Below are 52,850 nucleotides of genomic sequence, written 5' to 3' on the forward strand. Positions count from 1 at the left end.
CACGGCGCCTTTACCTGATGATCGCATTGAGCGACGTATCAATAATACCTGCCGCCGTCTACTTACCTCTCCTGGTCAAGTTAGCAGTGGTGAAATAAAAAGTGCTCTCCATTCAATGCAAGCGTTAGTCGAGCACTACTTTGCATTTAAAAATCATAATCGACATACACAACATCGAATTCATGATGATCTCTTCTTTGGCCAAAAAACCGAAGGTATCTCATTAACCCAATTTATTAATCAAAACAAAAGCAAACAAACCAAACTATTACTGCTTGGTTTACTTAATACGTATTTAAGAGCAAAAGGACCGAATGTCCTCAAACCATCAGCTCGACCTCTAATGATAGTGGAAGATCCCGAGGGGCGATTACACCCAACCCAACTAATACAAGCATGGACATTGCTTAATCATATTCCCATGCAAAAAATATTAACAACAAACAGCAGCGAGCTACTGAGTACCGTTCCCCTTTGCTCGATACGTCGTTTGGTTCGAGAATCTGACTCCACCTCTTGCTATTCAGTCTCTCCGACCTGTCTTTCTAAAGACGATTTACGTCGAATTACTTTCCATGTCCGATTCCAACGATCAAATGCCTTATTCGCTCGTTGTTGGTTACTAGTTGAAGGGGAAACTGAAGTTTGGTTGTTTAATGAAATGGCACGAATTTTAGGTTATAACTTGGCAGCAGAAGGCATTCAAATCATCGAATTTGCACAATCAGGATTAAAGTCACTCATAAAAATCGCAAAAACCTTACACATTGAATGGCATGTAGTGACCGATGGTGATCCCGCAGGGAAAAAATACGCGTTTGCGGTAAAAAGTCAGTTAGATAATGAACACCAACGTCACCGTTTAACGGAGCTTCCACATAAAGACATTGAACATTATTTATATCACCATGGTTTTGAGCCCTTATTTAGAGAGCTTTCAAATACATCGGTAGATCAACCTGTGCCGCCTAAAAAAATCATTATAAAAACACTAAAAAAATACGCTAAGCCTGATTTAGCCTTGGCGATAGTGCAATACTGTGAAGATAATGGACCCGAAAGTATTCCACTCCTTCTACGTTGGACACTAAAACGAACATTAACCATGGCAAAAGGCCAAGGCTAATGTTCGTTTTATAAGAAACAAAAAACGCCAACAACTTCTCAGTTATTGGCGTTTATTTATTGATAAGATGTCGTGTTATTTATTGCGACGAGCAGTGACTGCATTCGCAAGTTGATGAAGTACTGTTTCTGTATCATCCCAACCAATACAAGCATCAGTAATAGATTGGCCGTAAGTTTCAACTTTGCCATTAACAAGATCTTGACGACCTTCCACTAGGTGACTTTCAATCATCACACCAAAAACAGCGTCTTCACCGCCAGAGATTTGGCCACAAACATCATCCGAAACAATCATCTGACGCTTAAAGTCTTTTGAGCTATTAGCATGACTGAAATCAATCATCACTTTCTCAGGTAAACCAGATGCCGCAAGTTGCTCTTTAACTGGTTTTACATGTGCAGCGCTGTAATTTGGCTCTTTACCACCACGTAAGATGATATGGCAATCAGGGTTACCCGCGGTTTCAATAATCGCAGAATGACCGTATTTAGTTACTGATAAGAAATGGTGAGAAGACCCAGCAGAGCGAATCGCATCTGTTGCTATCTTGATATTACCATCAGTACCATTTTTAAAACCAACAGGACAAGACAGGCCAGAAGACAATTCACGGTGAACTTGTGATTCTGTTGTACGAGCACCAATCGCTCCCCAACTGATTAAATCAGCCATGTACTGTGGTGTGATCATATCAAGAAACTCACCCGCGGTTGGCAGTCCCATATCAGTAAGATCAAGCAAGAGCTTACGTCCCATACGAAGGCCATCATTCAGTTTAAATGAATCATCCATGTATGGGTCGTTAATTAGACCTTTCCAACCAACGGTTGTACGAGGTTTTTCAAAATAAACACGCATAACAATTTCAAGGCGATCGCCTAATTCATCACGCAATGTTTTTAACTTAGCGCCATATTCTAGTGCGGCTTCAGTATCATGAATTGAACACGGACCAATAATAACAAGTAGACGGTCATCGTCACCTTGTAGAATATTATGAATTGATTGACGAGATTCAAACACCGTCTTAGCAGCCGTATCTGTCGCAGGAAATTTTTCTAAAATCGCAACAGGGGGTAAAAGTTCTTTTACTTTGTTAATTCGTACATCATCAGTTTGATACATTATTATGCTTCCGTCTATTTATGCAGCATATACTCTGTATACTGCATGTTTATTCTCCATCCTGTTAACGTAACGTGTCTTCTTCTGTTGTGCAATGGTTAATTTAATATAAATAAGTCTCTCAGTTAAGATTTAACCTCAAGTGTACATAACACCCAATATTGTTTAAAATTCATCCACCAAAAAAGATTCACTTCTTTAGCCTTATGAATATGTTAGAGTAAGTTTAAGAACTAAGAAAAAGGATGTATTGTGAGCCGTCAAAATACACAGACTAACTCCGTGATTACTTTTAAACACGTAGAAAAGTATTATGATCAATTCCATGCTTTAAAAAACATTAACCTCTCTATCGCTCAAGGCGAAAAAGTGGTTATATGCGGCCCTTCTGGTTCTGGTAAATCCACTCTGATCCGCTGTATTAATACGCTAGAATCCATTGAATCTGGAGAGTTATCTGTTTTTGGTCAACCCGTGTCAACAAAGCAGCAGTCTAAAGGTCAAATTGGCATGGTGTTTCAACATTTCAATTTATTCCCACATTTAACGGTATTAGAAAATCTGACACTAGCACCCATCAAAACCTTAAAACTCTCTAAAGCTGAAGCCAATAAACGTGCCTTGCATTATTTAGAGCGCGTTAACATTGCAGAGCAGGCGAATAAATTCCCCTCTCAGCTCTCGGGTGGTCAGCAGCAACGTGTCGCCATTGCTCGCTCATTGTGCATGGAACCGAAAATTCTGTTATTTGATGAACCAACTTCCGCGTTAGATCCTGAAATGATCAGTGAAGTCTTAGATGTTATGTCAAATCTGGCAAAAGACGGCATGACCATGGTCTGCGTTACTCATGAAATGGGATTTGCTAAAAAAGTGGCTGACCGTGTTGTTTTTATGGATGAAGGTGAGATTATTGAAATCGCCGAACCAAATGAATTTTTTGAACACCCAAAACATCATCGTACTCAAACTTTTTTAAACCAAATCTTGAGCTACTAATATGCGCAACTTTATCAACATATTGCAGCCCGTATTTTCCGCTTTACTCCAAATCGCCTTTATTACTCTTGGATTATTCTGGGTATTAAATAGCGGAGCTGAAGCCATGAATTATCAGTGGCAATGGGACCGAGTACCTGATTTCCTCCTTTTTTACGAAGACGGTGAATGGTTTCCAGCTGAATTAATCGAAGGCTTATTGGTTACGTTACAAATCTCAGGGTTAAGCGCAATAGCAACCTTCGTGATTGCCCTTATTACGGCCTTATTACGCTTATCTGATTCTGTCGTTGGCCGCTCATTGGCCAAAGGTTATATTGAGTTAATTCGAAATACGCCCTTATTGGTGCAAATCTATTTACTTTATTTTGTATTTGGCCCTTATTTAGGATTAGAACGATTCTCTACGGCTATCCTTGCTTTAGCTCTATTTCAAGGGGCTTATACCGCAGAGATTTTACGCTCTGGTTTGGTCAATTTACCTAAAGGGCAATTTGAAGCCTGCCGCTCGCTTGGTTTATCTTCTTTTAATAGCTATCGATACATTATTCTTCCTCAAGTGATTCAAAAAACCTTACCTTCACTCACTAATGAATTAGTTTCTTTAGTAAAAAACTCTTCTATAGTCAGTGTGATGGCGATTTTTGATTTAACAACGGAAGGACGAAACATTGTCGCAGATACCGCAATGCCATTCGAAATTTGGTTCAGTGTCGCCGCTATCTATTTATTAGTTACACTCAGTCTCTCAGGGTTATCTGCCTGGTTAGAGCATAAAATGCATAATTCACATTAATGGAGAACACACAGCATGAAGCGAATATTATTATCTTTTGTTAGCCTATGCCTACTTTTTAGTAGCTCGGCCTTTTCAGAATCAATGACACCCAATGTAGATAAGATAAAAGAACGTGGCACACTTAAAGTAGGTCTCAGTACTTTTGTCCCTTGGGCTATGCGTGATACGCAGGGTAATTTGATCGGTTTTGAAGTCGATGTTGCGAAACGCCTTGCTAAAGACTCTGGCTTAGACATTGTTTTCATACCTACAGCATGGGATGGCATTATTCCTTCTCTGATCTCAGGGAAATTCGATGTGATCATTGGTGGATTAACCATTACTGATGAACGAGCAAAAAGTGTTTTATTTACGACTCCTTATTCACACTCTGGAGTACAAGTTGCTGCAAATAAAAAATTAACGGAAGGCTTTACTCGTGAGCAATTCAATTCTCGCCGTGTAAAAATTGCCGTTCGTCGTGGTGCAGTTACCGTTGCCGCCGTTAGAGAAAGCTTCCCTAAAGCAAAAGTCCTTCAATTTGATGATGATGCTCAAGCGTTTCAAGAAGTATTAAATGGCAATGCTCATGCGGTTGCAGCTTCAACACCAAAACCAGAGTTTGATGCTATCAAATATTCTGATGTGCTTTACCTTCCTTTCAAAGAGCGCCTTTCTGAAGGAAATGAAGCTTTTGCTGTACGTTTAGGCGAAGATGATAAAAAAGCATTTTTTGACCAATGGATTAAAGACCGAACTGAAGATGGTTGGTTAAAAGAACGCTACGATTATTGGTTTACTAGCCTAGATTGGCAGTCACAAATAGCGAACTAATGCCAATGCAGCAAAGTAAACATTTTTCACTAAATCGATTAGATTGGATACTACTGGCCATTGTTGCTGGTAGTGTCTCATGGTTATTTCTCAAAGACAGTGGATCATTGACCTACCATTGGCAATGGTCCAAAGCCATTTCTTTACTCTTTACCAGTAAATCTGATGGCTCTCTGCCTTATTTTTTTGATGGGATAATTTCTACATTACGTTTAACGTTTTGGGGAATGCTCTTTGCTATGTTGTTTGGTACTTTATTGGGATTGGGCCGTCGCTCTAACATCACATTTATTCGTGCCCTTTCGAACAGTTATATACAACTGATTCGAAATATTCCTCCCCTTGTTTTTATTTTCATCTTTTACTTTTTTATTGCTAATCAACTTGTGCCTTTATTTGGTTTAGAGCATCTATTACGAGAGCACAGTGGCAATATTAACCCACTTCAGTCCGTTCTATTCGGCCCAGCATCTTTATGGGAAAATCTAATCTCAGGGGTACTTTGTATTGGAATGATCTCTGCTGCTTATATCGGCGAAGTGGTTCGTTCAGGATTAGACGCAATACCAAAAGGACAGCATGAGGCAGCAAGAAGTTTAGGCTTATCAACGTGGCATCGTTATCGCTATATTATTGCACCCCAAGTGTTTAAAGTGATCATCCCTCCTCTTGCAGGTCAGTGTATTTCGTTAGTGAAAGACTCTTCTATTATATCTCTAATATCGATACAAGAATTAACCTTTGTTGGTACTGAAATTGCGAACTCAAGCGGAATGATCTTTGAAATTTGGATCGTGGTTGCTCTCTGTTATTTCATTCTTTGTTTTAGCTTATCTCGCCTGTTTTCGTATTGGGAATCAACAACAGAAAAAGCTCAGGGCTAACCTGAGCTTTTATCTACACCATAATCAACATTTATTGTTATACCGTAAATTTATCCATGATTTTTTCTTGCCTGTTTACGAGTTCTACCTGTTCATTAATCGCTTTTCCTGCGTTTTTAGAAGCGTCATGCACAACAATAGAGAGATCTTTAATGTTCACCGTTTTACCATTTATCTCTTCTGCAACATGGCTTTGCTCTTCTGCTGCGGATGCGATGTGAATATTCATGTCATTGATCAGTTGTATTGTTTCTCTGATCTTTCCTAATGCATTTGCTGTCTGCTTCGCAGTTTCAACAGTTGACTCTGCACTATCTTGACTGCTCGACATCGCAGAAGAGACTCTAGACGCCCCTGATTGTAATTGCTCAATCATTGTCGCTATTTCAGTGGTTGATTGCTGTGTGCGCTTTGCAAGCGTTCTGACTTCATCTGCCACAACCGCAAAACCACGCCCTGCCTCACCCGCTCGTGCTGATTCTATCGCCGCATTCAATGCTAATAAATTGGTTTGTTCCGCAATATCATTAATCACTCGTAAGATAGTACCAATGCTATCCGTTGCTTTCTCTAAGCTCTCAACCTCAACTACCGCTTGATTGATATTCGTTGATAGCCCATGAATGGCTTCAGTAGTTTGTCCAACGACACTCATGCCATGCTCTGTCGCGATATCAGCCTGTTTAGCAAATTCGGCAGCACTCTGTACATTATTGGCGACATCAACCGACGTTGCCGCCATTTCATTCATTGCCGTAGCCAGTTGCTCAAGCTCCATCATCTGTGTATTCATCGCATTAGACGACTCTTGCGCCCCTGCTGAAATTTGCTCTGTACTTTGCATTAACTGATGGCTTAATTGTTTTGTTTCTGTCACCTGAGTTTGTAAATTAATAACAAATTGATTAAACCCTTCCGCTAAAGGCGCAAATTCTGCATCTATCTTTGTATCAAGACGCTGAGTCAAATCCGCGTCACCTGAACTGACATTTTGAATCGCTTTATTTAAATCCTGAATAGGACGAATCAATTTTGTTATAAATACAAGCATCAACATAATAGATAAAATAATCGCAATCACAGAGTAAATCACCGAACTATTTCGTAATTCATTCACGTATTCAAATACTTTATTTTGGTTCAGAACAACACCAACAGACCAATTTTGCCCTTGAATTGGCGTAAAATCGATGTTGTAAGGAATTCCCTCTATTTCTATTTTTTGTATTCCTTCACGAAGACTCACTTTTGGTAAGAACGATGACATGCCTTTGCCATTAAATTTACGGTTAGGATGCGCAATGACCGTTCCATCGTTATCAACGATAAATAAATAACCAGCATCAAACAAGGTCACCTGATTAACTAACTCAGCTAACGAACCTAAACTTAAATCAAAGAATATTGCACCAGAAAAAACGCCATTTTCTTTCACTGGCGTTCCAACTGAAACCAATATTTGCCCCGTTGCCGCGTCTTCATAAGGAGCCGTGATAATAGTTTTTCCTTGCTGCTTTGCCGCTTTATACCAACTACGCGTCTTAGGATCATAATTCACAGGTTTCCACGATGGATCATTACTCATAAAGTCACGGCCATCTTCAAATCCAATTCCTGCTAAAATAAACGCTTGTTTCATTTGCGGCTGATTTAATACCTTCTCAATACCTGTCTCACTCGAATCACTCTCTATCATTCGAGTGGCATACTCTGCTAGTAATGTCTTACCTGAAAGTTCAGAACTAACCGTATTGCGCACCCCATTTACAATTTCTAAAATACTTGATTCAACCTGACTCTCTACTTCTTGTTTCATATTGATGTATTGAACGGTACTTAAAACAGCGAGGGTTCCTGTCATTATTAGCGAAAATGCCGCGATTATTTTATGTCTAAACTTCATTAATATTTCCTATATACAGCAATTAAATAGTAGGTATAAAAAATATCATCGCATTACCTTATTTATGCGGTCAAAGTTACATTAACAATTTTGCAACAGCTGTCTCACTATTTAAAACACATAAAAAAACAGCCACTCGATTAAAGTGACTGTTTTAAATGGTTCTTTATTGACATTACTATTTATTATTCAATGGCTTGGATTTCATCGAGTTTCTTTGTATTAACAGTAAATACTCTAAAGATAAAAATAGTATTCATCATTGATAAGACGACTTCACATACAGAAAAAACGAAAGAGAGCGCTGTAGATTTCAAACCAATTAATGCAAAACCATATTCAACCGCCCACATTAAGCCTGTTGTAAAACCAAAGATAATCACTAACCCTTTAAACAGAATCCAATAGTTGTCTTTTGTCTCATGCCAACCGAGCTTAATCGAATCGATGGCCGTTTCTTTATACAATACACAATAAATTTCAGTGAATGAAAAACGTGCCATTAAATACAGTCCAGGCAAGATTAATGCGATAAAGCCCATTAATACTGCAGCGCCTAAAATCATATTCATGAGAACAAAAGAGAACCATGTTTTCGCTGGTATCTGATACAACTGTGAGAACGGTACTCGACGACCATCAAACGAATACGCAATATAAGCCAATATTGCCCCTTTATAGAAAGGATAAATAGTCAGAATAAATAGCATATAAAGTAAAAATTTACCTGACCCATCGTCTTCATTAAAACTTAAAGCGATGCCATTCGTCAGTAATGCAAAAGGCAAAACGAGAATACAAAAGGCAACAAAATGCGTTTTGAAGTAGTTAAAGCTATCCATCAATAAAACTGATAACGCTGGCATCTCTTTCTATCCCTAAATATATGTGTAAATAATAATGGTTTATTACATGAGGATAGCAAATAAAAAACAAACTAAGAAGTCGATTTTAGCTAATCACCGCTAACCTACCGCATTATGATTATTAATAGTTCGAATACACTCCCAATGAAGAATCCGACTTACTGGATTTTGAGGTGTCCTCATAGGAAAAGTAAGAGGTAATATGAGGTCTATACTTAAGTCATCGACGATATCGTTTATTCATAACGAAGAAGAGTAAACCATTGCTACTATTACTTGTGGGTTTATTGTTAGCCAACCAAAAGAGCAATAACAATTAAACGCCAATAAAATCAATAATAACGTAATGAGTACTTATTTATTGTCGATAAAAGCCGAAGATGAACTTCGGCTTATTTCATTTATTTATCGCGATTTGATAAATAGAATTCTTGAAGAATATACATACGCTTAACATCGCAATATTCTCCATTAACAAAGATTTCTTTGATTAAATGACCTTCTTCAAGAAAACCACATTTTTCATATAAATGAATCGCTTTCTCATTATTAACAGCAACATGCAAATACACTTTATGAAGATTTAGAATCGTAAATGCATAATTAAGCGCTTTATGAATCAAAGCTCTCGCATAACCACAACCCTGAAAATCCGGAGCGATAATAATTTGGAACTCAGCATTACGGTGTATTGAATTGATCTCAACCAACTCTACAAGTCCAATCGATTGTTGATCTTTATTTTCAGCAATGAAGCGACGTTCGTTACTGTCATGAATATGCTTACGAAATAAATCTTCAAGTTCATAATAAGATTCATAAGGCTCTTCGAACCAATAGGACATAATCGACCTGTTGTTATTTAACTGATGAATAAATCGAAGATCAGTTTGTTCAAGAGCGCGCAGTCGGATTTCATTATCCATTTTATTTTCCATTCACTAATAAAAATAGTACTCGCAGTGGTGATAATGTTCAGCACGGCTATTTCCAAGAAAATACCACTATTAAGTAAAAACGAAAACATATAAATAAAAATCTATCGATAGAACCACATAAAAACCTAAATTTTATTAGGTCGCTTACCTAGTGCATAAAATTATATTTACGATTAATGAATTCAAGAAGAGAGTTTATAAATAGGTTCTTCAACAATCAAGGTTACAGGCATAAAAAAACCGAGCTACATGAGCTCGGTTTTTATTATTAAATCTTATTAATTAGTCTTCACGAGGTGTGCGTGGAGCACGGCTTGCGCCTGGAGCTCGTTCGCCACGGTGACTACCACGGTGATCGCCACCTTTGTTGCGGTCAAAACGACGTTCGCCACCACGAGCTGCACCAGCACCGCCTTCGCGATTGCCACGGTAACCACCACGGCCTGCACCAGCACCAGCGTTATCACCAGCGCCACCGCCAGTACGAGGACGACGATCAATTGTTAGGTCAACGCCTTCAACAACAACCGCTTTCACTTCGTTTTGACGAATACGTAATTGCTTAAGCTTGCTTGCAACGTCAGAAGACATTTTCTTAGGAAGCTGTACGTATGTGTGACCCGGAGCAAGTTTGATTGCACCGATAGCACCTTTAGTGAAACCAAGTTCGTTAGCTAAAGCACCTACGATGTCTTTAACTTGAACGCCTTGATCACGACCAACTTCTAATTGGTACGTATCGAAATCGTCATTGTTGTATTGACGACGTTCGCCACGGTCAGGACGGTCACCACGATCATTGCGGTCACGACGCTCACCACGTTCAGGACGGTCACCACGATCACCGCGCTCAGGACGACGATTTTTCGAACGTTCTACTGCTGCGATCATTGGATCTGGACCTTTATAGAATAAAGGACGCTTACCTTGTTGACGCTTAAGAAGCATTGCTGCAATTGTTGATGCATCAACTTCTAGAGTTTCCTGAAGCTTAGTGATTAAGTCAGAGAATGCTTCTAGTGCAACGAATTCTTTATCTGCTGCTAATTCAGCACCAAGAACCGCTAGACGAGCTTCTGCAACTTGATCGCGATGTGGAAGTTCGATTTCTACCATTGAAGATTTAGTTACACGTTCAATAGTACGAAGCATACGAATTTGGTTTGTGCGAACTAAAAGAATCGCTTTACCTTTACGTCCAGCACGACCAGTACGGCCGATACGGTGGATGTAAGACTCAACATCGAATGGGATGTCGTAGTTAAATACGTGTGTAATACGAGGAACATCAAGACCACGAGCAACAACATCTGTTGCAACTAGGATATCGATAACGCCACGTTTGATATGGTCAACAGTACGCTCACGTAGAGACTGAGGAATATCACCGTGCAATGCAGCAGCTTTAAAGCCACGAGCAGATAACCAATCAGCTAGACGCTCTGTATCTTGACGAGTACGAACGAATACGATTGATGCATCAGTTTCTTCAGTTTCAAGTAGACGAGACATTGCTTCGTCTTTTTCTACGCCTTTAACAATCCAGAAGTTTTGCGTTACTTGTTCAACAGTATTGTTAGTACCAGCAACATCAACACGAGCAGGATCACGTAGGTAACGGTCAACAATTGTCTTAACCATTGGTGGCATAGTTGCAGAGAACAGGATACGTTGAGCTGTTTCTGGCGCTTTTTCAAGAATCCAAGTTACATCATCAACAAAACCCATTTTTAGCATTTCATCGGCTTCATCAAGGATGAACGTATGAACTTCGCCAAGGTTTAGACGGTCACGGTTAAGTAAATCTTTAACACGACCAGGAGTACCAACAACAATGTGTGCGCCACGGCTTAGGGCACGCATTTGATCAACGATAGAAGCACCACCGTAGATTTCTAAAACTTTAAGACCCTTGATGTTACGACCAAGATTCTTAACTTCAGCAGCAACCTGAATTGCAAGTTCACGCGTTGGAGCCATGATGATTGCTTGTGGGTTATGTTGCTTAAGGTTGATTTTGTTTAAAAGAGGCAAAGAGAAAGCAGCTGTTTTACCAGTACCTGTCTGTGCTTTACCAAGTGCATCACGACCAGCTAATAATAGAGGAATTGATTCTGCTTGGATTGGTGTTGGAGCAACAAAGCCCATTTCATCAAGAGCAGATAATAAAGTTTCTTCTAAAGCCAGTTGGCGAAATTCAGTAATAGTTTCTGACATTGGGATCCCAATAATTAATCATATAAAAACGGTCCCATTTGCTCAGCAAGTTCCATTACACACACAAGCACTCGGGACAGGACGGGTTAATCTCTTAATACAAAAGTGTATGTAAGATGATTAACTCAGGGCGCGGATAATGCCCTAATACTGCAAGAATTACCAGAAAAAATTGAGCAAGTTCACAAATTTAACTCTCTTTTCTTAGTTTAGGCAGTTTTTTGTACGCTAAACACTCTTTTTTATACATTTCAACCAAGTTTTCTAGTAATCAATTAAGTGCGATAGTAAAGTTAGCTCGTTATTTCTCTAACTATATTATGAAGGCTCATGTTTCAAGATAACCCATTACTTGCGCAATTGAAGCAGCAAATACAAGAAAAATTGCCTAAAAAAGAAGGCACAATTAAAGCAACCGACCGTGGTTTTGGCTTCTTAGAATCAGATGACAAGAAAAAAAGCGTCTTTATTCCACCAGCACAAATGAAAAAAGTGATGCATGGTGACAGAGTCATTGCTCTTATTCGTACTGAAAATGACAAAGACCAAGCAGAACCAGATCAACTTGTTGAACAATCAGTTACTCGATTTATTGGCCGCATTCAGATGTTTAAAAAACGTCTACAGGTAATGCCTGATCACCCTAGCCTAAAAAATGCAATAAAAGCAAAAACACGTAAAGGTGTAAATCCAGAAACCTTAAACGAAGGTGATTGGGTTGTTGCTGAGTTAACACAGCACCCATTAAAAGGAGATGACGGCTTTCTATGTGACATCACTCATAAGATCACTGACACCGATGACAAAATCGCGCCTTGGTGGGTAACTCTTGCTCAAAATGATTTACCAAATTCAGAACCTAAAGGCATTGAACATTGGGAAATTAAAGACGACGCTGATTTAGTTCGTGTCGATATGACCGAAACACCATTTGTAACCATTGATGGTTCATCAACCAAAGACATGGATGATGCCCTTTATATTAAAAAGCAAGACAACGGTTCTTTTGAACTGACTATTGCGATTGCTGATCCTACCGCTTATATCACTCCAGATGATGAGATGGATAAAGTGGCACGTCAGCGTGGTTACACTATTTATCTTCCTGGTCGCAATATACCAATGCTACCAAGAGATCTAAGTGATGAGCTATGTTCACTAATCGAAAATGAACAACGCCCTGCGATTTGTTGTACCGTGATTGTTGATGCAGAAGGCACTATTCAAGAAGACACCATTAACTTCTACGCTGCGACGATTAAATCTCACGCACGCTTGTCTTACGATAATGTGTCTGATTTCCTTGAAACAGGCCATTGTGAAACTTGGGCACCAAGTGAGATCATCGCTCAAGTAGTTACTGAACTGCATGAATTTGCACAAGCTCGTACTACATGGCGTCAAACGCATGCTGTTATCTTTCCTGATCGCCCAGATTATCGCTTTGAATTAAGTGAAGACAATGATGTTGTTGCGATTCATGCCGATACGCGTCGCTGCGCGAATAAGCTAGTAGAAGAAGCAATGGTTACTGCGAACATCTGTGCAGGTAAAACATTACGTAATACCTTTAACATGGGCGTATTTAACTCACATGCTGGTATTAAACTCGATAAGTTTAAAGACGTTGTTGAGATTGTAAACCAATTAGAAGGCGTTGAATTTACTGAAGAGCAAATAGCAACACTGGAAGGTTTCAGTGAACTACGCCGTCTTTTAGGTAGCCAACCGACGTCTTACCTTGATGCACGTATTCGTAAATACCAAACTTACAGCGAGACAGGTAACGAACCCCTTCCTCATTATGCAATGGGTCTTGATATCTACGCGACGTGGACATCACCAATTCGTAAATACAGCGATATGATTAACCATCGCATGCTTAAGGCTCATATTTTAGGAAAAGAACCAGTACAGCGCCCTGATGATATCGTCGGTGAAGAATTGGCCCTAAGCCGTCGTTACCATCGAATGGCTGAACGTAATGTGAGTGATTGGCTATATTGCCGAACATTGGCATGTGAAGTTGAAAAAGAGACGCAGTATACGGCTGAAATTTTTGATATTAATCGTGCAGGTATGCGTGTTCGTTTAATTGAAAATGGTGCCGCCGCTTTCATTCCCGGTTCGTTAATTGTTGATAACAAAGAACGCATTGAATGTAATGGCGATCAAGGAACGGTTTCAATCGATAAACATGAAACCTTTAAGCTTGGTGATCAACTTCAAGTTACCTTAGCTGAAGTAAAAGAAGAGACTCGTAATATAGTTGCAAAACCAGTGCAAGCCTTCCCTGCTCCTGTTGTTGAAGAAACAGAAAATCCTAGCGCTTAATTACCATTAAATAACAAAAGGCTCATACAATACAGTTCATGTAACTGTTTACCCATTGTATGAGCTTTTTTATTACTCTATTTTCAACGAACCAGAAAATGGAACTTCTTCATCTTCTAAATCAAAACGATCTTTTGCTGTATAAACCGCAATATTATCAATTTCATCCTGACGCTCTCGCCTATCCTCTGCTACCATCTTCTCTGCATTTTCAACAGCAGCGACAACCATACGGTAATATTGTCCTAATTTTTTCTCAGGTGTGGCCGCTAACATATCTAAGCTATAACGAATATAAAGTGTTGGCAGTTGATTTAGCGCAATACATTTCATGTCTGTTATTTGATCAAGCGTATAAGAGTGGTAGAAATCGAGTTCAATGAAACGTTTTCCAACCAGTACTTCCATATAATTATGAATGTTTGATTCCATACGAATACCTTATTGTTATTAAATACGTAATGTTACGTAGTAAGCGTATTAATAAAGTCTTGTTATTGATAGAATAGGCAAATTGTCCTGCCAATTCAGTGACATGCCTTTACTTTTTTAGATTTATTAGGAACAGATAAAAACAATGTCTTCTAGCCTTCTGAGTCACCCTTTGTTTAAGTTACTTTTACCTATAATTTTGGTCGTTTCTGCGATTACAGGAATGAGCGGTATCATTCAACTTTCAGCTGAAAACAAAGGCTTCTCATACATATTGCCATACATTGTATTATCAATTGTATTGCTTTTAAGCCAACCATTTAACCAAGGTCGAATTGGAATGATTGCCATCAGTATGGCGATTGCTTATTGGATCATCCAAGAAAGACTGCAAGTACCTTTATCTTTTGGTACGACTCGTATTGAATTTACGCTAACCGCCTTTCTTTTACCGATTACAATGATGGCGACTTTCATTTTTCCTGAGCGTAGAATTTTCTCAAAATATGGTGCAGGTTACCTCTCTGTTCTTTTATTCATGTTCATTTGGTGTTGGATCATCGTGACGCATTTCTCAGAAAATGACATGACGGAGATTTGGGAAACCTACCTACTCAACATCCCTGAAATATCACCACTTCCTATTATCATCGTACTTTATAGCTTAGTGATGTGTGGCCTTTCTGCTATTTTTGTTTTGACTCGCAGTAACAATACCGATCTCGCGTCATACACTTGCTTACTTTACTCTTCGTTAACTTTTTCACTATTTAGCGTTGAATTTATTTCTAGTACGATGTTCTCTATCGCTGGTCTACTTCTTCTTTTATACATTATTTCAGCGAGCCACGAGCTTGCCTTTATTGATCAACTCACCAGCATTCCTGGGCGACGTGCATTGGAATCTGAAATGAAGCATCTTGGCCGACGTTATACCATTGCAATGCTAGATGTTGATCATTTTAAAAAATTCAATGACAGTTACGGCCATGACACCGGTGATGATGTACTTAAACTGGTTGCGAGCATTATGGCGCAAACCGGAGGAAACGCTAAAGTATATCGTTATGGTGGTGAAGAGTTTACGGTGCTGTTTAAAGGCAAAACCGCAGAAGAAAGCCTTGAATACCTTGAAGAACTGCGTGAAGATATTGCCGATTACGATTTAATTATTCGAGACACGTCAACTCGACCTAAAGATAAAAAAGAAGGTCAGGCGAAGCGTGGGAAGGCCAATAAAACCAAAGTAGTCAACGTGACGATTAGCATTGGTGTTGCCGACAATACCGAATATAAAAAACCACAAGACGTAATAAAAGCATCAGATAAAGCCCTTTATCGTGCCAAAGATGGTGGACGAAACTGCGTTAGTTTATAGATCTATCATTCCCCCCTCATCTGTACAAAACGTAACCGATAGCTATTTAGTTATCGGTTTTTTTTGTTTCTATCTCTCTTTAATCTACTTAGTTGACGATTCTACCTTGCGTATTTAATCAAGCAATGCGACACTCAAGTTATTAAAAAGTAACTATTTTGTTACCCATTGGATTGTAAATAACGACAAGGATAAGTTTATGTTTTTAGATTATTTTGCCCTCGGCTTACTCGTATTTGTAGCGCTAGTTATCTTCTATGGAATTATTGTTATCCATGATATTCCTTATGAAATAGCACATAAGCGTGACCATCCTCATTCAGATGCTATCCATATTGCCGGATGGGTCAGTTTATTTACTCTTCACGTTCTATGGCCATTCCTTTGGATCTGGGCAACGCTATGGAGAGAAGATCGTGGTTGGGGGTTTCATAAGATTGAAAATAACCAGTTAGAACTGCAAACACGCGTTAATCATTTAAACGATCAAGTTGAGTTACTGACAGAGAAACTGTCTCAAATAGAAATCAACCAAGTGAATCAACCGCCTCAAACACCCTCTAAAGAGGAGCAAATATAATGGATTTATTGCTGATTCTTACGTATACCGCTTTATGTATCGCGGTTTTTAAAATATTTAATATCCCTTTAAATAAATGGACTGTACCAACGGCAGGCTTAGGTGGCGTGGTTCTTGTTGGTACACTTGTTCTTTTAATGAACTATAACCACCCATTCACTCAATTTGGTGGACAGTTTTATGTCACTACTCCAATAGTGCCAAGTGTGAAAGGCAAAGTTATTGAAGTTAATGTAGAGGCAAACCAAGCTCTAAAAGAAGGTGATGTTCTTTTCAAAATAGATCCAATCCCGTTTAAAGCAGAAGTTGTCCGTAAACAAGCCGCATTAAATGAAGCACAACAAGGGGCTTTACAACTAGAGTCCATTTATAAATCAGCTCAAGCGAATACAATCAAAGCAACTGCTGACAAAGATAAAGCCTATCGTGAATTTAAACGTTATGAAAAAGGCTATAAAAAAGGCGCATTTACAGCTCAACAACTGGATACTCGCAAGCAGAACTATAAAGCCGCGCAAGCAACCGTTGAGTCAGTTCAAGCACAAGAACAACAAGCAAAATTAGCGTTAGAGTCTCAAATTAATGGTGAAAATACGACAGTTGCTCGTATGCGAGCAGAACTAGAACAAGCGCAATTCAATCTTGATGAAACAATAGTAAAAGCGCCTACTGATGGTTACGTAACTCAAATGGCATTACGTCCAGGTATGATGGCCGTTCCCCTACCTTTGCGCCCAGTAATGACCTTTATTCATACTGAAGCTCAATATTATGTCGGTGCATTCCGTCAAAATTCTTTACAGCGCTTACAAGCAGGCTTTAAAGCTGAATTTTTATTCCGAGCAATCCCGGGTAGAGTATTCCAAGGAGAAGTCGTCGAAGTTATTCCAGCCATTGGCGAAGGACAAATCCAAGCGTCTGGCTCATTACTTGGTACGAATGCAATTCAAACAAATGGACGCGCCTTAGTTAAATTAAAATTAACGGAAGACGTGTCAGAATTCCACCTTCCTGTCGGTGCTAATGCAGAAATATCTGTTTATTCCGATAGTTTTGAACATGTGTCTATTATGCGTAAGGTATTAATCCGTATGAAGTCTTGGCAAAATTTCTTATACCTTGATCATTAAACAACCAGAAGCCAACCATCATTTCATAACGCCTTAAGATACTGTTTTAAGGCGTTTTTTTAAATGTCAAACCCAATAAATAAATATATGTTTTTTTTCTTAACTCTGATATTATTCCTCGCGAAAAAAGCTGTTACTTAAATGTTAACAGCGCTTAGGTAGCCTCCGATTGGAGCTATCATATATATTATGTGAGGACACATGAGTACTACGGATAAGTACAGCATTGACAGTACTGATTATGAAGTTGGCCAAGACAATATTCAAAAATGGGGTTTTGATATTCATAACCAAGTTTTTGGTATTAGTGCTGGTGCCATTATTTTATTTCTTACTGTTCTTCTGGTTATGGACCCAACAGAAGCCAAATCTATTCTTGACGGCGTAAAATTAAGCATCATCAATAACTTTGATGGTCTATTTATGTGGTCTAGTAATATCTTCCTTGTTTTCAGTTTACTTCTAATTATCTCTCCTTTTGGTAAGATCCGTCTTGGTGGCGATAACGCAAAACCAGAACATTCCACTATTTCATGGATGGCAATGCTATTTGCTGCTGGCATGGGTATTGGGTTAATGTTTTATGGTGTTGCTGAGCCTGTTGCTTATTTTACCGATTGGTATGGTACACCGTTAGCGGTTGAACCATTTACCGATGAAGCAAAGAAAATGGCGCTAGGCGGTACAATGTATCACTGGGGTATTCACCCTTGGGCTATTTACGGTATTGTTGCTCTTTCTTTAGCTTTCTTTACGTTTAACAAAGGCTTACCACTATCTATGCGTTCTGTTTTTTATCCTATTTTAGGTGACAGAACATGGGGTTGGTTTGGTCATATCATTGATATTTTAACCGTATTGGCAACATTATTTGGCCTTGCAACCTCTCTTGGTTTGGGTGCACAACAAGCCGCTGGTGGTATCAACCATGTATTTGGCACCAACGGTGGTGTCAATATGCAAATTGGTGTCATCATCTTTGTTACCATGCTAGCAATGATCTCGGTTATTCGTGGGATTGATGGTGGTGTAAAACTGCTTAGTAATGTAAATATGCTTGTTGCTCTTGCCTTACTTATTTTCATCATCATCATCGGATTTTCTGATGTAATGGCAGCAATACCACTAACGGTTATGGGTTACATTGAGAACATCATTCCGTTAAGTAATCCACACGGTCGCCCTGATGAAGGTTGGATGCACGGCTGGACCGTATTCTACTGGGCATGGTGGATTTCATGGTCTCCGTTTGTAGGTATGTTCATTGCACGTGTTTCTAAAGGTCGTACTGTTCGTCAATTCTTGATTTCAGTAATGCTAATTCCAACAGCCGCAACCGCATTATGGATGTCTGCTTTTGGTGGTATAGCAATGGAACAAGTCACAAATAAAGTCGGTGAGCTTGGTGAAAATGGTCTACAAGACATAACCATGGCATTGTTTAATATGTATGATGCATTGCCAATGAGTACAGCTCTTTCTGTGATTTCAATCATCCTAATCATGGTGTTCTTTGTAACATCATCAGATTCAGGTTCATTGGTTATCGACAGCATTACCGCGGGTGGTAAAGTTGATGCGCCAGTACCACAACGCATTTTCTGGGCAATCGTTCAAGGTTCTATCGCTGCCGTATTATTATGGGTTGGCGGCACTGAAGCGATGCAAGCACTGCAAGCCGGTACTGTTTCTACGGCACTGCCATTCACCTTTATCTTACTTCTAATGTGTGTAAGTTTAGTGAAAGGGTTTAGTACTGAGAAATACGGTACGGTTCCAAAGACAAGTAAAGCTTAATATCTTTTAAGACAAAAAAAGCCCCGATACGCATTAGCTATCGGGGCTTTTTTATTCAAGTAATAGAAAGATTACGGGTTTGTAGAGAGCTCTTTATCGTCTTTTTCTTTAGCAAAATCAGCAATACGTTGAAAATCACTCGGTGTCCAATAAGATTTACTTTGTAATGATTTAGGTAATGCTACGAACGCATTATCATTTTGATTCGGCATAAGCTTAAACGTTACAAGTCCTTCGTGTTCGGTTGCTAAGCTTTCTTCCATTCCATTTTTAAACCCATTAGGACGAAGATCCGTGCCTAAATGATATTCTCTATGAATAACTACCCATTTATTTGGCAGACGTTTATCGCTATCCCACCATACACCATCCATACTTTCAATTTCTGCTTTTGACTCTTCTTTCGACCCGACTTTCAATTCAATAAACTTGTCATGAATCGCTTGTGTCATCGCTTTTGAAAAATCATTTTTATCTAGATTTGGATTATTAGAAATGACCGCACTCGCTAATTTTGCCCCAAGCATATTTGAATACAAATCTTCTGGCGAAAAAGCGGATGCGTATTCTTTAAAACCACCAACCGATTCCATACCAAACCATTGAGCAATTTCATGCCATTGCGCTAAACGATAAGCGGTTAATGCGGCGACTTCAATACTAATAGATTTTCGTTGTGCTTGCGAATACGATTCCGTTGAAGCGTTCATTTGTACTATTCGATCTTTTAATTCAGGAGAGAGAGCAATACTGTAGTTTTCACCTAAATGCGCACTGATTTCGGTATAGAGAAAATAGGTAAAATCGGCAGTATCACGAATATGAGCTGAATCTAAAAAACCGCCTTTTTCTGAATAAAAAATTCCGTTACTTTCGTCCCCGAATCCCATTAAGCTACTCGCAACGCTTTGGCTTCCATCATTATAAATATGATCTCCTAACTCGCTGATGTTCAGTACGTTTTCAACAGAAACAAAAGGAACGGGGATCCCTCCTACTTCGGTTTGTAAATTAGTACCAAACGCACAGCAAGGCCTAACGCCGACAGGAGCTTCAGCAAAGACTGAAAATGAACTCCCCAAAAAAAGGAAACTCGCTATCATAGCGACTGTTTTACTATTCATAGGATTACTCTCTAAAATGCTTCATTAATTTGAAAATAAATGGCTTGGCTGTTTTTCCCTAGACCATAATCCAACCGGACATTAACTCGAGGCTTAAACGCAAATCGATACCCTACCCCATAAGTAGGTAACCATTTAGAATCAAACAACGTATTAAAAGAATCGCCGACATTACCACCACCGATCCACGCAACCATTCCGTGTCTTTGTGTCAATTGATGACGAAATTCGATCTGTCCAGACAATTGCGTATTATCGCGATATTGGCCAGAATAATAACCACGCATACGCTTATCGCTGCCTAAGCTAGAAAGCGCAAACCAAGGTGCATCCCCTTCAACATCTTCACCAAAAACTTCCCAAGCAATAATAGTTGCATCTGATAACGCATAATACTGCCGATAGTTAATCGTTATTTTATCGAAATTAAAATCAGATCCAAACTCTTCTCGATACGCATTCCAATTGACACTAAATAGCATGCCTTTTTGAGCATTTAGTTCAAAATCTCGGCTATCATATTCAAGACTGAGTGTTGAGGCGCTTAAAAAACGATCAGCAAGATCATCACTTGGCAATAAGTCTGTATCAGACGATTGTTTACGATGACTTTCCATATCAAGGCCAATTAATACATAAGTATTCGGTAAAAATTGATACGCTATTTTCGGTGAAAACCCTAAAATCTGAGCTTCTACTAACGTTTTATTACTGTCGGTTTCTGCGGCAGTTCTACCAACACCCCAGTAGTACTCAGGGGTATGGCTTGCTTTCGCTTCCACAAGTAATCGCAAATCATCATTATCAAAATACGTACGATTATTCACACCAACACCATAAGAGCCAGAGCTAGACCCATAGCCGGTAATATTAATGGTTGATAATGGCGTCCCTTCTGTAGGTGCTGTCGGAGAATAAAGACCAACCGCCGCGATACCGATACCAAAGCCTTGCTCAGGATTTGCAAAAGGACCGGGTAATACAGCCCAATCAATCCCTTTACTGACATCGATGGTCTCAGATGATCCTAATTCTTCAAGAAAAGTATCGACCCAGCCTTCTGGTTTTTCTTTTGCTGAGATCGTAAAAGTACATGCGCTAAAAATAACGACAGTGAGGAATCCTATCAATCTCATGATTTAAAATCGCATATCAACAGTTAAGAAAAGGCTTTTTCGTTTACCTAAACCAGCTTCACCTAATAGGTATAATCCATCGTCCAATTTATATTGCATACCTAATAACGTATTCCATGGGGTCACTAAATGCTGCTCAACATTAAAGCGGCCATTATCGACTTTACCCACAAGATTACCCAAACTGCCCGTTAATCCAATGTCAGTTAAGTTACCTGATAATGATTGTTCAACCTCTTGATACATCGCACCAACCCAAAAACGCAATGGCGTCCCCATGCGAGTAAAGTCATATCCTATACGAGGAGAAATAACGACAGAAGTGATAGAGCCATCAATAACGTTTAGTGCGGTTTCTGTATAACTCGCATCAACTAACGTAAAAATATCTTTATATCCACCAGCAAGAACAAAACCAGCACCATAAAGCGTGCCGTTCAAATCCAGACGAAATGGCATATTTCCTGACAATTTCTCAGACCCAAGCGCTTTTACATGAATCGTCGTCTCAGAATAACCTTTAAGTTGTCCAACAATGGCGTATAGATTAAGAAAAGGGAAAAGCCAAACATCACCACGTAATGTTAATACTTCACTCTCTTGCTTGCCATTTCCTACGGCGTCTATATCAACCAAATTACTTAGCGCATGCGGCGGCTTCCACGGCAAAAGAGCCGGAATAGTCCCCTCAAAACCAACACTGTCTACTGAGATGTCTTGAGTTTGTTTCATGTAACTAACGTTCAGCCCAAAAGCTTCAGGTAAAGTGTACCCACGAGCTTCCGCCTCCTCTTTCCAAATAGGTAAAGTAAAAGACTCTGCAAATAAATGAGAGGATATAAATAAAGATGATAAGCAAAGTGCTTTTGCAACTCTTTGCAGCATAACGACTCCAACAAAACTGAAGAAAAATGGTCCACAAATGGTTTCAGTTTTCGAGAAATCATACGCTCAGTTTTTTCTCAATCAATACAATTTTACACTGTTTTACATACAGAATTAATGTGCTTCATACTTAAGAATTAATGACTTATATTTGAACATAATCACACTATTAAAGATCAAGTAAAACAAATAAGATAAAAATAAACCACATATAACATTCAAATATAAAACAACCACATTACAAACAAAAAAATACCCAACATCATTTCATTCATGAATATTGGGTATTTGATTTATATATTATGTTTTCTTATTTCTTGAACTTACCGCGATTAGCATGAACGTTTGTTTTTGCTTTCATTTTTCTTTTATCTGAAGAACGACCACGGCTTTGTCTCGGTTGATTCTCTTTTTTCGGTGCATTAGGATCTGGTTCGTAACCCTTTAACCATTCTTGAGGTAAACGCGTATCTAATAATGTTTCAATCGCTTTTAATAAGTAATCTTCATCCGCACTCATTAATGAAACGGCTTTACCAGTGTGCCCAGCTCTGCCTGTACGACCAATTCGATGAACATAATCTTCTGCTTTAAATGGTAATTCGTAGTTAATTACGCATTCAAGTTGTTCAATATCTAAGCCTCGAGCAGCTACGTCAGTCGCAATTAATGCACGAATTTTACCCGTTTTAAACTCTTCTAATGCTCGAATACGAGCACCTTGGCTTTTATCACCATTAATAGAAGCCGCTTTAATGCCATCCAACTTAAGCTCTTTTACTAAATCATCAGAACCTTGCTTGGTTTTTGTAAAGACTAAAACTTGCTTCCAATTACGAGAGCCTATCAAATACGCAAGCAATTCGCTTTTACGATGCTTATCGACAGGATAAACCATTTGCTCAACAGTATCTGCAGTACTATTTGAAGGGGTAACTTGAACCACTTTTGGATTATCAAGAATACGGTAAGCAATCTCTTTAATCTTATCGCCAAACGTAGCAGAGAAAAATAACGTCTGATGCTTGCTTGCCATTTTTCGTAAGATACGTTGAATGTCAGGCATAAAGCCCATATCAAGCATTCTATCTGCTTCATCTAAAACAAGGTATTCAGCTTGATTTAACGTTATATTGTTTAAGTGTAAGTGATCAAGTAATCGCCCTGGTGTAGCAACTAAGATGTCTGCACCACCAATAAGGTTTTCTGTTTGTATTTTGACACTTGTGCCGCCATACGCTACAACACACTTAAGGTCGGTATTTTTAGTATACGTCACCAAGCTATCGAACACTTGTTGAGCCAACTCTCTTGTTGGCGTCAAGATTAACGTACGAATAACTTTAGAATTAGCAATTCGTGGACTTGGGCTTTCAATCAACCGTTGAATTAGTGGTAAACCAAAGGCCGCCGTTTTACCTGTACCCGTTTGTGCCCCTGCAAGTACATCATGTCCTTTTAATACGAGTGGGATAGCTTGCTGTTGTACAGGAGTTGCCTCTGTAAAACCCAATTCTGAAACGATGTTAACGAGCTCGGTAGTTAACCCTAATGAAGCAAATGACATGATGAACCTTTACATAGACAATAATTTGGGCTGATTGTAACAAAACTAATATCAATCATACTAATTAAATCATTAGCTATAGATACTTAGTAATATCGACAGTATCTAACTGCGCTTCTGGTAGGTATGTTTTCGCATACTCAATATAAAGACCACTTTCAATAAAGAGCTTAAATACATCTTCATCAATATATTCATCGACAACCATCTGATACATGATCTCAATAGCAACACTCACTGGTTTTGCTTTTTTATAAGGCCTATCAGATGCGGTAAGGGCTTCAAAAATATCAGCCAATACTAATATTCGCTCTGGAACAGACAAGTCTTTAGCACTTAATTTTCTAGGGTAACCCGTTCCTTTTAGCGTTTCATGATGAGTTGAAGCATATCTTGGAACTCGAGCTAGTTTAGGTGGGAATGGTAAGCTCTCTAGCATCTTGATTGTACTTATCATATGTTCATTAATTTTAAAACGATCTTCTGTCGTTAACGTTCCACGCTCAATGCATAAATTATATATTTCCCCCAAATTGTACTGTAATTCAGGGACCTCCATTTTTATTCCAAATTCTGGGTTTATTTCAAACGAACGGACACGGGTAATTTGATGATATGGTTTATCACTAAGTAATTGCTCTTTTATGGGCAGTGTTACCGTGCTTTTATCTATTGCTAGCTCTTCGGCTGGTGATAAGCCTAGGGTGTCATCAAAAAAACGTAACCATTCTTTTTTCGAAATTAGATGGATCTTATCTTGAGCCTCTTCACTCATGAATTCTTGACCAACATTACAAGTGGCAACAAATTCAAATTCTTGTCTTAATTCTTTCTGTGTTAACTCTTTTTGTTTTCTTAGTTCTGATTCATTATTTGGCGTTTCTTGAACTGCCTTATAATATTCAATTTCAGCATCACGCCATAACACTTCAAATCTCATGCGAATTTCATGAATTCGATTATAATTGGCTTCTAGTTTTGTTCCTTTATCAATAATATGTTCTGGTGTGGTTATCTTCCCACAATCATGAAGCCAAGCCGCAATTCTGAACTCTCTACGTTCATCCTCATTGAGAAATACAAAGTCTTTTAAGATGCCTCGTTTCGACGTTTCAGCCGCTTTTGCTAACATCATTCCTAATATTGGCACTCGATTACAATGCCCTGCCGTATATGGCGATTTATCATCTATCGCTTGAGCAATCAATTGAATAAAAGACTCTACGAACTCTTCTTGATTTTTTTCATGTTGGATAAGCTCTTTAACCATATCATCGACTGAGACGGATAAATCCCATACTTCTTTTATATAGCTATCCACTTTTAGTACCTGATCATAATTACCATTTTTTATTTGTATGGTTTCTTTTTGCAATAATCGAATCGGTTTAACAACAGGTCCACTTAAAAACCACGCAAAGGGAATAAATAGCACCATCACAATCATCGTTAGTAAAATTGAGGCATAAAGTTTTTCGTTCACTTCTGAATAAATAAGTTCATTAGGAATAACGACCCCAAAATATTCATTTTCATTAATGGCGCTGACATAAAAATATTTCATCACGCCATTGACGTCTTTTTGTATCAACTGGCCTTGCAACCCTTCACTGTTCGCTAACGTAACTAATTCGGGGTAAGGCACCAGAAGATCTCTTTCTTGATCTTTCACCGTCAAATGGTAACTGCCATTCCATTTGTCTTCTAACATTGAACGCTGAGCTAAAGAAATATTTTGGATAGCACGATTAATTAAATTTATAACCGCTTGATCTTCTTTCTTCATTGTGAAAAAGAATTTCAAGTTGCCATTCCAACCTAAAATACTCACATTCTGATGAAAAGTTAAATCACTAAATACATATTGTTCACTGGCGGCACCCAAGGTAAGCGTCGTACCAATAACAGCATCGGTTCGACCCGATACGACGGAACTCAACGCCTCTTTAATCGTGTCAAATATCACGATATCAACTCTCGGGTAACCTTGTTTTAATTTAGGGATCACTGACCAATCTTTAACAACCGCGAGTGCTTTATCATTTAACTGATCAAGTCTCTCTATTTTTATGTCCGTTTGCTTAGTCACAATACTAACCGGCAGTTGGTACATAGGTTCACTGTAACGTTCAAATTTTAAATTATTGTCTATTTTTAATATCGAATGTAATAGGTCTATTTCTCCCTTTTGATATTCTTCAACTAATTCATTCCAAGAAAAACCATTAATAAATTTGAATTTCAGCCCTGTCATTTCAGAAACAATTTCTAATAACTCGATGGCATAACCTTCAGGTTTACCTGCGACAGCATAGTCAATTGGAAGCCAATCCATTTGGTTTGATACTTTCAATTTACCGCGTTTTTGAACTAATGCTTTCTCTTCTTCCGTTAACTTTAAGGGAACCGACTCAATGTCTGCTTTTTTGAATGAATGATTCCAATTTGAAGCGATTACTTCACCCGAGTCTTTATAGATAAACCCTTCTTGATTACTCTCAAGAGCACTACCTAGAGAAGATGACACTAAAGCATCCGACATCGATGAAAGAACAATATCAATGCCAATCACTTTGTCGGTGTTTTCCACCTTAATTGAATACGTTTGCCCAGTGATTTGAAGATATTGAAAGAAATAAGGGTTAGTTTTATAAGATACATTTTCTTGAGCTTGTAAAAACCAAGGCCTTTGTGAAGGGTAATAAGTAGTGGCTGCTGTTGTTTTGTCTCTTAATGCAAAATCGTCAGAGTAATAAGAAAATGTTTTAATCCGTTGCGATCCCTCCCCTTTGGCCTGAACGAGTACCCATCGATCATTTTTATCCGCATTCAATTTTTCTCTAATAATTAATGACGCATCCAAATTAATCACTTGAAAAAAATCATCGTTATCAGAAGCAATATAAATACTATAAAAGATAGGATTATTTGATAATACTTCAGTAAATATTTTTTTAATGTCCTCTTCTCTTCTTTGATAATGAGGAGAGCTGCCAATTTTTGCTAGAATTTTACCTACGTTTGAAGCCCCGGTATCCAGAAAGCGGATGTGCGTATTTACCATCGTAGACATTGATGAATAGGTTGTTAATGCATTCTCTGTGGCGAGTTGCTTACTAAAATAATACTGAAACCCAATCGCTATTGATGCCGTAAATAAAGTAGCAAATACAAACAACCCCCCAAGTGCCAGTTTGATTGATATTTTTCTGTGTGTGAAACATCCTTTTCTCACCACCATTTCTAATCCTCTTTACCTACTGCACAAATAAAAACACTCACTTAATCTTAGTATAGTTAAAATAAAAAAATCCAACGTACTTTGAAATACGCTGGATCTAAGATTCTAGAATAATAGTGTGCTAACCATTATAGGTAGTAACGAGCACCTAACATCCACTTGTTGTCTTCTGTGTCATTATAATCATTACCAAGATCTAATTGATAACCAGTAAAGCCTACAAATTTATCAGTAAAGTTGTATTCCGCTTGAATAGCCGTAGTGCTATATACTGTTTTACTTGCGTCATTATCAACGACTGATTCATAATTTAAGCTAAGGTTTAAACTGTTATCTAAAGCGTAAGCAACCAAAGCTTCGTATGCTGAACCATCTTCAATCAAGATACCATTAGCATCACTGTTCATATTCTCATTCATTGCATATACACCAGCAACATATAAGCCTGAACCATATTGACCATAAGTTGCACTCAATATATGAGACTCAGATGTTTCTGATTTCAGACCGTAATCTACATCGCCTGTGTTGTATGCATAGTTTGCAGAGAAACCAGCAACATTATAATTCAATGCGATTTGAGCACGGTTACCGTAATCGTTCTCAATAATTGAATTGTCAGGCGTATCTGTTTTACGTCCCTGCCAACCAGCAGCCAATGCTAGTTTACCTGCATCACCCAATTCAAACGCTTTCCCATAGCTCAACATTTTGTCTGCACGAGCCGTACCTAAGTTACCTTGATCTTCGTAAAGAAATTCGTTGGCAAATGCAATTGGTAAATCAGCAACACCACCGACACTGTAATAAGGTGACCATTGCGTACCCGCAACAGCTCGGCCAAATTCTTCATGCGTCAAACCGATGTAACCTAAACGAGTCGTGAATGCATTTTCACCACCATCTAAATAGTTAAGAGCCCATTCGCCTTTTGCATCAGCAACAAAACCATTACCAAGATCATGCGTTGCATTAAAATTAATACGTGGAGAGACAGAAGTTACATCAGTATTACCTTCATCAGAACCTTCTAAAGCAACAGATACGTGACCACCAATATCAAAGGTTGTGCCTTCTTCATTATAAAGTTCAACAGCCACTGCGTTAGATGATGCAGCGATAATAGCTAATGCCAATAATTTTTTATTCATTCTCAATTTCCATTTAATTATGCCCTTTGAAGACTCTCTTCGTAGGGAACCGTATGACCAACAATTAAGTCACACGATAAATGCAAAGTTCAAACAATCAGAGTAAAACGTTAACAAAACACCAAAAAAATTAAAAATTTAGAACAGTTAGTTGTTATTAATCAATAAGAAAAGCACACCTAACAAATGTAGCAATATGTTTCATTTATGTTTTTTTAGCGTTTCCTTTCATGAGAAATAAAAATAACGTGGAGAATAAATGCGCTAAATGTCTAAAAAAAACACGAACACTTCTTTATTTTAATTTAAGACTTTACAAGATTTACTCATCGCCGTATTATGCGCTCAACAACGGAGGGATGGCTGAGTGGTCGAAAGCACCGGTCTTGAAAACCGGCAACCGTTAATAGCGGTTCTAGGGTTCAAATCCCTATCCCTCCACCAATTTTCAAAATTCAGATAGAGTCTGGGTTTTAAAAAATTGGAGCGGTAGTTCAGTTGGTTAGAATACCGGCCTGTCACGCCGGGGGTCGCGGGTTCGAGTCCCGTCCGCTCCGCCAATACAACCAAGGCATTGTCGAAAGACGATGCCTTTTTTGTATCTATCACATCTACGTTTATAAACGGACAGCAAGATAAACCTCCTCTTCCTCGATTATTTACCACATATAATACGTTTATTTTTTGTTCATAAAACGCTAGTATAAAAAGTATTATTTAATGACCGAGATAATATATGAAATCCATAGTTATCGATTCAACTTATGGCATTGTTATACATCGTAATTTTATTCCTTTGTTTGCAGATGAAAAATATGCACAGACATTTGGATTTGAATCCGTTAACGATGTTATGAATCTCAGTTCATTATTTGAAATTATTGATCCTAAGTTCCATGAACTCGCGCAACAATCTTACAGCAATGTCATGTCAGGAAAAGACCAACCGAAGGTTCGTTCATACGTCAACCAAGATGCTAATGGTCGAATTTTCTCAGTTCTAACTGTCGATCATATTGTGGAATGGGAAGGTGAACCTGCACTACAAATTACGGTTATTGATATGTCAGCCATTGATGAAACCAACCATAAGATTTTAGAGCAAGAACAAAAATACAAAGACTTAATATGGAATTCCTTACAGGGTATTGTTGTTCATCGCCACTTCAAACCGCTTATGGTTAATCCCGCATTTGTCCGTATTATTGGTGCTGAATCGGTTGCCGAAGTCATGGCGATGGAGTCTTTTAAATTCATTATTCCTGAATATAATCATGAACATGCATCTAATTTATACTATCAATTGATTTCTGGTGAAATTGAAAATACAAACTCAGTTGTTGAAAACATACGCCTTGATGGTGAATCTCGATTTTTTCAGTTATTTGAAAGTGTTATTGATTGGAATGGCGAACTTGCCGTTCAGAGTTCTATTATCGACGTTACTGAAAAATACCATTTAGAACGTAAAATTGAATTTCAAGCCAAACACGATGACTTAACTGGATTATTAAATCGCAGAGCAATAACTGAATTTTTATTAAAAGAACAAGAAGAGCATTTACGCCCCTCTCAGACTTGTTTATTAATTGATATCGATAACTTTAAATTTATTAATGACCAATTTGGCCACAGTGCTGGCGACAGTGTTATCCAACAATTTGCAAAGCTGTGTTCAACGTTCGTCAAAGATAACGGTGTTATCGGCCGATGGGGAGGTGAAGAGTTTATTATTTTCTTCCCGCAACTCAATGTAGAGCAGGCGAATAATATTGCAGAAAAAATCAGATATGCCTGCGAAGAAGTGCATTTTATATTTAATGGCATTCAACATTCAATTACGGTAAGTATTGGTATCAGCACCTGCCTTTCAACTTCATGCAGTATTGAAGCTTTAGTTCAAAACGCTGATAACAATATGTATCAAGCTAAACAACAGGGAAAAAACCAAATTGTCTTACCAAAACGATTAAGCTAATAACGCTCAATCGCAATGCCTATTTCTTGAGAGAGGTGTTGCAGCTGTTGTTCATCATCTAATAATACGGACCATTTTAATCCACTTCCTACTGCGCTAATTACATTTGCCCCACCAATCAACGTAATGGCATCAACTTCTGCTTGTAACATTGTTTTAGATTTATTATTTAATCGCACAACCAACTCATGCTGGTTAGCAATAATGTCCCCTTCAGAAAATGACATTTTCATTTACTACAACTCATACAGAATTTATTTGTACCAAATTATAGCAAACTTGTTCCCTCCTTCTTACTTCTTTTATCTACCTCTCATTTGTTTAAATTAGTTACCTATTGCTACCGCACTTATCTTGACTAAAATATCCACACGAACTATTCTAGCGCACAACTGTACGCTTAAATGGAACTGTTATTATGAATAAAGGATCTAAACCACCAATTATTTGGTTGAATGTATTTATTTTTACATCAAGTCTGTTACTTGCTTTAGTTGCAACCCCTATTTATGCCTATTATAACGGCCTAGGTACTGAACACTGGATATGGCTGCTGCTAACTTTTAGCTTTTGTAATCTTTCTATAACAGCAGGCTATCATCGTTTATGGTCTCATAAAGCTTATAATGCTCATCCTGCATTACGTTTTATTTTTGCTTTAGGGGGCGCCTTTGCCCTACAAAATAGTGCCTTACATTGGTCATCTGATCATAGAATTCATCATCGTCACGTAGATGATAATGATAAAGACCCTTATTCAGCAAAGCGCGGGTTTTGGTTTTCACATATAGGCTGGATGCTACGTCATTATAAGCCAGCTAAATTTGATGATTATTCAAACTGCCGTGATTTACAAAAAGACAAAATAGTCATGTGGCAACATAATCATTATGTTCCCCTTGCTTTAGTCATGAATCTAGGTGTACCACTGCTTCTGGGTGTTATTTATGGTGACATCCTTGGCATGCTTTTAATGATAGGTGCAGTACGTTTAGTATTAAACCACCACACGACTTTTTTCATTAATTCACTCGCTCATATCTGGGGTAGCCAACCTTATACAGAGAAAAATACCGCTCGTGATAATGGTATTTTAGCGGTCCTGACTTTTGGGGAGGGTTATCATAACTACCATCATATATTCGAAAATGACTATAGAAATGGCATTTATTGGTGGCAATATGATCCAACTAAATGGTTAATTAAAAGCTGCTCTTGGTTAGGGTTAACAAGCAAACTTCGCATTAGCCCTCAAGCTAAAGTAGAAAAAGCGCAAGCGTTAATGTTACGAAAAAAAGCAGAAGATAAAATTGCAAATCTTCATAACTATCATGCCGTAAAAGAGCATTTAGAGGCCGAGTACGAAGCCCTGATTGAACGCATGTCTGAATACTATGATTCAAAAAAGCAATTACTTGAAAATAAGAAAAATGCATTATCAAAACAATATGAAATCGCGATTCTAAATGTTCAACATAAACAAATAAAAATGCAGTTTGAACAACAGAAAAAAGCATGGAATCGCTTAGTACTTCAATATGTTTAATTGATAGAAACAAAAAAGGACATGACTTCATCGCCATGTCCTTTTTTATTGTCAAAAATACTGAGTCATAACGATCTACTCTTTCGGTAGTATCCAAATAATGATAACCCAAGCAATCCAAACAATGAAATTGGGCCACCAGAGCTACTGCTACTCGTTGTTGCTGTAATCGTTGATGTAACTTCGCCCCTTTGAGCTTTCAGGATCCAGTCTTTATATTGACTGACATCGGTAAAAACAGACTGAGCAGGTAACGTACCCGTTGCTACGATCGTTTGACCACATACTGATGGACCAAAACTAACGATACCAATTTGAGTTCCATTCCAAACAAGTGGACCGCCAGAATCCCCTTGGCACGTTGCGGTCACTAAATTTGAAGAATCAAAAGAATACCCGGACGAGCACACTTGCTTATCTGACGTAGTGAAGTTAGCCCACACATTACAATCCGTTGGATTAACATATTTCACCTGAGCTTCCATAAAATCAACGTTTGTATTTGCTTGAGTCGAAGATAGTCGCCCATAACCAATAATGGTAAAAATAGAGTCTACCATTCTGTAACCTTGATCTGATAAATCTCCTAGTGGTACCGCATGGCCCAGAGTGTAATTAGGTAACGCTTCTGATAACTCTAAGACCGCCACATCATTAATTAAGGTCGTATTATCATAATTACTTGGGTAATAGATATTCTTCACGGCAATGCGCTGTGCAGCAAGCATACTTTGACCATTATTTGCTTCTATTGCCACTTTCATATTTGAAACTTGTGAAGATGCAGTATCATAAACACAGTGTGCTGCCGTTAAAATATGAGTACTGTCTAAAATTGAACCACCACAAAATGGATAAATTACGCCAGGTTGACTTGCATATTCAAACATTAATGAAGCCATAAAAGGGTAACCCGCGACATTCGCGTCATTACCACCCACAATATACGGAGTAACTGAAAACTCTTCGGTTGCCAATACCGCTGGTGACAACAAAGATAGCGAGACAAGTGCTCCTACAACAACTTTCATTTTCACTCCTTGATAATGTTAAGTGTTAATTAAATTGCATTAACTTGTTATGATTTTAGTGTATTATTTTTATTTAGTCTTTAATTTAAATGTTTTAATTTTAATAAACATATTTCAATACATTTACATTATTCAGACATCGTCGAATGGATTTTACGTTACAAACTATACTAATAACGTTATTACTTGATAAACCAACACTAAAAAAATAGGAAAGTACGATGGGAAGAGTCTTCTTTTTTGATTTACTAAGGTGCATTGCAGCTATTGCGGTAGTCGCGATTCATGTGCTTGCCCCTTATAGAAACGAGCTTAACGTGATTCCATTTGACCAATGGGCAACGGCGGTATCAGTAAACAGCTTAAGTCGCTGGGCTGTCCCTGTTTTTATTATGATCACGGGTGCATTAATGCTCAGTGACAAACGAGAATTTAACGCCCCTTATTATGCCAAAAAACGCCTAGGGAAGGTGTTAGTTCCTTTTCTGTTTTGGTCTGTATTTTATGCCTTACTCTCAGGACTAACCGCACAAGGTTATGATTTTGAATCGGCGAAAAGCGTCCTTATCGATCTTCCTTTTGAGTACACCTATTACCATTTAGGTTTCTTTTATTACTTCATTCCACTCTATTTTGTGATCCCTTTCTTTCGAGTCATGGTGCAAAAACTGGATAACACCGCTTTATTTTCAATCATTGGGATCTGGTTACTAACCACTTGCTTCTTCCTAGCCAAATTTGAAGGATTGTGGAGCACTGAAATCTGGCTGTACAGTGGCTACTTATTACTAGGTTATGCGCTATATCAACGAGTAGAATTGACCAAGCAGAATACCATAATCGCTCTCGTTATCGGACTCACCGCATTAGCGACAACCGTTTACATGGTGATAAGCCAAAGTGTGCTATTAGATGAATACACCGTCGGAAGATGGTTGTCGTATAAAACCATTAATACCGTTGCGGCGGCTGGAATGCTGTTTTTTGTGTGTCGTTACTATGGCGAGTCATTATCAGAAAAATCACGAACCATCGTCGGTTTCATTAGTACCTACAGCTTAGGTATTTACTTACTCCACCCATTGTTCTTATGGCCGATGAAAAATTTCCAATGGTATGACGGCCATAATCCTATGTGGGTGATCCCTGTGTGGGTTGTGATCAGTGGTGCTGGCGCATTAGGGTTAAGTTGGTTACTTTCAAAATCCAAAAAGACGGCATGGCTTGTCCCTTAAAATAAACTAACTCTTCTCGGCTGCGATGATTAACTGTCGCAGCCATTGATTCGCCTTATTATTTTCAAATTTAGTCGGCCAAATCATATGCGTTTTAATTGGTTTTGTTGAAAATGGAGCCACTAATTTCTGCAATTTAAAACTGTGTTGATATTGAGAAACCAACCGAACAGAATTAATACCAATGAGATCAGATTGAGCAATACAAGCCATCATCCCCAGCATAGACGTATGCTCACTGCCCATTTTCCTATTCGGTAATACTTCTTCAGATAAATAATCGGTCATCGTTTGCTTAAAACGGCGCATATTCAAAAAAGCATGCTCCTCCTTAAAAAACATATCTGCATCAAGTGATTTATCGACTCGTGGATGCCCTACTCTCGCAATACAACAAATTTTATCTTCAGAGACAATCATACTTTGCAAAGAGGCTTGCCTTGGTTTTACTACATCTAATACTAAATCCACTCTTTCTAGCATTAATGCATCAATGATTTCAATATCGCTGCTTGGTAGTTCTTTTAGCGTCACTTTAAGCGTCGTATTTTTTAGTAATTCACGCAGTCTAATTTGTAGCTGGGGTAATACCGATTCTAAGGCATAGATAACAAAAGTACGCTTAGTGGACTGCGGGTCAAACCTATCGCCGTCATCCACCGCATTGACAAGCGCCATGACTGATGGCTCTACTTGTTTAAATAGATTCTCCCCATACGCCGTCACCTCTATCCCTCGCCCTGAGCGAATAAATAACTCATTTCCTAACGCACTTTTTAACCGACGAATCGCATTACTAACAGAAGATTGAGTTAACTCTAATTCTTCCGCCGCCTTAGTGAACGATCCTGTCTGGCATACAGAAACAAACACCCGCAATAAATTCATATCAAAATCTTTCTGCTTTGACATTGCAATCTCCTATGTCGACACATCAACGATTTACCACAGCGCAAATCAATACATTTATATTATAAATAATAAGTATATCTTTTTCTCTATTTTTAAAATGAATAGAGATCACTAATATTGATTTCAGCACTGAGGCATAAAACAAAAAACGCCTCATACATATTTTATATTCAAACTAATTTACTGAATTATTTAAACAGGTGGATTTATGAAAAAAACTATTTTAGCGGTTGTTATCTCTTCAATATCTTTAGGTGCAATCGCAGCAGAGCACGACCATGAACACTTTAGTGAAATAGGTAAACAAGGCGGAAAATCAGCAAGCGAAACAACCATTGCAAAAAACAAAGCGTTTGCCAAAACATTAAACTTTTCTGATACACGCGCATTTGATAACAATAATCGTGGGCTTATCGCTTCATTTGATCAAAAAACTGGTGACATTATCCGTAATAGCTTTAATTTCATTGACCCATCAGTGGCTAACGCCGATAACGCGCCAGATTCAGTTAACCCATCATTATGGCGCCAAGCGGTATTAAACCAAGCGGCTGAAGGTCTATATGAGGTAGTTCCTGGTAAAATTTACCAAGTTCGCGGAACAGATTTAGCTTCTATCTCTTTTATCCGCAGTGATAATGGTTGGATCGCTTATGACGTCTTATTAACCCAAGAATCTGCTGGGCAATCACTGAAATTCTTCCAAGAAAATGTGCCTGAAGGGGGAGATTTACCTGTTGTTGCAATGATCTATTCTCACTCTCATGCCGATCATTTTGGTGGATCTCGCGCAATTAAAGAAGCCTTCCCTGATGTTAAAGTGTACGGCTCTAAGCATATTACCAAAGAAATCGTTGATGAAAATGTCTTAGCGGGTAACGCCATGTCTCGCCGTACCGCTTACCAATACGGCGCAACACTTAACCGTCACGAACATGGCATTGTTGATGCTGCATTAGCAAAAGGGCTTTCTAAAGGTGCAATTACGTATGTACTACCAGATTACGAACTGAACCATAAAGAAGAAATTGAAACACTGAACATTGATGGTTTAGAGATGCAATTTATGGATGCCTCAGGTACAGAAGCGGCGTCAGAAATGGTGACTTACATCCCAAGCATGAAAGCGTTATGGACGGGTGAATTAACGTATCAAGGTATGCACAATCTTTATACACTGCGCGGTGCGAAAGTGCGCGATGGTTTAAAGTGGTCTAAAAAAATCAATGAAATGCTAATGACGTGGGGCTCAACAACAGACGTTCTTTTTGCCTCTCACTCAGCGCCAGTGTGGGGAACAGAAGAGATCTCTGATTACCTAAAAATGCAACGTGATGCTTATGGCTTTACTCACAACCAAACACTTCGCTTGGCAAACGACGGCGTAGTTCTGCAAGACATGGGCGATGAAATTTATACCGTGATGCCAGATAGTATTCAAAAAACATGGCACACCAATGGTTATCATGGAACTTACTCACATAATGCTCGTGCTGTTTACAATATGTATTTAGGTTACTTTGACATGAACCCTGCGAACTTAAACCCACTGCCAGTAAAACCTGAATCAGCAAAATTTGTTGAATACATGGGTGGCAGTGAGTTAATTCTAGAAAAAGCAGAAGCTGATTTTGAAAAAGGCGAATACCGCTTCATTGCAACGGCGTTAAATAAAGTGATTCAAGTTGAACCTAAAAACGTAGAAGCGCGTAAATTACTGGCTGATACTTATGAGCAACTAGGTTATCAAGCAGAAGGCGCCGGTTGGAGAAATATTTATCTTACAGGCGCTCAAGAATTGCGTGTAGGTACATTACCTGGAGCTCCTAAAACCGCATCACCTGATGTACTTGCAAATATGACCATTGAAAACTTACTTGATTATTTAGCTGTACGTGTCGACGCACTAAAAGCTCAACACACGCCGTTCACATTAAATGTTGTCATTCCTGATGAGAAAGAAACGTATTTTGTAGAAATGTCTAACGGCAACTTAAACAACATTTTAGTTGATAAAGAAATGAAAGCTGATGCGACATTATTAATCAATCGTTCTGATGTGTCTAAAATCCTACTTCAACAAGTAACGCTAACAACCTTATTAGAAAACGGAAGTGCTGGGATCAAAGGTGACAAATCAGTCCTACAAAAACTGACTGACTCACTAACTAATGCCGATGCTAAGTTTGAAATCGTCCCTCGCCCAGAAAAAGGCGAAGAAGTAGATGCAGAGTTATACGAAACAGCACATAAACATTAACCTATCTACCCTTTTATAAATAAAACGATTAGCAGCCGATGGTAAATAGCATCGGCTGCTTCTTTTCTACTTTCAAAATAATCTAAAAAACATCACCTATACTTAACACATTGATAAGTGATATCACTCCATTATTAGAGGTCTGTTTATGAACCAATTTCTTATTAAAATCGTCGTTATCGTTTCAACCTTATTATTTGTAGGCTGTGCAAAAACAACAACCGTCACGAATCAAAGCGAGGTTACTTCTCATTCTGTTGAGGTATTTTATAGCCCTCCAACAGAAAGAACCTATACAGAGCTAGGAATGATAAACACTCAAACAGGACAAACTATCTTTCATGACAGAAGTAATGAAGGCATGGTGAAGAAACTGCAAGATGAAGCTGAAAAACTAGGCGCAGATGCGATTATTGTTAGAGCATCAAAAGAAGGAACATGGGGAGTTAAAGGAGGAGGAACAACTGGCTTCGAACGCGGTAACGCCGAAGCCATTGCAATCAAGTTTACTGATAACAAGTAAAATTATTGAGATTTAATTTTCTGGTAAGTGCTAATCACACCAAGAAGAATAAAACCACTCAGTAAACCGATAATCCCATTACCAATGGTTAAATAGGTTGCAGCAACATAAGGAATACTAGGAAGTAAGCTAACAACGCTTTCTAGTGCATGATGAACAAATGGAATACTGTGGACAACAATACCACCACCCACTAAAAACATAGCGATGGTACCAACGACCGTTAAGAACTTCATTAACTTTGGTGCCATTGCAACAAGTCCATTCCCAATAGAGCCCAAAATGCCCTTTCCATCACTTTTACGCTGTAGATAAAAGCCCAAGTCATCCATTTTCACGATACCAGCAACAAGGCCATACACGCCAATGGTCATCAATACTGCGATTAAGCTCATGACCAATACTTGAGTAATAAACGGGTGCCCTTGAACGGTTCCAAGCGCAATGACAATGATCTCAGCAGACAAAATAAAATCGGTACGAATCGCCCCTTTTATCTTCTTCTGCTCATAATCTTCAATGTCCTCTGGATTCGTTTGCGTTTCTTTTTCATGATCTTCTTTTACATCATGATGATGAAAGAATTTCTCATGAATTTTCTCTGCGCCTTCAAAACAAAGAAACAAACCACCAATCAATAATAATGGCGTAATTAACCAAGGTGCAATCGAGCTAATCAACAAAGCTGCCGGAACCAAAATTAACTTATTCTTAAATGAGCCTTTAGCAACACCCCATACCACTGGGATCTCTCGTTCCGCTCTAACACCAGACACTTGTTGTGCGTTAAGCGCTAAATCATCACCCAATACACCCGCCGTTTTCTTTGCTGCCACTTTCGACATCAGAGCAACATCATCAAGTACTGATGCAATATCATCTAATAGTGTTAATAAACTTAACCCTGCCATTTTGTTTCCTTATTTCATCATTCTTAACTAAATAGTAATCCTAATTTGATTCTTGTCATGATTTATTTTTTAGATCATGCACAAGAAACAAAAAAACCACTGACTCAGTTAGAGTCAATGGTTCGTTTTTAATACATCATGTCTTTAATCAAATTCGATTTCAGAGGCTTGTAATTTACCCGCGTTATTAATCAAATCAACATCCACTTTTTTACCTATTGCCAAGTCTGATTTGATTCCATCTTCAAAACGAGTATTTTCAGTAATCGCAACCACTGTTTTACCGTTTAATGTCATTGATGTTTTTTCATCATTAAGAGTAGTTACATAACCTTCCACTTCAGCATTGGCTAAATCAAGCTCATTCTCAACGTCAACATCGTTAGCTATGAAATCTGTATTAAAATTGCCTTCAATTTCAACCCAGACACCATTATTTAACTCAGCAAGATCTTCATGATCCATTCTTGCATTAGAATAATCAACTTTCATTGTTCCAATGTTAAAGAAATTATTCGCCTTATTAATAGAGGTTATTTTACCTTCGTATAAGTCTTCTACTGGTAAGAAATTAGCTTCATGAATAGCATTAATTACCCATTTACCCGCTTCATTAGCATAACCAAATAGCATTACGCGATTATCGGTTGACCCAACAAGATGACTTGCTAAGTTAGCATGTTCAAATACTTGACCATTAACCGTAATGTTTGTATCAGTTACTGACGTTGCAATCCCTACAATTTCAGGATCAATATCAACTTCATAAGCAACACCATTGTCATATTCCACATCAACCTGCATACCTGCTGCAAGTTCATTTGAATTAACATAATGTCCATTCAATTCAATATGAGTACTAGCTAAACTTAATGGCATAGCGTTGATTGTCATCGTATCAGCATTCGCATCAACCGCTTCAATCGCACCAATGTATGAGCTTGATGCACGGCTATCACCTGAATCATCAGAGCCACAACCCGTTAAAACAGCACTTCCTAGCAATAAAATAGCGACTTTCTTCATTTTTTAACCTAATTCTTATAATTAATTCAATTTCTAAGGGTACTATAGTGGTAAGAGTGTGAAGGATTCGTGAAGAGATAAATGAAAGTATTAATTGTTGAAGATAACCATCATGTGGCAGAAACCATTGCCGATTATTTAGAGCTTGTCGGTATTGATATCGATTGTGCTTATCATGGTGTTGCTGCGATTGAAATTCTAAAAAATCAAAGTTTTGATGCTATCGTTATGGATATAATGATGCCAAAATTAGACGGTATAAGTACCGTTCAAGCTTTGAGAAACGATTATGCTTGCAGTACTCCCATTATTTTTTTAACGGCAAAAGACACGTTAGAAGATAAAATCCATGCGTTTGAAGCTGGTGGCGATGATTACCTCGTTAAACCTTTCGCGATGGAAGAGCTACACATACGTTTATTGGCATTATCAAAACGTGGAAAACGCACAGATGTAGGGAAACTAACCTTTGAGGACATGGAAATGGATATCAAAGCAGGTACCCTATCTCGCCAACAACAATCAATAAAACTGGCCCCTATTCAATTAAAAATTATTGCATTATTAATGAAAAAAGCGCCTGATATAGTCAGTAAAAATGAACTTACCGAGCATATTTGGGGTGATGAACTGCCCTCAAGTGATGCATTACGAAGCCATTTATACACAATAAGAAACGCCATTGATAAAGGCTTTGATACCCCAAGACTAGAGACGATTCATGGAAAAGGTTACCGACTTAAATAACACAATAAAGCACCCTAGCTTCTTCAAAAAAATACGTTGGACGTTTGGTATACTCACGTTTTTAATGTTCGCTTTATTTTGGTCTGTTATTTATATCGCAGAAGATCAATTAGAAGTAATTAGTCTTCATCATTGGCTTGATACCGAAGCCAATCAATACATCAAAAAATACCCTCAATTAGGCGAAGAGACTCCTTTGCCTAATGAAGAAGAGTTCTCTACTTATTGGAGCGAACAAGAACACCCTCTTTGGTTAAATACTTATAATAAACCGGGGCTATACGAGCAACAACTCGGTATTGAAGATAAGCATTTTATTGTGAAACCTCATCCATCAGGATCCGGGTTATTATATGTTCTCTTTCAAGATGATTCTGATGATTATTTAGATGAATATGAAGCAAACTTACACATATTGACCTTAGCTCTTGGTGGGATATCTACTATTTTAATGATCTTATACGGCATTTATTTTGTTCGTAGTATTTCCTTACCGCTTCGCCACATTCAACATAAAGTGGAGCTCATGTCTCCAGAGTATGATGACTTCACGGTTGATACTAAATACCAAGAAACACGAGATATTGAGCAAACTCTTTTAGAAAATAAACATCATATTGCTCAGTTTTTTACTCGAGAAAAAGAGTTTAGTCGCTTTGCATCACATGAATTAAGAACCCCTATCATGGTCATCCAAGGTTCTGCCGATTTACTTGCAAAAGTACCTAATCAACCAAATGTCGCTTTAAAAGCCATCAATCGCTTACATCAAGCCAGTGAAGAAATGACCCTCCTCACTGAAACTTTCTTATTGTTAGGTAAACAAGAAATTGAATTCCATCATTTTCATTACTATCAAATTGAAGTGATTTTAAAAGCACAGTTAGAACACCTAAAACCCTTATTTGCAAAACAGGAAATGGGCGCTCAACTCTCCATTGTGACCGGCGAACCAAGCTTAGCACCTAGCAGTTTTATTACCGTTGTGATTAATAATTTAATTAAAAACGCTTTCAGCTATAGCGTGGGAGACATTCAAATATCATTAGAAAGTAATCTGCTCTGTATAACTAACTGCCACGATGGAAATGACACGTATAACGCAGGATATGGTTGTGGACTTGTTATTGTAGAACGAATCTGTGAGCGCATGAATTGGCCGTTTACCATAGAAAAAACATCCACAGACTTTATTACGACGGTTTTATTTGAATCACAAATAAATAATTCTCCAGAATAATCCATGAATTCCTTAGATCCCATTATGTAAATTTTGGTAGAATAATTACATAAGAATGTAATTAAAATGGATGTTATTGTGAACCAAGTAAATACCAACTCAAATCTAACCCAAATAAATGTCTTCCCTGTAAAATCAGTTGCAGGGGTTTCACTGCCCTCAGCTCAGGTCGAAAAACAAGGTTTACAATGTGATCGTCGTTTCATGGTCGCAACACTTGATGGGGCAATGATCACCGCTCGAACACATCCAAACATGGTTAAAGTCAAAGCAATCATAGAACCTGATGGGTTAATACTTTGCTACCCGGGTTTACTTGATTTACACCTAATTTTTGATAATTTTGAAATGAAAAACGTTAATACTACCGTCTGGAGTGATTCATTTTCTGCCTACAGTACCACTCAAGAGGCAAACCAGTGGTTCTCTGCAATTTTAGGCCTTAAAACACAACTGCTTTATTCTGGTAAGCAATCTAATCGTGTTCGTGAAAAAATAAGAACTAACGTCAGTTTTGCCGATGGTTATCCATTACTCGTGATCAGCGAAGCCTCTCTGGCTGAACTAAACAAACGCAGTACTGGCCACCAAACGATGGCACAATTTAGAACAAATCTTGTGGTATCAGGAACAGAAGCATTCATAGAAGATTCTTGGAAACGAATCCGTATTGGTGAGGTTGAATTTGAAATAGTGAAACCTTGTCAACGTTGTATCTTAACGACAGTTAATCCACATACCGCTCAATATCACCCAAATAAAGAGCCATTAAAAACATTCTCGACTTTCCGCGCTGATGACTCTGGAAAGGTCTATTTTGGTCAAAACCTAATCGCAAAAAACGAAGGTACAATTAACGTCGGTGATGCGATTGAAGTATTAGAAACCAAAGAGAAAGAATATTATGCCGACTCAGGTACTATTACTACGAGCAAGCCCGCTGCATCTGGCACCGTGAAAACAGAAAACGAAGATAAACTAAAAGAGATCACCATTAGCTTAAACGGCAATTTATTCACCGGTAATACAGAAGATCCTTTACTTCAGCAAGTAGAAGCGGCCGGTCTAAGTATTAACAATAGCTGTCGTGCCGGTTTATGTGGTGCATGTCGAGTGACTTTAGAATCTGGCAACGTTGAGCAAGAAGATTCTCCAGCACTAAATCAACGTCTCAAGGATGCAGGGATGATCTTAGCGTGCTGTGCTATTCCAAAATCAGACATTGAAGTCGTTGACTAATTTATTAGAAACCCAAAGAGAGAAAGGCATAGGACGATGTCCTTCTCTCAGTTACAATAGCGCCAATTCGTAATTAAAGAGATCCTCATGTCAGATCAAGAAGAATTTGAAGTAGAAGCGATTGGTGTTGAAGTTAACATGCAACCAATTGAACTCTACAAAGTATTAAAAATTGCCAATGTTGTGAATGGCGGCGGTGAAGCTAAACACATGATTGGTGAAGGCTATGTGGGTGTTAATGGCGAATTAGAACAACGTAAACGTCGTAAAATGTACGATGGTGATGTAATTGAATTCAATGAAGAATATTACGTTGTGATCTGTGATACGCCAGTTGGTGAGCTTCCAGAAATCATAGAAAAACCAGAACCAATGGTTATCCAACCAGCGCCTTCTGAGCCAAAACCTAAAAAAGAAAAAAAGAAAAAACAGAAGCCAGAGATCCCAACAACGATTGACCCAAACAGTGGTCGTAAATCGATAAACTTCTTCTAAATTTCGACATTTATGTCAACCAAACAATCAAAGCCCTCAAGTTTATACTTGGGGGCTTTTCTTTGCTCACTTCTTCTCATTAATATTATTACCTATTTGTAAAAGTAATTTTTTATTTAAGCTATTATCATTAAAAATGAAATAGATATACTGCGATCATTATAAATAATTGATTACTTAGGAATTTTAAAATGGGATGGCTTTTTCTTCTTCTCGCAGTAGCCTCTGAGGCTGTTTCACATGTCGCACTTAAAGCAACTGATGGGTTATCACACCTTATCCCTAATGTCATTGTAATTACCGGTCATCTTGGCGCTTTCTATTTTTTAAGCCAAGCAATGAAAACCCTACCTGTTGGTGTTGCTCATGCATCGTGGGCAGGTCTTGCAATTGTTGCTGTAACCCTTATTTCTAATGTGTTTTATCATCAACATTTAGACAGTAAAATATGGATAGGCATTGGCTTTATTAGTATCGGAATTGCGATCATAAATCTTTCATCAGTTCCCCATACCCATTAAGGGAATTTTATTGTTATGATAGCAATATGAGCACAGCTCACCGACATTAACTCTATAAAAAGGCAGAGGTTTATGACCAAACAACCTAAAAAAGTGCTGATCTTATTTGCACATCCTTCTCAACACCGTTCAGAAGTCAATGTACCACTGCTTAACACCGCAAAAAAAATAGAGAACGTCACCGTGGTCGATCTCTATCATGACTACCCAAAATTCAATATTGATATTGATAAAGAACAAAAACGACTGCTCGAACATGACGTTATTATTTTCCAATTCCCACTTTACTGGTATTCCACCCCTGCTATTTTAAAAGAATGGCAAGATATGGTTTTAGAGTACGGCTTTGCCTATGGTACTGAAGGGCTTTCTTTGAAAAATAAAGTCTTTTTCTGTGCCATGACTGCCGGTGCAAAAGAAGATGCCTATAAAAATGAAGGATACAACCATTTCTCAATCAGAACATTAATGTCTCCGTTAGAGCAAATGGCGTCACTTTGTAACATGCGATACATCGCCCCTTTTATTTTATTTGGTGCCCGAACCGCATTCGAAGATGATCAAATCAAGATACACACTGAACGCTGGAAAACGCTTCTAACCGCATTAGTGGATGATAGAGTAGACATCAAAGAAGCCAATTCAGTACCAAAATTAAATCACTATTTTGATCGTTTTATTAAGGATGAATCATAATGACCGGATATTTTCTACAAGCCTTCATTTATCTTGTTGCCGCAGTGATTGCCGTTCCAATAGCAAAGCGTTTAGGACTTGGTTCCGTTCTCGGTTACTTAATCGCAGGTGTCGTTATTGGCCCGATCATCGGTCTTGTCGGTGAAGAAACCACAACCATCCAACACTTTGCTGAATTTGGTGTGGTCATGATGTTATTTTTGGTGGGTCTTGAACTAGAGCCGAAAATGCTCTGGGCAATGCGCAACCGTTTAATGGGATTAGGGGGGCTTCAAGTTGGAGGAACCACCGCCATTGTGATGGCGATTGCGATGTTCTTTGGCCAATCTTGGACTATCGCCCTCACTATTGGTCTTATTTTTGCTCTTTCATCTACCGCTATAGTTCTGCAAACCTTTAATGAAAAAGGCTTAGCAAAAACAGAAGGCGGCAAAAATGCATTCTCTGTTCTGCTTTTCCAAGATATTGCCGTCATTCCAATGCTGGCTTTCATCCCACTCTTAGCCTTACCAGAATTGGTTGAGAAAGCACAACTTGCCGCGGCAAATGCCGCAGAGCACCATGAAGAAATTAGCTTAGTCGTAGGGCTACCTGGCTGGGCTTACGGTATCGTAATTACGGCTTCTATTGCTATCGTTGTGGTTGGTGGACATTACTTAAGTCGTCCTCTTTTTCGCTTTGTGGCGAGTTCTGGGTTACGCGAAATATTTACTGCAACCGCATTAATGTTAGTCATCGGTATTGCCGCATTAATGAGTTTAGTGGGGCTATCTCCTGCGCTTGGTACATTCTTAGCCGGTGTCGTCTTAGCCAACTCAGAGTTCAGGCACGAATTAGAATCAAACATAGATCCCTTCAAAGGGCTTCTATTAGGCCTCTTCTTTATTACTGTTGGCGCAGGAATTGATTTTGGCATTTTGTTTGATGATTTCTTTACCATTATTGGTCTTACGATTGGCGTTATGGCATTAAAAGCACTTGTGTTGTTTGCCTTAGCGGTCATCTTTAAAATCAAAAACAGTGACCGTTGGTTATTTGCGTTAAGTCTCGCCCAAGCCGGTGAATTTGGCTTTGTACTGTTAAGCTTTACAGTACAAAATAACGTATTACCACCAGAAGTTGCTCAACCATTATCTTTAGTGGTCGCACTGTCTATGTTCTTAACGCCTGGTTTATTCATTTTATTTGATAAAGTGATCTTGCCTCGCTATGAGCAAAAATCAAATGATCGCGAAGCCGACCTCATTGAAGAGAAAGGCACTGTGATTATTGCCGGTGGCGGTCGCTTTGGTCAGGTTATTAACCGTTTCTTGGTCTCAAACCATGTTAAAACCGTCGTACTTGATCATCAAGCAAGCCAAGTAGATGCCCTACGTGAAGTAAACACAAAAAGCTACTATGGCGATGCTACTCGTCCTGAATTACTTCATACCGCAGGAATAGAACACGCCGCCATGCTTGTTGTTGCCATCGATAATCAAGAAAGTAGCGTAGAAATCGTTAAGTACGTAAAACACATGTACCCCAACGTAAAAATCTTAGCTCGAGCATTTGATAGAGGGCATTCCTACATGTTACGTTGCGCTGGCGCTGATTTTATTGAATCAGAAACCATGCGTTCAGCGTTAGAAATGGGCGCAGAGGCAATGCGTTCTCTTGGCCAACATCCTTTCCATGTTGAACAGCAAAAGATTGCCTATAAGAATGTTGAGAATCAAAGTTCTGACACCTTATATCAAGCCTGGGTCGATGATTCAGAAGGCGAGCGTTACGATAATAACTACCGTAAACTCTTCATTGAATTAGAAGGCACAATCAAACAAGCGATGAGTAAAGACCGCTCTGATAAACACAATCAATCAGAACGCGCATGGACACCGCCACCAAAAGGCTATGCCGATAAAATAGAAGACTAACGTCTGTCGCTAAAAAGTGAATGCCCTACCTAGCTTAAATCTAGATTAGGGCATTTTTTATTCTTTACACTCTGAGTAACAACTTGGTTTTCTTGGGCACACTGCGCCACGAGAACAAATAACGCGAGCGTCAGTTTCAAGTCCTCTTTCTATCCAATTAATATTCAATATTTTAGCCACGCTAATCAATTCTCTTTTGATATTTTTAGATATAGGACTTTCACCGCCATTTTTAACGCATAACTTTTGCAAATCCCGAGCTAACGAAACCGCATCTTTACCTTGAGCTTCAATCGCGGGGTTCAAATCAATACCCGCACATAACACGCGATCATTGCCAGCAGGATCGGTCATATTAACTGATTCACAACAATAAATTCTCGGTTCATTATCCACATTCAAGATTGATATTTGAGCAGAACTTCCCGCTTTCGATTCTGATAACCGACGGAACACCGCCCAATGATGACAAGGATCATTCACTTGAGTCATGTTTCCCCAAGGCAATGGAATTCCGTTGCCTCGGTACACGGCTTTTAATTTACCGGGGGCATACGCATCAAAATAATGCCAATGAGGATAAGGAGAAACTACCGTCATTCTTCGCATCGCGACGGATGGAGAAACTCCGGCAATTTGATGCGCCTCAATCTCATAGCCGTGCCTATCTAACAATTGTCTAAATGGCACTCTTGGGCACAATAATGCCCCCGCAAAAAAACTGGATTCAAAATCACGCCACGCATGCAAAATATCCTGCGCATTCAATGCACTGTCAGTATGGTGGACCTCATTATCAAACACACGATGGCTTCCTACCGACAGCGAACTCTTTAACCCTTCTTTATTGTGTAATACACAGTGCCCAATATAAACAGCAAGATCATATTTCAATCGTGTTGGGTACTGCTTCAATATCTCATTTAAGTAAACGGTGCAAGGTGGTTCAAAAAATGAAGTGAGTAACTCTTTTCCATTCACACCAAATTCGTCAACAACAGACGTCGGTGTTTCTTGAACCCATTTAAGCGTTAAACCATGAAAAGCCGCCATGTCCATCATTTGTTCAACACTCAAAGGTAGTTGTTTTAGTCCAACCTCTTCAGCTGCTCGTTCTAAATCAGGAAAGTGATTTTGATTGTTCTCTTGATGAGCTCGGATCAGAAGATGAGCAAACTGTCGCCCAGTGACACCGGTTTGATTTAGCATTTCAGGGATCGCGATTTGAAGAATATCACTAGAGAATAAAAAACTTGGTTCTAACACCATGCCACTTATTCCCCCTTTCCTTCCCTTATCTGGCGTAATGGCTTGAGCTTCTGGCTCATTGTCTAAAAACCATGAAGATTCTTTTTGAAAAACAGTAGCAATAACTTCCAGCATATCTGCACTGGGAACACGCTTTCCTCTCTCTATCATTGAAAGATAAGACACTGATGGGGAGTTCTCAGGATCAACTCTTACGCAACGAGTTGAAAGATCTTCCATCGTTAAATGATTGCGTTTTCTCAGATTACGAATTTTAGTTCCAAGAAAATGACTTTGTCGAATTAAGCTTTTTGACTGGCGCATCTTGTAAAATTCACACTGTAAAGTTTTTGTTGTGAAATTGTAATCAAAAGTAAGCTAAGCTTCAATACAAGTAAGCAAACAACTCTGACCAGTGTGACTTACTTAAACTTTTAAAGGAATATATGAGGGAAAGACTATGGCTATCACAACAATAAACACGACGAATAATGAACAAAAAGAAACTCCGTTTATGGCTGAAGCCGTCTTTGCCGTAGAGGAAATGAACTCAAACACAAATAAAGATAAGCAACATGAAATAAAACAATTACTCGATAAATTGTTTCCATTAGCGAAAGGGTCACACCAAGATGTAACTAACTACTTATTGGATTATCACCATCTTGTTGTGTTTTTTAAAGATGGTGGATGCAGCGGATTACTTAACCCAGGGAAATTTGTTGCATTTACTGGCCACCGCTCATCACCTGATAGAATTCTATTAAAAGACAACAGTGGCAGTCATGTAGAAATTGTTTTTGGTCATCATGAATCAGGGAAAAACAAACTGGTGACAATTGATGATATTGAAATGGAAACCTGTACTACGTTTAGTCAAGACTTCAGTTTAGCGGCGATGCGTTATTGGATCAGTTTATTAAAACGAGACGACAAATCACAACCGAAAGCTCGCCAAGAAGACAAAGATTATACGGCTAAAAATGGGGGTGATTACCAACTGGCCTGTTGCTTCAGTTTATAATAAAAAGGCCGCTGTATATGAAATAGCGGCCTCTTTTAACGGTTTGATCTAAGCTACTTATGTTTGTTGTAATACATGCTTCTATCTGCTTGATGTAAGAGCTCATCTACGGATTTCATTTTAGAATTAAAACGAGCATAGCCAATACTGGTTGCTACATGAATCGTACAGTTTTCATATAAAAATGGCTTTCGGTTAATACTGTATAACACTTTATTCATAATGAAATGAATATCTTGTTTTTTAAAGGTTCGAGGCAATAATATTAAATACTCATCACCGCCCACTCTTGCCACAATATCGTTACTGCGTAGCACTGTTGCCACTCTTCTAGCCACTTCTTTTAAAACAAAGTCACCAACGGAATGGCCATAAGTATCATTAATCGCTTTAAACTTCTCTAAATCCAAATTCAATAACGTAAATTTCTCACCTTTCTTATGGCCTTTTAAAAAAAGGGTTTTTAAAGTGAACATAAAATAACGTCGGTTTGGCAACTTGGTGAGTTCGTCTTCTAAAGATCGTCTTGTCGCTGTCACGTATAGTCGATAAATGACAATCAAGGAAAGCAAAGCAAGACCAAAGAATGAATAACCAATAATACGAAGTAAATTTATTCGGTACCACGGGAATATACTTTCTAATGATTGTCCTTTTATTGCGATTTGCCAGCTACCATAAGGTAATGTTACCGTTTCAATCGCCGTTGGCTCAACAAACGTATCTAAATACCCAAGAAAAACCTCACCTTCACTGCCTAAGCTGTGTCTTCCTCTTACGGCTACTTGATAAGATTCTTTCAGTTTATATAAACCTGTCCCATAAAAAAGAGCTTCGTTATCAATAACAAGGCTTACCGAGCCCCAATAAATACGATTAGTGGGAGGATCTAAGAAAGTAGGCATTCGAACAATAAAAGCATCTCCACCCTGCACTAAGGCAACGGGTCCGGCAATGAATATATTTTCTATTTCTCGTGCCATATTAATGCCAGGCCATCTCTCTGGTGCACGTTTAAAATTTAATCCAATTGCTCTTTCATTCCCTTTTAAAGGAAACACATATTCAACAACATCATCAGGAGCAACGCCTAAACTACGGATATAGTTTGAATCTCGATAAAGCTCTTCAGCAATGGGACTCCATTCATTGAGCGTTGTTCTTGGGTTTACTGTAATTAATGTTGCTAAGCTATTCGCAATAAAGATATCCGAATGAATGGCGGCTTCCAGCTTTGCTCGTACAATCGCCAACTCTTCTTTTGCTTGTCTGCTTACTTCATTCTTCAAATAGATGTACTGCTTCGTATGAAGTTCTTCAACAACAAACACGATAAGTAGAACACTACTGATTAGTGCTGAAAATAACGTTACCTTTCTATTTAAAAATAACAGCAATTTCACTGATTTTTTCCTAATTTGAAAGTACATTTACAATGCCACGAAAACATAAAGCATTCCATATTGATAATATACTATAGTAGCATTTAGCATGGTATTTATCTGTGTCTTTTTTAATCACACTATAGTTTGGTGTTCAAATTCATTTTCTCAGCTTTTGTTAATTTTGAAGTGACTAAAAAGTAAGAATTATCAATCCACTCCTCTAGCATTCCTCTCGATACTTCATCATCAAGAGTAACGGTTATCCAATGTTTTTTACTCATGTGATAGCCTCGCTGGATACAAGTGAATTCTTCGCTTAAAAAAGTAACATCACAAGGTTCTGCTTTCAGCGTAATACATACCCTTCCATCTTTGCTACCAATGAGAGCAAACATTTTATTGAACACTTTAAACACTAATGCATCGGGACCAAATGGATAAGAACTCTCGCAGCAAGGTTTCGCTAATAAATAATTATTCAATTCGTTTTCTGTCACTTGTTTTCCCTCAATTACAGGTTCATTTATTGGTGATACACTCTTGGCTTAACTCTAGGAGCCTATTTATGTCATCAGAATTAAAACTGATCCCAATTGTATTCTTATGTGCTTTCTTGTCTATTATTGGGCATTTTATTTTAAGCAGTTTGTTTTCTGAAGAAAATTGGCTTGAATATATCGCAGCGATAATACCAATATCGATGATTATCATTGGGTATTGTGCATTTAAATTTGCGGCAAAAAACGACAATCGATAGAACTCATATCGAGTGCTTTAATTTATATTGTTCAGGGGTACAATCTGCATACCTTTTGAACATGGTAATAAACGGGCTTGCTTGATTATAACCAAGACTGAATGCCACTTCTTTAATCGACATATTCTTACGTAATAAATCTAACGAATATAAATAACGCATTCTCAAGCGCCATTCAGTAAAACTCATTCCTAGTTCATTTTGACAATGTCGAGATAGCGTTCGCTCTGTTGTATGATTTCTACTTGCCCATTCAGAAAGTGATGTCTCATCTGCCGGATTTGCTTCTAGTGCTTTCAATATTGGTTTTAATAATTTATGTTTGGAAGAAGGTACAAATCGTTCGCTAATTTTTGCTACTAATAATTGATCAAATAATACGCCAATTAAACGTTCTTCTTCTTCCGTTGTCGCTTGCTGTATATCTCGTAATCTCAACTCTGAAATAAGTACTTCAACAAGTGGGGAAACTTCTAATAAACAGGTATGTTGAGGCATGCGATCAGCCAAAGAGGGGATGATATTTACCGAGCAATAATCTATCGGCTTTCGGTTATAGCTTTGATGATTGACCCCAGCAGGTACCCAAATAGCAAAATGAGAAGGTGCTAAAAAACGCTGCCCTCCTGACTTCAACTCTAAAATACCACCACTAATGATCTGTAATTGTCCCCAGAGATGAGAATGTGCACGCGTTTCAGTATTCGATCGAAAAGCATCAAACAGTAGAAAGATATCCGATGGTAAGGCATCAAAACTGACCGATGCTTGTATATGCCGTGAGTTTTCCACCTTCATCATTTCCTATTCGTTCACAATTCTTATCACAATATATCTCTTTTAGCCTAATAGGTGAATCTTAGATTCACAAATAAAATAATCATAAGGGAGTATACAAATGTAAAATTACGTTTACACATAAAGATTACTATTCACATTCTATTAAATTATAATAACGTTCTGTTTTTAACCGTTTATTATCTCGCTTTAAACGTAAAATTAATTATAAATCGATTGCATTGATTCTATAATATCATTACTATCCATGCACAAAATGTAACCAAGAAACACGCTTTACACATCAGAAAAAATGCCAGTAATAATATATCTATAAATAAAGAAAATATATTTTACATGACTTCTAAATCGCATTTATGATGTGCTCATTCTAAAATAAAAAACATCGATTTATATATTTCAATTCTAGCCTTTCGTGATGTCATTAAAAAATCACTGAAATAAATAATCTATAATTGAATACACTTCGATATATTATTACGATTTTTCATAGGCATATTATGTTAGATGAACAAACATCTATGGAAAGCATTTCTCGACGGATCGAGGCAAGAAAAACAGAACTGGGATTATCAAATACTCAAATCTCGACGGCGTGTAACGTATCAACAAGAACCGTCATCAACTGGACGAGTGGTTTATCTAGCCCACATATTTCAAAACTGATCCCATTGAGCTTTGTGCTAAGAAAAGAATTGAGTTGGATCATATCGGGAAGTGAAAACATTCCAGATTGGCTTGGTGTTACTATGCCTGAAGTGATCGATTTTCATAAAGAATTAGCTAAATACTCAAAATCTGAGCGTACCATGTTATTCAAATCGATCAGCAGCTTAATCGAACAGTTTGGTTTTATTTTAAAATCAAAAGATAAAAAAGACTAATACCTAATCAAAAGTATTTAGCATTATTATTTTATAATGCTAAATATTAT

Annotated in this window: 46 protein-coding genes and 2 tRNA genes; 27 read left to right on the top strand and 21 right to left on the bottom strand. The window is 38.2% G+C overall.

The features are described 5' to 3' along the window. On the top strand, positions 1 to 1,126 hold a 1,126-nt coding region (locus AACV33_RS08415; RefSeq protein WP_182700142.1), incomplete at its 5' end, for a DUF2813 domain-containing protein. Between the two features lie 75 nt (positions 1,127 to 1,201). Here AACV33_RS08415 and aroG read toward each other — a convergent pair. Next, entirely contained in the window at positions 1,202 to 2,254 is a 1,053-nt protein-coding gene (gene aroG / locus AACV33_RS08420) for a 3-deoxy-7-phosphoheptulonate synthase AroG (protein ID WP_012551788.1), read from the bottom strand. A 252-nt stretch (positions 2,255 to 2,506) separates the two neighbouring features. Between aroG and AACV33_RS08425 the strand changes: the two genes are divergently transcribed. The 4 genes from AACV33_RS08425 (at position 2,507) to AACV33_RS08440 (ending at position 5,749) form a co-directional block, all read left to right on the top strand. Next, on the top strand, positions 2,507 to 3,253 hold the full coding sequence (locus AACV33_RS08425; RefSeq protein WP_017020886.1) for an amino acid ABC transporter ATP-binding protein: 747 nt from the start codon (positions 2,507 to 2,509) through the stop codon (positions 3,251 to 3,253). Position 3,254: 1 nt separating this feature from the next. Then, positions 3,255 to 4,049: an amino acid ABC transporter permease gene (locus tag AACV33_RS08430; protein ID WP_182700143.1), complete on the top strand. Its 795-nt coding sequence runs from the start codon at positions 3,255 to 3,257 to the stop codon at positions 4,047 to 4,049. An 84-nt stretch (positions 4,050 to 4,133) separates the two neighbouring features. Next, positions 4,134 to 4,865 carry a transporter substrate-binding domain-containing protein gene (locus AACV33_RS08435; RefSeq protein WP_231850981.1) on the top strand — a complete coding sequence of 244 codons (732 nt, stop codon included), beginning with the start codon at positions 4,134 to 4,136 and terminating at the stop codon, positions 4,863 to 4,865. Then, the gene (locus AACV33_RS08440; RefSeq protein WP_182700144.1) at positions 4,865 to 5,749 is read left to right on the top strand and encodes an amino acid ABC transporter permease; all 885 of its coding nucleotides are present in this window, start codon (positions 4,865 to 4,867) and stop codon (positions 5,747 to 5,749) included. The genes AACV33_RS08435 and AACV33_RS08440 overlap by 1 nt, the downstream gene beginning before the upstream one ends. Positions 5,750 to 5,786: 37 nt before the next feature. On the opposite strand, the gene AACV33_RS08445 is transcribed toward AACV33_RS08440, so the two are convergent. From AACV33_RS08445 to AACV33_RS08460, 4 genes are all read right to left on the bottom strand, one after another. Then, complete coding sequence (locus AACV33_RS08445) at positions 5,787 to 7,652, bottom strand: methyl-accepting chemotaxis protein (RefSeq protein WP_182700145.1); 1,866 nt, start codon at positions 7,650 to 7,652, stop codon at positions 5,787 to 5,789. A 185-nt stretch (positions 7,653 to 7,837) separates the two neighbouring features. Next, on the bottom strand, positions 7,838 to 8,518 hold the full coding sequence (locus tag AACV33_RS08450) for a hypothetical protein (protein ID WP_017020891.1): 681 nt from the start codon (positions 8,516 to 8,518) through the stop codon (positions 7,838 to 7,840). A 401-nt stretch (positions 8,519 to 8,919) separates the two neighbouring features. Next, the gene (speG, locus tag AACV33_RS08455) at positions 8,920 to 9,444 is read right to left on the bottom strand and encodes a spermidine N1-acetyltransferase (protein ID WP_044583561.1); all 525 of its coding nucleotides are present in this window, start codon (positions 9,442 to 9,444) and stop codon (positions 8,920 to 8,922) included. Between the two features lie 294 nt (positions 9,445 to 9,738). Continuing rightward, the gene (locus AACV33_RS08460) at positions 9,739 to 11,673 is read right to left on the bottom strand and encodes a DEAD/DEAH box helicase (RefSeq protein ID WP_017020893.1); all 1,935 of its coding nucleotides are present in this window, start codon (positions 11,671 to 11,673) and stop codon (positions 9,739 to 9,741) included. A 330-nt stretch (positions 11,674 to 12,003) separates the two neighbouring features. Here AACV33_RS08460 and AACV33_RS08465 point away from each other — a divergent pair, with 330 nt between their 5' ends. After that, the gene (locus tag AACV33_RS08465) at positions 12,004 to 14,007 is read left to right on the top strand and encodes an exoribonuclease II (protein ID WP_182700146.1); all 2,004 of its coding nucleotides are present in this window, start codon (positions 12,004 to 12,006) and stop codon (positions 14,005 to 14,007) included. Between the two features lie 72 nt (positions 14,008 to 14,079). Here the strand turns inward: AACV33_RS08465 and AACV33_RS08470 are convergent, their stop codons facing one another. Next, the gene (locus AACV33_RS08470) at positions 14,080 to 14,439 is read right to left on the bottom strand and encodes a late competence development ComFB family protein (RefSeq protein ID WP_023604370.1); all 360 of its coding nucleotides are present in this window, start codon (positions 14,437 to 14,439) and stop codon (positions 14,080 to 14,082) included. A gap of 145 nt (positions 14,440 to 14,584) precedes the next feature. Here AACV33_RS08470 and AACV33_RS08475 point away from each other — a divergent pair, with 145 nt between their 5' ends. The 4 genes from AACV33_RS08475 (at position 14,585) to AACV33_RS08490 (ending at position 19,324) form a co-directional block, all read left to right on the top strand. Then, the gene (locus tag AACV33_RS08475; protein ID WP_017020896.1) at positions 14,585 to 15,817 is read left to right on the top strand and encodes a GGDEF domain-containing protein; all 1,233 of its coding nucleotides are present in this window, start codon (positions 14,585 to 14,587) and stop codon (positions 15,815 to 15,817) included. Positions 15,818 to 16,016: 199 nt separating this feature from the next. Then, positions 16,017 to 16,397, top strand: a complete 381-nt coding sequence (locus AACV33_RS08480) for a DUF3302 domain-containing protein (protein WP_012551777.1) — start codon at positions 16,017 to 16,019, stop codon at positions 16,395 to 16,397. Continuing rightward, entirely contained in the window at positions 16,397 to 17,527 is a 1,131-nt protein-coding gene (locus AACV33_RS08485; RefSeq protein ID WP_065611711.1) for an HlyD family secretion protein, read from the top strand. The genes AACV33_RS08480 and AACV33_RS08485 overlap by 1 nt, the downstream gene beginning before the upstream one ends. Positions 17,528 to 17,728: 201 nt before the next feature. Continuing rightward, positions 17,729 to 19,324 (top strand): BCCT family transporter, encoded by a 1,596-nt coding sequence (locus tag AACV33_RS08490; protein WP_017020897.1) that lies wholly within the window; start codon positions 17,729 to 17,731, stop codon positions 19,322 to 19,324. A gap of 71 nt (positions 19,325 to 19,395) precedes the next feature. Here the strand turns inward: AACV33_RS08490 and AACV33_RS08495 are convergent, their stop codons facing one another. From AACV33_RS08495 to AACV33_RS08520, 6 genes are all read right to left on the bottom strand, one after another. After that, positions 19,396 to 20,448 carry a DUF4056 domain-containing protein gene (locus tag AACV33_RS08495; protein WP_065611712.1) on the bottom strand — a complete coding sequence of 351 codons (1,053 nt, stop codon included), beginning with the start codon at positions 20,446 to 20,448 and terminating at the stop codon, positions 19,396 to 19,398. Positions 20,449 to 20,459: 11 nt separating this feature from the next. After that, on the bottom strand, positions 20,460 to 21,584 hold the full coding sequence (locus tag AACV33_RS08500; RefSeq protein WP_017020899.1) for a BamA/TamA family outer membrane protein: 1,125 nt from the start codon (positions 21,582 to 21,584) through the stop codon (positions 20,460 to 20,462). 3 nt (positions 21,585 to 21,587) lie between these two features. Then, the gene (locus tag AACV33_RS08505; RefSeq protein WP_017020900.1) at positions 21,588 to 22,469 is read right to left on the bottom strand and encodes a hypothetical protein; all 882 of its coding nucleotides are present in this window, start codon (positions 22,467 to 22,469) and stop codon (positions 21,588 to 21,590) included. A gap of 310 nt (positions 22,470 to 22,779) precedes the next feature. Further along, positions 22,780 to 24,036 (bottom strand): DEAD/DEAH box helicase, encoded by a 1,257-nt coding sequence (locus tag AACV33_RS08510; RefSeq protein ID WP_012551772.1) that lies wholly within the window; start codon positions 24,034 to 24,036, stop codon positions 22,780 to 22,782. Positions 24,037 to 24,112: 76 nt separating this feature from the next. After that, the gene (locus AACV33_RS08515) at positions 24,113 to 27,277 is read right to left on the bottom strand and encodes an HD domain-containing phosphohydrolase (RefSeq protein ID WP_182700147.1); all 3,165 of its coding nucleotides are present in this window, start codon (positions 27,275 to 27,277) and stop codon (positions 24,113 to 24,115) included. Between the two features lie 128 nt (positions 27,278 to 27,405). Continuing rightward, positions 27,406 to 28,428, bottom strand: a complete 1,023-nt coding sequence (locus tag AACV33_RS08520; RefSeq protein WP_017020903.1) for a porin — start codon at positions 28,426 to 28,428, stop codon at positions 27,406 to 27,408. Between the two features lie 353 nt (positions 28,429 to 28,781). Here AACV33_RS08520 and AACV33_RS08525 point away from each other — a divergent pair. From AACV33_RS08525 to AACV33_RS08535, 3 genes are all read left to right on the top strand, one after another. Further along, a tRNA-Ser gene (locus AACV33_RS08525) sits at positions 28,782 to 28,872 on the top strand. A 39-nt stretch (positions 28,873 to 28,911) separates the two neighbouring features. Continuing rightward, positions 28,912 to 28,988 (top strand) — tRNA-Asp (locus AACV33_RS08530). Positions 28,989 to 29,164: 176 nt separating this feature from the next. Continuing rightward, a complete protein-coding gene (locus tag AACV33_RS08535) occupies positions 29,165 to 30,406 on the top strand; it encodes a sensor domain-containing diguanylate cyclase (protein ID WP_065611714.1) in 1,242 nt (413 codons plus the stop codon). Here AACV33_RS08535 and AACV33_RS08540 read toward each other — a convergent pair. Then, complete coding sequence (locus AACV33_RS08540) at positions 30,403 to 30,639, bottom strand: DUF3389 domain-containing protein (protein WP_012551768.1); 237 nt, start codon at positions 30,637 to 30,639, stop codon at positions 30,403 to 30,405. The genes AACV33_RS08535 and AACV33_RS08540 overlap by 4 nt on opposite strands. Positions 30,640 to 30,824: 185 nt before the next feature. On the opposite strand from AACV33_RS08540, the gene AACV33_RS08545 reads away from it, so the two are divergent. Continuing rightward, positions 30,825 to 31,952 carry an acyl-CoA desaturase gene (locus tag AACV33_RS08545; RefSeq protein WP_017023283.1) on the top strand — a complete coding sequence of 376 codons (1,128 nt, stop codon included), beginning with the start codon at positions 30,825 to 30,827 and terminating at the stop codon, positions 31,950 to 31,952. Positions 31,953 to 32,017: 65 nt separating this feature from the next. Here AACV33_RS08545 and AACV33_RS08550 read toward each other — a convergent pair whose 3' ends face one another. Next, on the bottom strand, positions 32,018 to 32,983 hold the full coding sequence (locus AACV33_RS08550) for a S1 family peptidase (protein ID WP_182700148.1): 966 nt from the start codon (positions 32,981 to 32,983) through the stop codon (positions 32,018 to 32,020). Positions 32,984 to 33,204: 221 nt separating this feature from the next. Between AACV33_RS08550 and AACV33_RS08555 the strand changes: the two genes are divergently transcribed. Beyond that, positions 33,205 to 34,218 carry an acyltransferase gene (locus AACV33_RS08555; protein WP_182700149.1) on the top strand — a complete coding sequence of 338 codons (1,014 nt, stop codon included), beginning with the start codon at positions 33,205 to 33,207 and terminating at the stop codon, positions 34,216 to 34,218. Between the two features lie 6 nt (positions 34,219 to 34,224). On the opposite strand, the gene AACV33_RS08560 is transcribed toward AACV33_RS08555, so the two are convergent. Continuing rightward, on the bottom strand, positions 34,225 to 35,130 hold the full coding sequence (locus AACV33_RS08560; RefSeq protein WP_023604377.1) for a LysR family transcriptional regulator: 906 nt from the start codon (positions 35,128 to 35,130) through the stop codon (positions 34,225 to 34,227). Between the two features lie 208 nt (positions 35,131 to 35,338). Here AACV33_RS08560 and AACV33_RS08565 point away from each other — a divergent pair, with 208 nt between their 5' ends. Then, positions 35,339 to 37,390: an alkyl/aryl-sulfatase gene (locus AACV33_RS08565; RefSeq protein ID WP_182700150.1), complete on the top strand. Its 2,052-nt coding sequence runs from the start codon at positions 35,339 to 35,341 to the stop codon at positions 37,388 to 37,390. 148 nt (positions 37,391 to 37,538) lie between these two features. Further along, positions 37,539 to 37,913, top strand: coding sequence for a hypothetical protein (locus AACV33_RS08570; RefSeq protein WP_017023288.1), 375 nt, complete (start codon positions 37,539 to 37,541; stop codon positions 37,911 to 37,913). Between the two features lie 2 nt (positions 37,914 to 37,915). On the opposite strand, the gene AACV33_RS08575 is transcribed toward AACV33_RS08570, so the two are convergent. Together AACV33_RS08575 and AACV33_RS08580 are read right to left on the bottom strand one after the other, a co-directional pair. Then, complete coding sequence (locus AACV33_RS08575) at positions 37,916 to 38,824, bottom strand: DUF808 domain-containing protein (protein ID WP_065611720.1); 909 nt, start codon at positions 38,822 to 38,824, stop codon at positions 37,916 to 37,918. Between the two features lie 144 nt (positions 38,825 to 38,968). Next, positions 38,969 to 39,850 carry a DUF5666 domain-containing protein gene (locus tag AACV33_RS08580; RefSeq protein ID WP_182700151.1) on the bottom strand — a complete coding sequence of 294 codons (882 nt, stop codon included), beginning with the start codon at positions 39,848 to 39,850 and terminating at the stop codon, positions 38,969 to 38,971. An 81-nt stretch (positions 39,851 to 39,931) separates the two neighbouring features. Between AACV33_RS08580 and AACV33_RS08585 the strand changes: the two genes are divergently transcribed. The 7 genes from AACV33_RS08585 (at position 39,932) to AACV33_RS08615 (ending at position 46,704) form a co-directional block, all read left to right on the top strand. After that, positions 39,932 to 40,597 (top strand): response regulator transcription factor, encoded by a 666-nt coding sequence (locus tag AACV33_RS08585; RefSeq protein WP_065611722.1) that lies wholly within the window; start codon positions 39,932 to 39,934, stop codon positions 40,595 to 40,597. After that, the gene (locus tag AACV33_RS08590; RefSeq protein ID WP_017023292.1) at positions 40,572 to 41,837 is read left to right on the top strand and encodes a sensor histidine kinase; all 1,266 of its coding nucleotides are present in this window, start codon (positions 40,572 to 40,574) and stop codon (positions 41,835 to 41,837) included. Before AACV33_RS08585 ends, AACV33_RS08590 begins: the two co-directional genes overlap by 26 nt. A 66-nt stretch (positions 41,838 to 41,903) precedes the next feature. Continuing rightward, positions 41,904 to 43,076, top strand: coding sequence for a YcbX family protein (locus AACV33_RS08595; RefSeq protein ID WP_065611723.1), 1,173 nt, complete (start codon positions 41,904 to 41,906; stop codon positions 43,074 to 43,076). Between the two features lie 87 nt (positions 43,077 to 43,163). Further along, entirely contained in the window at positions 43,164 to 43,571 is a 408-nt protein-coding gene (locus AACV33_RS08600) for an RNA-binding S4 domain-containing protein (RefSeq protein WP_012551755.1), read from the top strand. A 191-nt stretch (positions 43,572 to 43,762) separates the two neighbouring features. Continuing rightward, positions 43,763 to 44,092: a DMT family transporter gene (locus AACV33_RS08605; protein ID WP_012551754.1), complete on the top strand. Its 330-nt coding sequence runs from the start codon at positions 43,763 to 43,765 to the stop codon at positions 44,090 to 44,092. A 72-nt stretch (positions 44,093 to 44,164) separates the two neighbouring features. Then, positions 44,165 to 44,788, top strand: coding sequence for an NAD(P)H-dependent oxidoreductase (locus AACV33_RS08610; RefSeq protein ID WP_017023294.1), 624 nt, complete (start codon positions 44,165 to 44,167; stop codon positions 44,786 to 44,788). Beyond that, positions 44,788 to 46,704 carry a monovalent cation:proton antiporter-2 (CPA2) family protein gene (locus AACV33_RS08615; RefSeq protein ID WP_017023295.1) on the top strand — a complete coding sequence of 639 codons (1,917 nt, stop codon included), beginning with the start codon at positions 44,788 to 44,790 and terminating at the stop codon, positions 46,702 to 46,704. Before AACV33_RS08610 ends, AACV33_RS08615 begins: the two co-directional genes overlap by 1 nt. 57 nt (positions 46,705 to 46,761) lie before the next feature. On the opposite strand, the gene AACV33_RS08620 is transcribed toward AACV33_RS08615, so the two are convergent. Next, positions 46,762 to 48,276, bottom strand: a complete 1,515-nt coding sequence (locus AACV33_RS08620; RefSeq protein ID WP_182700152.1) for a DUF3612 domain-containing protein — start codon at positions 48,274 to 48,276, stop codon at positions 46,762 to 46,764. A gap of 136 nt (positions 48,277 to 48,412) precedes the next feature. On the opposite strand from AACV33_RS08620, the gene AACV33_RS08625 reads away from it, so the two are divergent. Then, positions 48,413 to 48,976 carry a hypothetical protein gene (locus AACV33_RS08625; RefSeq protein WP_182700153.1) on the top strand — a complete coding sequence of 188 codons (564 nt, stop codon included), beginning with the start codon at positions 48,413 to 48,415 and terminating at the stop codon, positions 48,974 to 48,976. 53 nt (positions 48,977 to 49,029) lie between these two features. On the opposite strand, the gene AACV33_RS08630 is transcribed toward AACV33_RS08625, so the two are convergent. Both AACV33_RS08630 and AACV33_RS08635 read right to left on the bottom strand, forming a co-directional pair. Then, positions 49,030 to 50,379 (bottom strand): diguanylate cyclase, encoded by a 1,350-nt coding sequence (locus tag AACV33_RS08630; protein ID WP_339379721.1) that lies wholly within the window; start codon positions 50,377 to 50,379, stop codon positions 49,030 to 49,032. A 119-nt stretch (positions 50,380 to 50,498) separates the two neighbouring features. Then, complete coding sequence (locus tag AACV33_RS08635; protein ID WP_023604281.1) at positions 50,499 to 50,858, bottom strand: MmcQ/YjbR family DNA-binding protein; 360 nt, start codon at positions 50,856 to 50,858, stop codon at positions 50,499 to 50,501. Positions 50,859 to 50,926: 68 nt separating this feature from the next. Between AACV33_RS08635 and AACV33_RS08640 the strand changes: the two genes are divergently transcribed. Next, positions 50,927 to 51,118, top strand: coding sequence for a hypothetical protein (locus AACV33_RS08640; protein WP_017023300.1), 192 nt, complete (start codon positions 50,927 to 50,929; stop codon positions 51,116 to 51,118). Positions 51,119 to 51,121: 3 nt separating this feature from the next. Here the strand turns inward: AACV33_RS08640 and AACV33_RS08645 are convergent, their stop codons facing one another. Next, positions 51,122 to 51,916, bottom strand: a complete 795-nt coding sequence (locus AACV33_RS08645) for an AraC family transcriptional regulator (RefSeq protein ID WP_023604280.1) — start codon at positions 51,914 to 51,916, stop codon at positions 51,122 to 51,124. A gap of 500 nt (positions 51,917 to 52,416) precedes the next feature. Between AACV33_RS08645 and AACV33_RS08650 the strand changes: the two genes are divergently transcribed. After that, positions 52,417 to 52,800, top strand: coding sequence for a helix-turn-helix domain-containing protein (locus AACV33_RS08650; RefSeq protein ID WP_017023302.1), 384 nt, complete (start codon positions 52,417 to 52,419; stop codon positions 52,798 to 52,800). Positions 52,801 to 52,850 lie beyond the last annotated feature (50 nt).

It is taken from the genome of Aliivibrio sp. SR45-2 (assembly GCF_963890165.1).
Taxonomy (GTDB): domain Bacteria; phylum Pseudomonadota; class Gammaproteobacteria; order Enterobacterales; family Vibrionaceae; genus Aliivibrio; species Aliivibrio salmonicida.

Coding starts and splice junctions, on each gene's coding strand:
- AACV33_RS08535 (WP_065611714.1), top strand. CDS start 29,165: ATGAAATCCATAGTTATCGATTCAACTTATGGCATTGTTATACATCGT.
- AACV33_RS08440 (WP_182700144.1), top strand. CDS start 4,865: ATGCCAATGCAGCAAAGTAAACATTTTTCACTAAATCGATTAGATTGG.
- AACV33_RS08615 (WP_017023295.1), top strand. CDS start 44,788: ATGACCGGATATTTTCTACAAGCCTTCATTTATCTTGTTGCCGCAGTG.
- AACV33_RS08590 (WP_017023292.1), top strand. CDS start 40,572: ATGGAAAAGGTTACCGACTTAAATAACACAATAAAGCACCCTAGCTTC.
- AACV33_RS08550 (WP_182700148.1), bottom strand. CDS start 32,983: ATGAAAGTTGTTGTAGGAGCACTTGTCTCGCTATCTTTGTTGTCACCA.
- AACV33_RS08540 (WP_012551768.1), bottom strand. CDS start 30,639: ATGAAAATGTCATTTTCTGAAGGGGACATTATTGCTAACCAGCATGAG.
- aroG (WP_012551788.1), bottom strand. CDS start 2,254: ATGTATCAAACTGATGATGTACGAATTAACAAAGTAAAAGAACTTTTA.
- AACV33_RS08600 (WP_012551755.1), top strand. CDS start 43,164: ATGTCAGATCAAGAAGAATTTGAAGTAGAAGCGATTGGTGTTGAAGTT.
- AACV33_RS08465 (WP_182700146.1), top strand. CDS start 12,004: ATGTTTCAAGATAACCCATTACTTGCGCAATTGAAGCAGCAAATACAA.
- AACV33_RS08480 (WP_012551777.1), top strand. CDS start 16,017: ATGTTTTTAGATTATTTTGCCCTCGGCTTACTCGTATTTGTAGCGCTA.
- AACV33_RS08580 (WP_182700151.1), bottom strand. CDS start 39,850: ATGAAGAAAGTCGCTATTTTATTGCTAGGAAGTGCTGTTTTAACGGGT.
- AACV33_RS08460 (WP_017020893.1), bottom strand. CDS start 11,673: ATGTCAGAAACTATTACTGAATTTCGCCAACTGGCTTTAGAAGAAACT.
- AACV33_RS08490 (WP_017020897.1), top strand. CDS start 17,729: ATGAGTACTACGGATAAGTACAGCATTGACAGTACTGATTATGAAGTT.
- AACV33_RS08450 (WP_017020891.1), bottom strand. CDS start 8,518: ATGCCAGCGTTATCAGTTTTATTGATGGATAGCTTTAACTACTTCAAA.
- AACV33_RS08575 (WP_065611720.1), bottom strand. CDS start 38,824: ATGGCAGGGTTAAGTTTATTAACACTATTAGATGATATTGCATCAGTA.
- AACV33_RS08475 (WP_017020896.1), top strand. CDS start 14,585: ATGTCTTCTAGCCTTCTGAGTCACCCTTTGTTTAAGTTACTTTTACCT.
- AACV33_RS08435 (WP_231850981.1), top strand. CDS start 4,134: ATGACACCCAATGTAGATAAGATAAAAGAACGTGGCACACTTAAAGTA.
- AACV33_RS08640 (WP_017023300.1), top strand. CDS start 50,927: ATGTCATCAGAATTAAAACTGATCCCAATTGTATTCTTATGTGCTTTC.
- AACV33_RS08510 (WP_012551772.1), bottom strand. CDS start 24,036: ATGTCATTTGCTTCATTAGGGTTAACTACCGAGCTCGTTAACATCGTT.
- AACV33_RS08560 (WP_023604377.1), bottom strand. CDS start 35,130: ATGTCAAAGCAGAAAGATTTTGATATGAATTTATTGCGGGTGTTTGTT.
- AACV33_RS08605 (WP_012551754.1), top strand. CDS start 43,763: ATGGGATGGCTTTTTCTTCTTCTCGCAGTAGCCTCTGAGGCTGTTTCA.
- AACV33_RS08430 (WP_182700143.1), top strand. CDS start 3,255: ATGCGCAACTTTATCAACATATTGCAGCCCGTATTTTCCGCTTTACTC.
- AACV33_RS08500 (WP_017020899.1), bottom strand. CDS start 21,584: ATGAGATTGATAGGATTCCTCACTGTCGTTATTTTTAGCGCATGTACT.
- AACV33_RS08445 (WP_182700145.1), bottom strand. CDS start 7,652: ATGAAGTTTAGACATAAAATAATCGCGGCATTTTCGCTAATAATGACA.
- AACV33_RS08470 (WP_023604370.1), bottom strand. CDS start 14,439: ATGGAATCAAACATTCATAATTATATGGAAGTACTGGTTGGAAAACGT.
- AACV33_RS08495 (WP_065611712.1), bottom strand. CDS start 20,448: ATGAATAGTAAAACAGTCGCTATGATAGCGAGTTTCCTTTTTTTGGGG.
- AACV33_RS08625 (WP_182700153.1), top strand. CDS start 48,413: ATGGCTATCACAACAATAAACACGACGAATAATGAACAAAAAGAAACT.
- AACV33_RS08485 (WP_065611711.1), top strand. CDS start 16,397: ATGGATTTATTGCTGATTCTTACGTATACCGCTTTATGTATCGCGGTT.
- AACV33_RS08565 (WP_182700150.1), top strand. CDS start 35,339: ATGAAAAAAACTATTTTAGCGGTTGTTATCTCTTCAATATCTTTAGGT.
- AACV33_RS08585 (WP_065611722.1), top strand. CDS start 39,932: ATGAAAGTATTAATTGTTGAAGATAACCATCATGTGGCAGAAACCATT.
- AACV33_RS08595 (WP_065611723.1), top strand. CDS start 41,904: ATGGATGTTATTGTGAACCAAGTAAATACCAACTCAAATCTAACCCAA.
- speG (WP_044583561.1), bottom strand. CDS start 9,444: ATGGATAATGAAATCCGACTGCGCGCTCTTGAACAAACTGATCTTCGA.
- AACV33_RS08570 (WP_017023288.1), top strand. CDS start 37,539: ATGAACCAATTTCTTATTAAAATCGTCGTTATCGTTTCAACCTTATTA.
- AACV33_RS08645 (WP_023604280.1), bottom strand. CDS start 51,916: ATGAAGGTGGAAAACTCACGGCATATACAAGCATCGGTCAGTTTTGAT.
- AACV33_RS08555 (WP_182700149.1), top strand. CDS start 33,205: ATGGGAAGAGTCTTCTTTTTTGATTTACTAAGGTGCATTGCAGCTATT.
- AACV33_RS08520 (WP_017020903.1), bottom strand. CDS start 28,428: ATGAATAAAAAATTATTGGCATTAGCTATTATCGCTGCATCATCTAAC.
- AACV33_RS08610 (WP_017023294.1), top strand. CDS start 44,165: ATGACCAAACAACCTAAAAAAGTGCTGATCTTATTTGCACATCCTTCT.
- AACV33_RS08505 (WP_017020900.1), bottom strand. CDS start 22,469: ATGCTGCAAAGAGTTGCAAAAGCACTTTGCTTATCATCTTTATTTATA.
- AACV33_RS08515 (WP_182700147.1), bottom strand. CDS start 27,277: ATGGTGGTGAGAAAAGGATGTTTCACACACAGAAAAATATCAATCAAA.
- AACV33_RS08650 (WP_017023302.1), top strand. CDS start 52,417: ATGTTAGATGAACAAACATCTATGGAAAGCATTTCTCGACGGATCGAG.
- AACV33_RS08620 (WP_182700152.1), bottom strand. CDS start 48,276: ATGCGCCAGTCAAAAAGCTTAATTCGACAAAGTCATTTTCTTGGAACT.
- AACV33_RS08545 (WP_017023283.1), top strand. CDS start 30,825: ATGAATAAAGGATCTAAACCACCAATTATTTGGTTGAATGTATTTATT.